The 57,671-nt window shown below is 70.1% G+C and carries 36 protein-coding genes and 2 pseudogenes; 23 read left to right on the top strand and 15 right to left on the bottom strand.

Features of this window, described 5'->3' with window-relative positions; translation table 11 throughout:
• Positions 1 to 102 precede the first annotated feature (102 nt).
• Entirely contained in the window at positions 103 to 1,590 is a 1,488-nt protein-coding gene (locus ABZ396_RS37595) for a hypothetical protein (protein ID WP_358926898.1), read from the top strand.
• Between the two features lie 5 nt (positions 1,591 to 1,595).
• Positions 1,596 to 2,534 carry a lysylphosphatidylglycerol synthase domain-containing protein gene (locus tag ABZ396_RS37590; RefSeq protein ID WP_358926888.1) on the top strand — a complete coding sequence of 313 codons (939 nt, stop codon included), beginning with the start codon at positions 1,596 to 1,598 and terminating at the stop codon, positions 2,532 to 2,534.
• 226 nt (positions 2,535 to 2,760) lie between these two features.
• On the opposite strand, the gene ABZ396_RS37585 is transcribed toward ABZ396_RS37590, so the two are convergent.
• From ABZ396_RS37585 to ABZ396_RS37550, 8 genes are all read right to left on the bottom strand, one after another.
• Positions 2,761 to 3,204 carry an AMP-binding protein gene (locus tag ABZ396_RS37585; protein ID WP_359186857.1) on the bottom strand — a complete coding sequence of 148 codons (444 nt, stop codon included), beginning with the start codon at positions 3,202 to 3,204 and terminating at the stop codon, positions 2,761 to 2,763.
• Positions 3,162 to 4,358, bottom strand: coding sequence for a beta-ketoacyl synthase N-terminal-like domain-containing protein (locus tag ABZ396_RS37580; protein ID WP_359186855.1), 1,197 nt, complete (start codon positions 4,356 to 4,358; stop codon positions 3,162 to 3,164). The genes ABZ396_RS37585 and ABZ396_RS37580 overlap by 43 nt, the downstream gene beginning before the upstream one ends.
• A gap of 254 nt (positions 4,359 to 4,612) precedes the next feature.
• The gene (locus ABZ396_RS37575) at positions 4,613 to 5,419 is read right to left on the bottom strand and encodes an ABC transporter permease (protein WP_358924710.1); all 807 of its coding nucleotides are present in this window, start codon (positions 5,417 to 5,419) and stop codon (positions 4,613 to 4,615) included.
• The gene (locus ABZ396_RS37570) at positions 5,416 to 6,393 is read right to left on the bottom strand and encodes an ATP-binding cassette domain-containing protein (protein WP_358924709.1); all 978 of its coding nucleotides are present in this window, start codon (positions 6,391 to 6,393) and stop codon (positions 5,416 to 5,418) included. Before ABZ396_RS37570 ends, ABZ396_RS37575 begins: the two co-directional genes overlap by 4 nt.
• A gap of 128 nt (positions 6,394 to 6,521) precedes the next feature.
• Entirely contained in the window at positions 6,522 to 7,172 is a 651-nt protein-coding gene (locus tag ABZ396_RS37565) for a PadR family transcriptional regulator (RefSeq protein WP_358924708.1), read from the bottom strand.
• A gap of 175 nt (positions 7,173 to 7,347) precedes the next feature.
• Positions 7,348 to 8,877, bottom strand: a complete 1,530-nt coding sequence (locus ABZ396_RS37560) for a UDP-N-acetylglucosamine 1-carboxyvinyltransferase (RefSeq protein ID WP_358924707.1) — start codon at positions 8,875 to 8,877, stop codon at positions 7,348 to 7,350.
• A gap of 772 nt (positions 8,878 to 9,649) precedes the next feature.
• Complete coding sequence (locus ABZ396_RS37555; protein WP_358924706.1) at positions 9,650 to 10,000, bottom strand: hypothetical protein; 351 nt, start codon at positions 9,998 to 10,000, stop codon at positions 9,650 to 9,652.
• A gap of 531 nt (positions 10,001 to 10,531) precedes the next feature.
• A complete protein-coding gene (locus tag ABZ396_RS37550; RefSeq protein WP_358924705.1) occupies positions 10,532 to 10,729 on the bottom strand; it encodes a DUF4236 domain-containing protein in 198 nt (65 codons plus the stop codon).
• Positions 10,730 to 11,101: 372 nt separating this feature from the next.
• Between ABZ396_RS37550 and acnA the strand changes: the two genes are divergently transcribed.
• From acnA to ABZ396_RS37535, 3 genes and pseudogenes are all read left to right on the top strand, one after another.
• Positions 11,102 to 13,819 carry an aconitate hydratase AcnA gene (gene acnA, locus ABZ396_RS37545; protein ID WP_358924704.1) on the top strand — a complete coding sequence of 906 codons (2,718 nt, stop codon included), beginning with the start codon at positions 11,102 to 11,104 and terminating at the stop codon, positions 13,817 to 13,819.
• A gap of 142 nt (positions 13,820 to 13,961) precedes the next feature.
• Entirely contained in the window at positions 13,962 to 14,105 is a 144-nt protein-coding gene (locus ABZ396_RS37540) for a hypothetical protein (protein WP_358924703.1), read from the top strand.
• Positions 14,066 to 14,685: pseudogene (locus ABZ396_RS37535) on the top strand (HAMP domain-containing sensor histidine kinase); the annotation flags it as partial. The gene ABZ396_RS37540 and the pseudogene ABZ396_RS37535, both read left to right, overlap by 40 nt.
• Before the next feature lie 87 nt (positions 14,686 to 14,772).
• Here the strand turns inward: ABZ396_RS37535 and ABZ396_RS37530 are convergent.
• Complete coding sequence (locus tag ABZ396_RS37530; protein ID WP_358924702.1) at positions 14,773 to 17,040, bottom strand: NEW3 domain-containing protein; 2,268 nt, start codon at positions 17,038 to 17,040, stop codon at positions 14,773 to 14,775.
• Positions 17,041 to 17,337: 297 nt separating this feature from the next.
• On the opposite strand from ABZ396_RS37530, the pseudogene ABZ396_RS37525 reads away from it, so the two are divergent.
• Together ABZ396_RS37525 and ABZ396_RS37520 are read left to right on the top strand one after the other, a co-directional pair.
• Positions 17,338 to 17,626, top strand: a pseudogene (locus ABZ396_RS37525) (cellulose binding domain-containing protein); the annotation flags it as partial.
• Positions 17,627 to 17,985: 359 nt separating this feature from the next.
• Complete coding sequence (locus ABZ396_RS37520) at positions 17,986 to 21,255, top strand: GH92 family glycosyl hydrolase (protein ID WP_358924700.1); 3,270 nt, start codon at positions 17,986 to 17,988, stop codon at positions 21,253 to 21,255.
• Between the two features lie 59 nt (positions 21,256 to 21,314).
• Here ABZ396_RS37520 and ABZ396_RS37515 read toward each other — a convergent pair whose 3' ends face one another.
• Complete coding sequence (locus ABZ396_RS37515; protein ID WP_358924699.1) at positions 21,315 to 25,058, bottom strand: GH92 family glycosyl hydrolase; 3,744 nt, start codon at positions 25,056 to 25,058, stop codon at positions 21,315 to 21,317.
• A gap of 423 nt (positions 25,059 to 25,481) precedes the next feature.
• On the opposite strand from ABZ396_RS37515, the gene ngcE reads away from it, so the two are divergent.
• The 10 genes from ngcE to ABZ396_RS37465 all read left to right on the top strand — a co-directional run bounded on the left by ngcE (position 25,482) and on the right by ABZ396_RS37465 (position 39,639).
• Positions 25,482 to 26,933, top strand: coding sequence for an N-acetylglucosamine/diacetylchitobiose ABC transporter substrate-binding protein (gene ngcE / locus ABZ396_RS37510; RefSeq protein WP_358924698.1), 1,452 nt, complete (start codon positions 25,482 to 25,484; stop codon positions 26,931 to 26,933).
• Between the two features lie 28 nt (positions 26,934 to 26,961).
• Positions 26,962 to 27,888 (top strand): sugar ABC transporter permease, encoded by a 927-nt coding sequence (locus tag ABZ396_RS37505; protein ID WP_358924697.1) that lies wholly within the window; start codon positions 26,962 to 26,964, stop codon positions 27,886 to 27,888.
• 4 nt (positions 27,889 to 27,892) lie between these two features.
• Complete coding sequence (locus tag ABZ396_RS37500; protein WP_358924696.1) at positions 27,893 to 28,795, top strand: carbohydrate ABC transporter permease; 903 nt, start codon at positions 27,893 to 27,895, stop codon at positions 28,793 to 28,795.
• Between the two features lie 315 nt (positions 28,796 to 29,110).
• The gene (locus ABZ396_RS37495) at positions 29,111 to 30,310 is read left to right on the top strand and encodes an ROK family transcriptional regulator (RefSeq protein ID WP_358924695.1); all 1,200 of its coding nucleotides are present in this window, start codon (positions 29,111 to 29,113) and stop codon (positions 30,308 to 30,310) included.
• A 133-nt stretch (positions 30,311 to 30,443) separates the two neighbouring features.
• Complete coding sequence (locus tag ABZ396_RS37490) at positions 30,444 to 31,535, top strand: substrate-binding domain-containing protein (protein WP_359186848.1); 1,092 nt, start codon at positions 30,444 to 30,446, stop codon at positions 31,533 to 31,535.
• 331 nt (positions 31,536 to 31,866) lie between these two features.
• Positions 31,867 to 32,658: an ATP-binding cassette domain-containing protein gene (locus ABZ396_RS37485; protein WP_358924693.1), complete on the top strand. Its 792-nt coding sequence runs from the start codon at positions 31,867 to 31,869 to the stop codon at positions 32,656 to 32,658.
• Positions 32,659 to 32,747: 89 nt separating this feature from the next.
• Positions 32,748 to 34,013, top strand: coding sequence for a sugar ABC transporter permease (locus ABZ396_RS37480; RefSeq protein WP_358924712.1), 1,266 nt, complete (start codon positions 32,748 to 32,750; stop codon positions 34,011 to 34,013).
• Positions 34,014 to 34,297: 284 nt separating this feature from the next.
• Positions 34,298 to 36,214: a 1-deoxy-D-xylulose-5-phosphate synthase gene (dxs, locus tag ABZ396_RS37475; protein WP_358924692.1), complete on the top strand. Its 1,917-nt coding sequence runs from the start codon at positions 34,298 to 34,300 to the stop codon at positions 36,212 to 36,214.
• 407 nt (positions 36,215 to 36,621) lie between these two features.
• A complete protein-coding gene (locus ABZ396_RS37470; protein ID WP_358924691.1) occupies positions 36,622 to 38,118 on the top strand; it encodes an amino acid permease in 1,497 nt (498 codons plus the stop codon).
• Between the two features lie 72 nt (positions 38,119 to 38,190).
• On the top strand, positions 38,191 to 39,639 hold the full coding sequence (locus ABZ396_RS37465) for a glycosyltransferase family 39 protein (RefSeq protein ID WP_358924690.1): 1,449 nt from the start codon (positions 38,191 to 38,193) through the stop codon (positions 39,637 to 39,639).
• 290 nt (positions 39,640 to 39,929) lie between these two features.
• Here ABZ396_RS37465 and ABZ396_RS37460 read toward each other — a convergent pair whose 3' ends face one another.
• Complete coding sequence (locus tag ABZ396_RS37460; RefSeq protein ID WP_358924689.1) at positions 39,930 to 40,301, bottom strand: NTP pyrophosphohydrolase; 372 nt, start codon at positions 40,299 to 40,301, stop codon at positions 39,930 to 39,932.
• Between the two features lie 64 nt (positions 40,302 to 40,365).
• Here ABZ396_RS37460 and ABZ396_RS37455 point away from each other — a divergent pair, with 64 nt between their 5' ends.
• A complete protein-coding gene (locus ABZ396_RS37455) occupies positions 40,366 to 41,382 on the top strand; it encodes a hypothetical protein (protein WP_358924687.1) in 1,017 nt (338 codons plus the stop codon).
• Positions 41,383 to 41,389: 7 nt separating this feature from the next.
• On the opposite strand, the gene ABZ396_RS37450 is transcribed toward ABZ396_RS37455, so the two are convergent.
• Entirely contained in the window at positions 41,390 to 42,493 is a 1,104-nt protein-coding gene (locus ABZ396_RS37450) for an LCP family protein (RefSeq protein WP_358924686.1), read from the bottom strand.
• Positions 42,494 to 42,675: 182 nt separating this feature from the next.
• On the opposite strand from ABZ396_RS37450, the gene galE reads away from it, so the two are divergent.
• The 5 genes from galE to ABZ396_RS37425 all read left to right on the top strand — a co-directional run bounded on the left by galE (position 42,676) and on the right by ABZ396_RS37425 (position 52,362).
• On the top strand, positions 42,676 to 43,662 hold the full coding sequence (gene galE, locus ABZ396_RS37445; protein WP_358924685.1) for a UDP-glucose 4-epimerase GalE: 987 nt from the start codon (positions 42,676 to 42,678) through the stop codon (positions 43,660 to 43,662).
• Entirely contained in the window at positions 43,662 to 44,756 is a 1,095-nt protein-coding gene (locus tag ABZ396_RS37440) for a hypothetical protein (RefSeq protein WP_358924683.1), read from the top strand. Before galE ends, ABZ396_RS37440 begins: the two co-directional genes overlap by 1 nt.
• 37 nt (positions 44,757 to 44,793) lie before the next feature.
• Entirely contained in the window at positions 44,794 to 46,365 is a 1,572-nt protein-coding gene (locus ABZ396_RS37435) for a hypothetical protein (RefSeq protein WP_358924682.1), read from the top strand.
• Positions 46,366 to 46,627: 262 nt separating this feature from the next.
• On the top strand, positions 46,628 to 47,860 hold the full coding sequence (locus ABZ396_RS37430) for a CDP-alcohol phosphatidyltransferase family protein (protein WP_358924681.1): 1,233 nt from the start codon (positions 46,628 to 46,630) through the stop codon (positions 47,858 to 47,860).
• The gene (locus tag ABZ396_RS37425; protein ID WP_358924679.1) at positions 47,860 to 52,362 is read left to right on the top strand and encodes a glycosyltransferase; all 4,503 of its coding nucleotides are present in this window, start codon (positions 47,860 to 47,862) and stop codon (positions 52,360 to 52,362) included. Before ABZ396_RS37430 ends, ABZ396_RS37425 begins: the two co-directional genes overlap by 1 nt.
• 65 nt (positions 52,363 to 52,427) lie before the next feature.
• Here the strand turns inward: ABZ396_RS37425 and ABZ396_RS37420 are convergent, their stop codons facing one another.
• The 3 genes from ABZ396_RS37420 to ABZ396_RS37410 form a co-directional block, all read right to left on the bottom strand.
• Positions 52,428 to 54,557, bottom strand: coding sequence for a 3-hydroxyacyl-CoA dehydrogenase NAD-binding domain-containing protein (locus ABZ396_RS37420; protein ID WP_358924677.1), 2,130 nt, complete (start codon positions 54,555 to 54,557; stop codon positions 52,428 to 52,430).
• Positions 54,554 to 55,771, bottom strand: coding sequence for an acetyl-CoA C-acyltransferase (locus ABZ396_RS37415; protein ID WP_358924675.1), 1,218 nt, complete (start codon positions 55,769 to 55,771; stop codon positions 54,554 to 54,556). The genes ABZ396_RS37420 and ABZ396_RS37415 overlap by 4 nt, the downstream gene beginning before the upstream one ends.
• Before the next feature lie 502 nt (positions 55,772 to 56,273).
• Positions 56,274 to 57,554 carry a ribonuclease D gene (locus ABZ396_RS37410; RefSeq protein WP_358925920.1) on the bottom strand — a complete coding sequence of 427 codons (1,281 nt, stop codon included), beginning with the start codon at positions 57,552 to 57,554 and terminating at the stop codon, positions 56,274 to 56,276.
• Between the last annotated feature and the right edge of the window lie 117 nt (positions 57,555 to 57,671).

Here is a 57,671-nt window from a genome sequence, read left to right as displayed (position 1 = left end):
TCTCCCTCCTTCTTAACCCTACAGGATGTAGGGTTGGGCGGCGGCCCTACGACCTGTAGGGGGGAAGTTGATCTCGTGGCGTACGACGTCGAGAGGTGCATGATGTCCGACGGTTCGAACGTCACCACGGCCGGTGCCCGCCGCCTCGGTCTCCCGCCCCTGGCGGTCCGGGCTCGGTGGGCCCGGGGCGAGCCCTGGCTCGTGGGGGCCGCGGCCCTCTTCACGCTGGCCCAGCTCATCCTAGTACGGCCCGGTCTCGGTCTCGGCTGGGACGAGACGGTCTACGTCAGCCAGGTCAGCGGCCACGTCCCCGCCGCCTTCTTCAGCGCGCCCCGGGCCCGGGGCGTCCCGCTCCTCGTCGCTCCCATCACATCGTGGTCCGACTCCACCGCCCTCCTCAGGATCTACCTGGCCGTCCTCTCGGGTCTGGCTCTCTACTTCGCCCTGCGCGTCTGGCGCGCCCACGTCATGCCGCATGTCCTGGCGCTGGCGGGTGCCCTGTTCGCCTCACTGTGGGTGACGCTGTTCTACGGTCCCCAGGCCATGCCCAACTACTGGGTCGCGATGGGCGCCCTGGCCTGCGTCGGCTGCTTCCTGCGCGCCCGTGCGAACACCCGGGACCGGGCGGCCTGGTGGGGCGTGTTCGCGGGGGCGGCGCTGATGGCGTGGATGCGTCCGATGGACGCGGTCTACGTCGTGCTGCCCCTGCTCGCCCTCTCCCTGCGCCGCCGGCGACTCCTCGCCGTGCTGGTCGCCGGACTGCTGGCGGGCGCCGGCGAGTGGGTGATCGAGGCATACGTCGGCTACGGCGGCCTCGCGCAGCGCCTCTCCGACGCCTCCCGCATCCAGGGCGGCCTCGGCTGGCACTTCGCCGTCCTCGACCAACTGCGCAGCCTCGGCGGGCGCACGCTGTGCCGGCCCTGCACCGGACCGGTCCCCAGCCCCGGGGTGACCCTGTGGTGGTTCGCGCTGCCGCTCCTCGCCGCCCTCGGCACGGTGGCCGCCGTCCGCGCCCGGCGCGCGCTGCCCGTCCTGCTCCCGTCGGCCTGCGCCGTCACGGCCGCCGTGCCGTACCTGTTCCTCATCGGCTACGCGGCCCCCCGCTTCCTGCTGCCCGCCTACGCGTTGTTGGCCCTGCCCGTCGCCCACGGACTCGTGCACCTGGTCTCAGCCCCGGCCGGCAGGACCGCGCGCGCCGTCGCCGTGAGTCTGGTGGGGGTCGGCCTTGCGGGCCACCTGGCCGTGCAGTACGTGGTCCTGGAGCGCACGGTGCACCGCACCGCCGCCGCCCACGCCGACTGGTCCCGCACCGCCGCCGCCCTCCACTCCCTCGGGGTGCGGACTCCGTGCCTGCTCAGTGGCTACGATGCCGTCCCGGTCGCGTTCTACACCGGCTGCGGCTCCGCCCAGACGGCGGGCCACGACACCAGCACCACCGCGGCCGCACTCACTCGGGCCGCCCACCGGATACCCGTCGCCGTCCTCTCCGCGCCGGGCGGACGGGCGCCCGCCTACGCCCGCACCTGGCCCGTGGAACGGGTCGGAGTGCTCCAGGCGTACGTGGCTCCCTCCGCGCGGCGGGGGAGGTGACCGTCGTGACCGCGGCTGACGGCCTTCCGGTGACCGGCGGCAGGCGCCTGTACTGCCAACTGGGGGTCACGCTGGCGCTGCTTGTCGCCGCCGGCGCGCTGCTCGCCGCCCACCGGGCCACGCTGGACAGCGGGGCCGACCAGCTGGCGGCCGCCGACGGGGAGTGGCTGCTGCTGGCCTGCCTCGCCGCCGTGGCCACCTGGGTGTGCGCGGCCGTGGCGCAGCAGGGGGCGGTCGCCGAACGGCTGCCGAGGGGGCGGCTGGTGGCGGCGCAGTTCGCGGCGTGCGCCGCCAACCATCTCCTCCCGGCGGGGGCCGGGGCGACGGCGGTCAACCTGCGGTTCCTGACCCGGTGCGGGCTGTCCACACGACGCTCGGCGACCGCGCTGGCGGTGAAGGCCGCCGCCGGCGGGCTCGTCCGATGCGTGCTGGGCGTGGCCCTGCTGCTCGCCTCCCCGGGCACGGTCCGGATTTCGGCACGCGTGCCGCACCTGCTGGTGTTGCTGCCGGTGGCGGTCGGAGCCGTCGTGCTGGCGGTCTTGACGAGCGGTCGGATCCGGCGGGCGGCGGCCCTCGCCTTCGCCGACGTGCGGGACGTGCACCGGTGCCCGGCACGGGCCTGCGCGCTGTGGGGCGGCTCGGTCGCGTTCGCGCTCATGCACGCCGGGGTGGTCGTCGCCGTGGTCCACGCACTCGGCCTCGGACTGCCCACTGGCCGCGTGGTCATGGCGTACCTCGTCGCCAGCGGCGCCGCGGCGCTGCTTCCCACGCCCGGCGGGCTGGGGTCGCTGGACGCCGCACTCGCCCTGGCGCTCACGGCGGCCGGAGCACCGGGGCAGACGGCGGTCTCGGCGGTCCTGGGCTACCGCCTCCTGACCGGATGGCTGCCGATGGCCCCCGGCCTACTGGTACTGGGCCTGCTGGCCCGCCGCTCGGCCCTGTGACTGACCCGCTTCGAACCGCCCGGCTCCGCGGTCCGGTGTCGGGCGCGCCTTTGCCGGCAGGTCACGCGGGCGCGGTGGCCGCGTCGAGCCGGCCGACGCCCTGGCGCTCACGGCGCCCGGAGCACCGGGGCCGCCGTCGTCGCCCGGAGCCGCGGGCTGGAGACTACCGAGCCGCGGCGGACGAAGGCCTGTCTGTGGCCCGGTGGGTGAGCAGCGTCGAGTGCCCCTAGAAGACCGCGAGGGGGTCCGCGTCGACCAGGACGACCCGTCCGCCGCGGGCGAGGGTCGTCCACACGTCGAGCAGGCACACGTCGAAGTTCAGCGGCGCGTAGTTGAGCACGGTCGTGCCGGGACCGATGCCGAAGGCGTCGCCCGCCCAGGCCGCGAAACGGTCCAGCGCGGCGCCGGACAGCGGCACGATCTTGGGCAGTCCGGTGGATCCCGAGGTGGTGAGCAGGAGCGCGGTCCCGGTGAGGTCCGCGCCGGGGGAGCGGCGGGCCGCGGGCGGCCGCCCCGGAGCGAGTACATGGCCCACCCCGGCCTGCTCGTACAGCCGCTCCACGACGTCCGTGCCCAGGTCCGGTGACGGCAGCAGCAACGGGCGCCGGGCCAGCAGACAGGCCAGGATCACCGCGATGGTCCGGGGTGACTTGACCGCGGGCAGGGCCACCGGTGCCCCGGCCGGCAGCGCGGCGATCCGGTGCCGTTCCCGCTCCGCGCGGGCGAGTAGCGTCCCGTAGCCGACCGAGTGCCCCCGCCAGACCAGGGCAGTCGCCGCCGGCGTCCGCCGGGCCTGGTCCACGAAGCCCTCGACGAGCGGACGCGGCCCCGCGATGGTGCCTTCCACGATGCCTCCTTCAGGTCCGCGTCCGGCCGGGATCCGGCGAACGGCGTTGATACCCATGGTGGGTTCGACACCTGGAGGCTCGTTGGAGCCTGGCTCGGCGGGCGACGGCCGCCGGGTACAGGGAAAACGGCGGCCGGTCCGCCCCCAGGGGCGGGGGCGGGCCGGCCGCCGTCGGCGGGTCGGACGGCGGTCAGCCGTCGAGCAGTTCGGCGAGGGCCAGGGCGGGGTCGTGCGCGGGCGGCCCGGCGGGCCACCAGGTGCCGGACCGCTCCCTGGACGAAGCCGTCGCGGGTCCGGTCGAAGGGCCGGGAGGCGGTCGCCGGGGCGTCGTTGCGCGGGCTGGTCGCCTTGATGGCGTCGAAGCAGGCGACCGTGATGGGGGAGATCGGCGCGTCGGTGGCACCCGCCAGCATGACGTCGGCGCTGCCCTCGCGGATCAGCTCGGCGGCGTATCCGATCGCGTCCAGGCCGGAGGTGCAGCCGTTGGGCACCAGTGACACCGGGCCCTGGGCGCCGGCGGTCCGGGCCACCTCCGCCGCCAGCGAGCTGGGCACGAAATAGTCGAAGAGGTGGGCCACGGCCCGGGTGTGATCGACGGTCCAGTCCCGTCCGCGGTCGCTGACGACCGCGTACTCGGTGTCCAGGCCGGTGGTGCAACCGACCGCGCTGCCGAGGCTCACCCCGGTGCGCAGCGGGTCCAGCGCCTCGTGGACTCCGCTGTCCGCGAGGGCTTCGCGGGTGGCGACGAGAGCGAACTGAGCCGCCCGGTCGAGACGTTCGGCCTCCACGGGTGCGAATCCGTGCTCGGCCGGGTCGAAGTCGGCCTCGGCGGCGATACGGGAGCGGAACGGTGCCGCGTCGAACAGGGTGATGTCTCGGGTGGCCGTACGGCCACCCGAGAGCAGCTCCCAGAACGCCTTGGCGCCCACACCGCCCGGGGCGACCACCCCCATGCCGGTAATCACGACCCGTTTCATCGGATTCCTCACAGTCCTGAGCCTCGGTTGCGTCCTAGGACATCGAGCCTCACCCACGAGGCTGGAGCCTCACTCGATTCCCGTCCGCCGATGGCAGGAGCGCCGCACGCGGCCGCGCATACGACGGTGGCCGCGTCCGCTGACGGGGGGCAGGGACGCGGCCACCGACGTTCACCGCAGGGGCCGGCGCAGGGCCGGTCCCCGGCGGGATCCAGGGGCGGAGCGGCTGTCGGCCGGCGAGGGCCGACGGGGTCTCAGTGGCTGAGCCGGGCGAACCGGCGCACGGCCAGCGGGAAGAACACGGCGAACAGCGCCATCGGCCAGACCACGGCCGCCAGGACGTGTCCGGACGTGCCGCCGACGCTGCCGAACAGGTCCCGGACCGCCGTCGCCGTCTGGGACATGGGGTTCCACTGCACCACCGTGCCCAGCCAGTCCGGCATGGACGCGGGGGTCGCGATGGCGTTGGACAGGAAGCCCACCGGCCAGACCAGGATCTGCACGGCCTGCACCAGCTCCGGCTTCCCGGCGACCAGGGCCAGGTAGATGCCGATCCACAGCATCGCGAACCGGAACAGCAGCAGGAGGCCCACGGCACCGAGGAACCCGCCCGCCGTCGCGTGCGCCCGCCAGCCGATCGCATACCCGACACCGATCATCACAGCGAGGCTCACCGCGGACTGCAGCATGTCCGCCGCCGAACGGCCCACCAGCACCGCGCCGTTGGCCATCGGCATGGACCGGAACCGGTCGATGACGCCCTTGTTGAGGTCCTGGGTGACCGCGATCACCGTGCTCTCCAGGCCGAAGGCCATGGTCAGCACGAGGATGCCGGGCACCAGGTAGTCGATGTAGTCGCCGCCGACGTTCCGGCCACCGCCGATCAGATAGCCGAACATCAGCAGGATCATCACCGGGAAGACCACGCCGACAGCCACCTGCACCGGCTGCCGGCCCCAGTGGGCGAGTTCCCGCCGGGTCATGGTCCAGGAGTCGCTCAGTGCGAAGGCGAGGCCACCGCCGCTCTCGCGCACCGCGCTCGTCGTGCTCACCGCGCTCATACTGCCTCCCTGGCCCGGGTCTCGTCGTGTGCCGGGACCTCCTCGGAACGCCCCGTCAGCCGCAGGAACACCTCGTCCAGGGTGGGTCTGCGCACCGCGACGTCCTCCGCCTCGATTCCCGCCGACTCCAGCGCGCGCACCACCTGGTTGAGCGCGCTCATCCGGTCGGTCACGGGCGCGCTGAACCGTCGGCGGTCGGCGTCCACCGTGACGTCGTCGGCGGCGAACGGCATCAGGGCCACCGCGGCGGCCAACCGTTCCGCGTCGCGCAGGACGACGTCGATGCGGTCGCCGCCGGTGCGGGCCTTCAGCTCGTCGGCGGTGCCGTCCGCGATGACCCGCCCCCGGTCGACCAGCGAGATCCGGTCGGCGAGCTGGTCTGCCTCCTCCAGGTACTGGGTGGTCAGCAGCACCGTGGTGCCGCCGCCGACCAGCGAGCGCACCGAAGCCCAGACCTCGGCCCGGCTGCGTGGGTCGAGCCCGGTGGTCGGCTCGTCCAGGAAGAGCACCTCCGGCTCGGTGATCAGCGAGGCGGCGAGGTCGAGCCGCCGCCGCATGCCGCCGCTGTACCGCTTGACCTGCTTGTCGCCGGTGTCCGTGAGGCCGAACCGCTCCAGTAGCTCGTCGGCGCGGGCGCGGGCCCGCCGGGCGCCGAGGTGGTAGAGCCGGCCGAACATCTCCAGGTTTTGCCGGCCACCGAGTTCCTCGTCGAGCGCGGCGTGCTGGCCGAGCAGTCCGATGCGGGCCCGCACCCGGTCGGCTTGCTTCACCACGTCGTACCCGGCGACCGCCACACGGCCCGAGTCCGGCCGCAGCAGCGTGGTCAGTACGCGGACCGCCGTCGTCTTGCCCGCGCCGTTCGGGCCGAGGAGGGCGTGCACGGTGCCGCGTCCCACCCGCAGGTCCAGTCCGTCCAGAGCGGCCTTGTCCTCGTATCGCTTCCGTACGCCCTCGACGTCGATCGCGTCGGTCATGCGTCTCCTCCGCCTCGTGTAGTCAAGCTTGACTACCGTTCTGCGACAAGCTAGTGCCCGTTCCGCAGATTAGTCAAACTTGCCTACACGAACGGCGTGCCAACGGACCGCCCGGCGGGCGGGGTGCCTCAGCGTTCGTCCCCCGGATGCCGCTCTCCGGTGGCGTACGGGTTCCGTTCGCCCTCCGCGAGCACCGCGTGCACCTCTGAGAAGGGCTCGCCCTCACCCGCGAAGGTGTAGGCGCCGCCCTCCACGCGCCGGATGAGCCCGTCGGTCCACTCGGCGCCCGCGTCCGCCGAGTGGATCCATAGGTTCATGATCTCGCCGATGTGCCCGAGCCGGTCCGGGCCGTCCTCCGGCGTGTAGTACTCGGTGACGGTCTTGCGCCACTCCCGGATGGCCCGCACCCGGTCGCGCAGCAGGTCCAGCGCCTCCTCGCGCTCCAGGTCGACGACAAAGCCGAGCGCCGCGGCGAGCACGTCCGGCTTCTGGTCGTACGCGGTCAACGACTCGCGCAGCAGCCGGAAGTACTCCTCCGTGCCCTTCGTCGTCATTTCGTACTCGGTCCGGGGCGGGCCTCCGGCCGTGGACGGGGCGACCTCGTGCGCGTGCAGCAGTCCCTGTTTCGCCATCTGCTTGAGGGCGTGGTAGATCGACCCCGGCTTGGCGTTGGACCACTCGTGGGCGCCCCAGTACTCCAGGTCGTTGCGCACCTGGTAGCCGTGGGCCCGCCCATGCCGGCGCACCGCGCCCAGCACGAGAAGACGGATGGCTGACATGGGCTCCAGATTACGGCCTCGTGCGGCGGCCGGACCGGGGCGGCCGCACCGGAGACCGCCCCGGGCGCCGACCCGGCCGCCAGGCCTCCCGGCCCGAGGTCCCGGGCGAGAGACGCGCGTCGTCGGCTGCGCCCCGGCCCGGCCGCGGCTGGACTGACCGGTCCGGACTTCCGGGTCAGATGTCCCGGAAGATCTCGATCTGCGCCCCGATCGTGTTGAGGCGTTCGGCGAGGTCCTCGTAACCGCGGTTGATGACGTACACGTTGCGCAGCACGGACGTGCCCTCGGCCGCCATCATGGCCAGCAGGACGACCACGGCGGGGCGCAGCGCCGGCGGGCACATCATCTCGGCCGCGCGCCAGCGGGTCGGGCCCTCCACCAGCACCCGGTGCGGGTCCAGGAGCTGGAGGCGGCCGCCGAGGCGGTTCAGGTCGGTGAGATAGATCGCGCGGTTGTCGTAGACCCAGTCGTGGATCAGGGTCTTGCCCTGCGCGACCGCCGCGATGGCCGCGAAGAACGGGACGTTGTCGATGTTCAGGCCCGGGAACGGCATCGGGTGGATCTTGTCGATCGGCGCCTCCAGCTTGGAGGGGCGGACCGTGAGGTCGACCAGCCGGGTGCGGCCGTTGTCGGCGACGTACTCCGCCGTACGGTCGTGGTCGAGGCCCATCTCCTCCAGGACGGCCAGTTCGATTTCGAGGAACTCGATCGGTACCCGGCGCACCGTCAGCTCCGACTCCGTCACCACCGCCGCGGCCAGCAGGCTCATCGCCTCGACCGGGTCCTCGGAGGGGGAGTAGTCCACGTCCGCGTCGATGTTCGGGACGCCGTGCACGGTCAGGGTCGTGGTGCCGATGCCCTCGACCTTGACGCCGAGCGCCTCCAGGAAGAAGCAGAGGTCCTGGACCATGTAGTTGGAGGACGCGTTGCGGATGACGGTGACGCCGTCGTGCCGGGCGGCGGCCAGCAGCGCGTTCTCGGTGACCGTGTCTCCGCGCTCGGTCAGCACGATCGGGCGGTCCGGCCGGATCGAGGGGTCGACCTGCGCGTGGTACTGCCCCTCGGTCGCCGCGATGTCCAGCCCGAACCGGCGCAGCGCGATCATGTGCGGCTCGATGGTCCGCGTGCCGAGGTCGCAGCCGCCGGCGTACGGCAGCTTGAAGTGGTCCATGCGGTGCAGCAGCGGGCCGAAGAACATGATGATCGAGCGGGTGCGTACGGCGGCCTCGGCGTCGATCGACGCCATGTCGAGGTCGGCCGGCGGTACCAGCTCCAGGTCGACGCCCTCGTTGATCCAGCGGGTGCGCACGCCGATGGAGTTGAGAACCTCCAGGAGGCGGTACACCTCCTCGATCCTGGCCACCCGGCGCAGCACCGTGCGCCCCTTGTTGAGCAGGGAGGCGCACAGCAGCGCCACGCACGCGTTCTTGCTGGTCTTCACGTCGATCGCGCCGGACAGCCGACGCCCGCCCACCACCCGCAGATGCATCGGGCCCGCGTAGCCCAGTGAGACGATCTCGCTGTCCAGGGCTTCACCGATTCGAGCGATCATCTCAAGGCTGATGTTTTGGTTGCCGCGCTCGATGCGGTTGACAGCACTCTGACTGGTGCCGAGCGCCTCCGCGAGCTGTGACTGTGTCCAGCCGCGGTGCTGTCGGGCGTCACGGATGAGCCTGCCGATGCGTACGAGGTAGTCGTCTGCCATGAGGTTGAGGCTATCTCAGATATGAGATGGTGCCCGCTGGGGGGTCCGTTCGGGTGATGCCGCGTCAGCGGGCCTACGCGTTCGGCCCGTCGACCATTGTTCCGAGTCATGCAAGGGCGGGACGAAGGAACGTCACCGCCGCTCCCGACACTTGGACCTGAATTCCGGCGGCCATCGCACGGAGTCCTTTCCTCCCTACGCTGGTGTGGTACCCGGTGCGAACCGTCGGTACTTGCCATCGGGCTCAAGTCGGCGGTATGGAAAATTCCCCAGGGTGCCATCGGAGCCGCCCTGTTCGTGGGAGCTCTGCAAGTCCGGAAGATCACCCCGTTCGGGTCCCGCGACGCCGATCAGCGAACGAGTGCCATGACACCCGAGGGTGAGAATCCCAGGGCGTTCTCGCGGCCGTCCGCAACGGAATCTGATGCGCGGTTCGTTGTGCCGGCTGCCGTCGCCGGTGGACTCCTCGAATACGCTCCGGCGGCGGCCACCTGGAATTCCCGCACTCTCACCGCACACGGCGGAGATCGCAAATGTCTCGAAGAATTCGGGTGGCGGAAGGCATGGCGAGCGACGGTGACATGTACGGCCTCGCCCTGAGGATGCCGGACGGGGGCGGAGCCCGGCGCGGACGCGGTTGGGAGCGTGCCTGTCCGGGGTCCCGGCGTTCACGTTCGACGGGGTGCGGAGCGGACGGGAGCCGACGTCGCCGCGGGCGGTCGCGGTGCCGCTCGACCAAGGCCGAGTGCCGTCCCGCCGGGCCCTGCGGGACTTATTTTCCAGGACCAGTGTGCTCTGGATTCCACTGCGCTTCTTCTCCGCCGATCTTCTTCAGGTCGCCGGATGAGGTCTGAAAAGGTTTTCCGAGATCGACATCCCGGGCTGGCTCGCGGCGAACCATCGGATCACCTCCCAACTTCTCCTGGCCCGCAGAGAAGTACCCGTCACCGACCCCGGTACGGATCTCTCCATCCGCCTCCCGGGACAACTCCAGCACCATCGGAAACCACTTCGAACTCACTTCGAAGTCGACACTCCGCCGACGGACCTGGCCGACCGTGTCGACACCCACCTCACGGTTTCCGGAACATTGCTGACCGATTCCGTACTCGTTGCCGAACACCGTGAAGACCGTGAAGAATGGGTCCGCGCCGCTCAATTCACGGCCGCCGCCCAAATAGCGGAAGAAAGTCCTGTCCGCTCCAGGTGAGGATCCAGGACAACCGGTTCGGCGACGGGTTCGGCGCCTTCGTCGACGGCATCCACGCGACGAGCGGTCCGGAGTGCCGGAGCGGGGCCACCGAGGTCGCCACCGGCACCGGCATGCTGTCCGCCGACCGGGCGGGTCGGAGCCTGAACTGCCTGCTCAACGAGGGTGCCGCGGGCGTCCGCCCAGGGTGGGTGACGGCCCGACCGGTATGCGCTTCGACCTCATCTCGCAGGAAGCCCGGCTTGACCCGCTCTGGCATATTTTCCGACACGCCGACGATCCGCCGTGTGGGTTCCCGGTACCTCCGTCCGGACCCGGACGGAGGTACCCAGGTGATCCATGTCACGGCGTTCACCGCCACCTATGGGGACGAGGCGGCCCGCATCCTCCTGGAGGCGCTGCGCCAACCCGTACCGAACGGGAGTCTCCGGCCCGCCCGCGACGTCACCGCCGGCGCGCCCTGGAGGTGCGCCGCCATCCGAACGGTCCGGGCAGGTCCATCGACGTCGTCCGGCGTCCCGTGCTGCTGTGCGTCTGCCGGGGCCCGTTCTTGCCCCCGGTGGTGATGGACCAGGAGTGGCGATTGATGTTGAGGCGCACTCCGGGCAGGATCCGGAAGCTCTTCCGGAAGGTGAGCGGCATGACGGTGACTCCTTTCGCTTCCCTCGTCGGCTACCCCCGCTCCGCCAACTGATGGGCGCGAAACTCGCATTGACTCGCTGGCGCCCGTCCGGGGCGCGGTGATCCGCGCCCACGCGCCCGCTCGGGATGTGGTGATCCGTCCCCGGGAGCCGAGTCCGGACGCGCCACGGTGACAGGGGAGAGCGGGTCCGGGCATGACCTTCCCGCGCCTGTGTACTAGAGTTATCTCGACATCGAGATATCTGCCTAGGCGCACCGTAGCCGCCCCCTCTAGTAAGGTATGCCTAACTTAGTCTGACCTTACTGGATCGGCCAAGTCGGCGTGGCGGCACGATTGACGGTGGTACGCGCACATCAATGAAGGAGACTGTCGTGTCGGCGAACAGCTTCGACGCCCGCAGCACGCTGCAGGTGGGCGACGAGTCGTACGAGATCTTCCGGCTGGACAAGGTGGAAGGCTCGGCTCGCCTTCCGTACAGCCTGAAGGTGCTGCTGGAGAACCTGCTCCGCACTGAGGACGGCGCGAACATCACCGCCGACCACATCCGTGCCCTCGGCACCTGGGACTCGCAGGCCCAGCCCAGCCAGGAGATCCAGTTCACGCCGGCCCGCGTGATCATGCAGGACTTCACCGGCGTCCCCTGCGTCGTGGACCTCGCCACCATGCGTGAGGCCGTCAAGGAGCTCGGCGGTGACCCGGCGAAGATCAACCCGCTGGCCCCGGCCGAGCTGGTCATCGACCACTCCGTCATCGCCGACAAGTTCGGCACGAACGACGCCTTCAAGCAGAACGTCGAGCTGGAGTACGGCCGCAACAGGGAGCGCTACCAGTTCCTGCGCTGGGGCCAGACCGCGTTCGACGAGTTCAAGGTCGTCCCGCCGGGCACCGGCATCGTCCACCAGGTGAACATCGAGCACCTGGCCCGGACCGTCATGGTCCGGGGCGGCCAGGCCTACCCCGACACCCTGGTCGGCACCGACTCGCACACCACCATGGTCAACGGCCTCGGCGTCCTCGGCTGGGGCGTCGGCGGCATCGAGGCCGAGGCCGCGATGCTCGGCCAGCCGGTCTCGATGCTCATCCCGCGCGTCGTCGGCTTCAAGCTGACCGGCGAGCTGAAGCCCGGCACCACCGCCACCGACCTGGTGCTCACCATCACCGAGATGCTGCGCAAGCACGGCGTGGTCGGCAAGTTCGTCGAGTTCTACGGCGAGGGCGTGGCCGCCACCTCCCTCGCCAACCGCGCCACCATCGGCAACATGTCGCCGGAGTTCGGCTCCACCGCCGCGATCTTCCCGATCGACGACGAGACCCTCAGCTACCTGCGCCTCACCGGCCGCAGCGACCAGCAGGTCGCGCTCGTCGAGGCGTACGCCAAGGAGCAGGGCCTCTGGCTGGACCCGAAGGCCGAGCCCGACTTCTCCGAGAAGCTGGAGCTGGACCTCTCCACGGTCGTCCCCTCCATCGCCGGCCCGAAGCGCCCGCAGGACCGTATCGTCCTCGCCAACGCCGCCGAGCAGTTCAAGCAGGACGTCCGCAACTACGTGGACGTCGTGGACGAGGCGGGCGTCGAGTCCTTCCCGGCCTCGGACGCCCCGGCGCTGCACCCGAACGGCTCGCCGTCCAACCCGGTGCGCGTCACCGCCCCCGACGGCACGTCGTACGAGCTGGACCACGGCGCGGTGACCGTCGCGGCCATCACCTCCTGCACCAACACCTCCAACCCGTACGTCATGGTCGCCGCCGCCCTGGTGGCCAAGAAGGCGGTCGAGAGGGGCCTGACCCGCAAGCCCTGGGTCAAGACCACCCTCGCCCCGGGTTCCAAGGTCGTGACTGACTACTTCGAGAAGGCGGGCCTGACCCCATACCTCGACAAGGTCGGCTTCAACCTGGTCGGTTACGGCTGCACCACCTGCATCGGCAACTCCGGCCCGCTGCCGGAGGAGGTCTCCAAGGCCGTCAACGACCACGACCTCGCCGTCACCGCGGTCCTCTCCGGCAACCGGAACTTCGAGGGCCGTATCAACCCCGACGTCAAGATGAACTACCTGGCCTCCCCGCCGCTGGTCGTCGCCTACGCCCTCGCGGGTTCCATGAACGTGGACATCACCCGCGAGGCGCTCGGGACCGACACCGACGGCAACCCGGTCTTCCTGAAGGACATCTGGCCCACCGAGGCCGAGGTCAACGACGTGGTCGCGAACGCGATCGGCGAGGACATGTTCAACAAGTCCTACGCCGACGTCTTCGCCGGCGACGCCCAGTGGCAGTCGCTGCCGATCCCGACCGGCAACACCTTCGAGTGGGACGCCGAGTCGACCTACGTCCGCAAGCCCCCGTACTTCGAGGGCATGCAGATGGAGCCGTCCCCGGTCTCCGACATCGCCGGCGCCCGCGTCCTCGCCAAGCTGGGCGACTCGGTCACCACCGACCACATCTCCCCGGCCGGCGCCATCAAGGCCGACACCCCGGCCGGCAAGTACCTCATCGAGCACGGTGTGGAGCGTCGTGACTTCAACTCCTACGGCTCCCGCCGAGGCAACCACGAGGTCATGATCCGCGGTACGTTCGCCAACATCCGCCTGCGCAACCAGATCGCGCCGGGCACCGAGGGCGGCTACACCCGCGACTTCACGAAGGACGACGCTCCCGTCTCCTTCATCTACGACGCCTCCCGCAACTACATCGAGCAGGGCATCCCGCTGGTCGTCCTGGCCGGCAAGGAGTACGGCTCCGGCTCGTCCCGCGACTGGGCCGCCAAGGGCACCGCGCTGCTCGGCGTCAAGGCCGTCATCGCCGAGTCGTACGAGCGCATCCACCGCTCGAACCTCATCGGCATGGGCGTGCTCCCGCTGCAGTTCCCGGCGGGTCAGGACGCCGAGTCCCTCGGTCTGACCGGCGAGGAGACCTTCTCCTTCACCGGCGTCGAGGAGCTCAACAACGGCACCACCCCGCGCACCGTCAAGGTCACCACCGACACGGGCGTCGAGTTCGACGCGGTCGTCCGGATCGACACCCCCGGTGAGGCCGACTACTACCGCAACGGCGGCATCATGCAGTACGTGCTGCGCAGCCTGCTCCGCAAGTAGGTCCCACGGGGCTCTTGAGGGCCGCGTCCCCGGTCAGCGGGGGCGCGGCCCTTCGCCGTACCTGTGCGCGATCTCTGCGGGACATCGCCGAGGCTCAGCCGGAACACAGCATTCCCGCAGCGGACCGGCACAGACTCGATACATGTCTGCCACCGCAGGGTCCCGAACCGGCCGAGTCCGCGTCCTGATCGACGAGGAGCCCGGTCTCACCGAGCTGCTCTCCGCCGCCGTCGCGGACGCGAACCGCGCACCCCGCTCGCCTCGATCGCCGGATACGCCGAGCTGATGAACCGAGGCACGGACCGCATCGAGCCGGGTCTGGGCTGGCGCCGGGTCAACGCCGAGTCGGCCCGGATGCGCAGCCTGGTCGAGGACCTGCTGCTGCTCGCCCGCCTCGACGAGGGACGGCCGCTGCAGTCCGGCGAGGTCGACCTGGCCGCGGAGGCGGTGGGGGACGCGCGGGCGGCGGCCGCCGCTCATGTCTGGCGGCTCGAACTCAACCTGAGCGGCCGGGCGTCGGTCCTGGGCGACGAGGCCAGGCCGCACCAGGTGGTGGCCAACCTGCTGGCCAACGCGCGGGTGCACACGCCCGCGGGTACGACGGTGACCGCCACGGTCGAGGGCACCGCCGCCACCTGCGTGATCCGCGCCCATGACGACGGACCGGGCATCCCGCCCGAACTCCTCCCCGCCGTCTTCGAGCGTTCACCCGCGCCGACTCCTCCCGCACCCGCGCCGGTGTCCTGCGAGGCGGCTCGGGGCTGGGCCTGGCCATCGTCGCGGCGGTCACCACGGCCCACGACGGCCACATCAAGGTGGAAAGCATGCCGGGCCACACGGAGTTCACCCTCGGACTCCCGGTCAGCGAATGCCCGCCCGCCGGCACGGTATTGCGCGCCCGCCCGGCGTCGGTCCAGGGAGAGTGGCGCCGGGCGGGGCGGTGTCGCCGAGGGCTACGGAGTGGTCGTGAACGTGTCGAAGTCGGCCTCGCCGGTGGTACCCGATGCGTGCGAGGTCTGGGTGAGGCCGACGTCCTGGGTGGCCGCGGCGGTCGGGACCGTGGCCGTGCCGACCAGGTTCCAGGTGGAGCCGTCGGTGGAGTAGTAGCCGCTGTACGCGGTGCCGTGGCGGACCAGCTTCAGCCACGAGGGATAGGCGGCGGTGCCGGTGGAGGCCTGGGAGTCCAGCCGTCCGTCACCGTCGCTGTCCCAGTCGAGGAGGTAGCCGTTGCCGGGGGTCACGACCAGGGCCAGATAACCCGGGGAGGTGTCCGGCTTGGTGATGTCGTTGCGGACCATGATTCCGGCCTTCGCCCAGACGTCCGTGTCCGACTGGGAGTCGATCTTCACGGTGGTCGTGGAACCGTCGTGCTCGGCCCCCGGCAGATAGACCGTCCCGTACTCGTTGGTCCCGTTGTACAGGTCGGCGCCCTGGGCACGGATACCGAGCCGGGAACCGGACTCGCTGAAGCTCGCCGTGGTGGAGGCGAACGTGCGGTACGGGGCCGTCACCGGATGGTTGACGGTGATCGTGTCACCGGCCTTCAGTCCCGTGGCACCGGCGGACCGGTAGCGGTAGGTCGCCGACCCGCGGAACGCGCTGGAGGCGAAGAGGTCGGCCGAGGGCGGCATCGAAACGCTGAAGGTGGCCTTCAGCGCGCTGCCGCCATGGATCGTCCGGGCGCGGGTCGCGTCACGTGTGGTGATCTTCGTGCCGGAAGGCCCGGTGAGGGCAAGACCGGCGTCGGTGACCGGCCGGGAGCCGTTGTCGGACAGGACCGCGGTCACCGTACGCCTGGTGCTGTCGCTCGGCGCCGGCGCCCAGTGCAGTGCCAGCGAGACATCGGGGGCCGCGCCCCGCACCACGTGGTGGGTGCCGTGGACCCGGTACAGCACCACGCCGTGCGGCGGCACGTCGGCGGCGATCCGGCCCGCGGACTCGGTCGTCCGGTGGCTCCACAGATCCTGCAGGGAGTAGTCACGTGCCGCCGGCAGCCCCAGCGCGGCAGCGGTCGTGGCGACCTCACGGGGAGCCGCGTCGGTGTTGAACAGGCCGACGACCACGTCCCCGTCGGGCTCGGTCTTGGCGAAGACCTGGGAGTCGCCGTCCCCGGAGATCCGCCGGGCGTCGATGCCGTCCTGGTCGACCGCGAGGACGTCGGTGTTCTTCAGCAGGGCCAGGTCGGCCGGGTCGAGGTGGGTCAGATCGGTGCCGAGCATGAGCGGGGAGGCGGCCAGCGACCACAGACTCATCTGGGTCCTGCGCTCGTCCGGGGTCAGGCCGTTGTGGTCACCGTTGCCGATCTCCAGGGAGTCGTAGTCGTTGTAGCCGCCGGGACGACCGTACGGCGCCCACGCGGCGACCTGGTCGAACCGGGAGGCGACGGAGGCCCAGGTGGTCAACGGGTAGCTGCTGCCGTCCGGCCCGCAGTAGCACTCGATGTCGCCGCCGGTGCGCCAGCCGTTGGACAGCTTGGCCCAGGTGGCCGCGTTGTGGATGTCGAGGTTGTTGGACAGTTCCAGGTGGATGGGCCGCCCGGTGCGGTGCAGGGCGTCCGACCAGGCCTGGACGTCCTGTTCGTCGGGGGTGCCGACGCCGTCGATCTTGAGATAGTCGATGCCCCAGCCGGCGAACTGGCCGGCCCAGGAGTCGATGAACGCCTGTGCGCCGGGCTTGGTGTAGTCGATGCCCACCATGCCGCCGCAGTTGTAGTTGTTCTCCGTCGTCGTGGTGGCGATGTCCTGGGCGTGGTACGGGGTTCTCTGGATCGCGGTGTTCTGCGAGACCGCCTGCCGGGAGATGCCCGGAGTGACGTAAAGCCCGAACTTCAGCCCGAGGGAGTGGACATAATCGGCCACGACCTGGATACCGTTCTCAGCACCGCGCGGCGGGAACTTCGCGGGGTCGGTGACCCAGCGGCCGTACTGGTCGACGTCCGGGCCTTGGCTGCCCGGGCACTGGTACCAGAAGTCGTCGACGTTGGCGTACACGTACCCGTTCTTCGCGAGGCCGCTCGTCTTGAGCGCCCTGGCCTGCGCCTCGATGGTCTGTGCGGTCGGATTGCGGCGGACGAAGCTCCAACTGCTCCACCCGAGTGCGGGTTTGAGCCCGACACCGTTGTCATCGGCTTGCGCCGGATGGCCGCCGGTCGCGGTGATCCCCATCGTCAGCAGCAGTGCCCCGGTGAAGGCGGCCAGCATCGCGCGTATCTGTCTTCTCAAGAGTTCTTCCTCCATCGCAGCGCCCTGACAGCACGACGGTCGGCATCGGAGGGTCGAGATTCGGCCGGGACGGCTGCTCACACGACCCACCTGACTGACTCAGAAAGCGTCAAGAATCAACTTTGTGGACGCGACAAGTGAACATGACCGAACGCCAGTCACCACCAGCGTGTTTGGCCAAAAAAGAGTCAAGTCTGTGGGCTCACTGTGGCAACGCCAGGCAACGGGGCCCTCTCCCGCTTCGGCTCACCGAAGCCCGTTGAGGTGGGCGCCGCGAACCCGGCGAAGGCCAGGGCGACCGCGACGGCGACCACGACCAACAGCTGGCCCGGCGGCTACCAGTCCGAGGTCACCGTCACCACCAGCGGTGACGTCCCGACTCGGCTGGATGGTGGACTAGACGCTCCCCGGGGGCCAGTCGGTGGCCGGTCTGTAGAACGGCAACGCCACCTACAGCGGAGGGGACGTGATGGTCCACAACGACTGGAACGGCTCGCTCAGTCCCGGGCGGAGCACGGCCTTCGGCCACGTCGTCCAGGGCGACGGCGGGGACAGCACAACCGCCCTGCCCTGTCAGGTCGGTTGACTCCGCTGACCGGCTCCGGGCGGACCCGGTGTCGGTACACACCGGGTCCGCGAGCCGGGCAGGCGAGGGGGGGCGGGGTGCCTGCCCGGGGGGAAGTGGCTCGAACTGCCTCTTGCACGCCTTGCTGTTCGGCTTGTGTCGACGCTGTGACGAGCGACAACGTTGTCTCATGGTCTGTACATGACTCTACCGCCTCAACCGACAACGATGTCAACCCACTTCGGGTACCCCGACCGGGTGAACCAGGGCGGTGCCCTTCGGGGTGCACGCGGTCTTCCGTGCTACGGGTGGCGCACGTTACTGTCCCTGCGGCTTGTGCGACCTGTGGTGCGCGACCCGTCCGAAGGAGGGGCCGCGTCATGCGTTTCCGTCCCATCTCCCTGCTGCTGGCCGCGGTACTCGCGACCGGCGGCGCCACCCCCGCCCTCGCGGCGACCGCGAGCGGGCCACCCGAACTGGTCAAGGACCCCACGGCGTACGTCGATCCGCTGATCGGCACCAAGAACGGCGGCAACACCTTCCCGGGCGCCGTCATGCCGTTCGGCATGCTCTCCTGGAGCCCGGAGAACACCAGAGGCGACGCGACCAGAACGGCGGCGCCCGGCGGCTACCAGTACGACGCCACCCGCATCCGCGGCTTCAGCCTCACTCATATGTCCGGCACCGGCTGCGCGGGCGGCAGCGGCGACATCCCGTTCTTCCCGTACACCGGTGAGGTCACCTCGTCGCCCGCGAGCGACACCAAGGACGCCGTCTACGCCTCCGACTTCAGCCACGCCGACGAGACCGCCGAGCCCGGCCGCTACAAGGTCGGTCTCGCCTCCGGTGTCACCGCCGACCTCACCGCGACCACCCGCACCGGCTCGGCCCGCTTCACCTACCCGGCGGACAGGCCTGCCTCGTTGCTGGTCCGGACCGCCAACTCCGAGGTCGGCTCGGCCGATTCGACGGTCACCATCGACCCGGCCACCCGTACCGTGTCCGGCTCGGTCACCTCCGGCGACTTCTGCGGTTACCTGGACCCGGAGGGCCAACGCGCCTACTACACCCTGTACTTCACCGCCCACTTCGACCGCTCCTTCACCGCCACCGGCACCTGGCAGGACGACAGGCTCAGCCCGGGGTCCACGACGGCCTCCGGCGGCACCGGCGGCTTCGCGCACGGCGGACGGCCGGTCGCGGGCAAGGGGGCGGGCGGATACGTCCAGTTCGCGCCCGGCACCGGCCCGGTGAACGTCAAGGTCGGTATCTCGTACGTCAGTCAGGCCGCCGCCGAGGCGAATCTGAAGACCGAGAACCCGCCGCGGCGCTCCTTCGACGCCGTCCGTGACGCGGCCCACCGCGCCTGGCGCGACCGCCTCGGCGCCGTGCGCGTCGGGGCCGGCACGGAGGCCGACCGCACCACCTTCTACACCGCCCTCTACCACTCGCTCTTCCACCCGAACGTCATCAGCGACGCCGACGGCCGCTACCGGGGCAGCGACGACCGGGTGCACCGCGTCGGGCGCGGCCACCGGGCGCAGTACGGCACCTTCTCCGGCTGGGACATCTACCGCGGCCAGGTCCAGCTGCTGACCCTGCTGGACCCCGGGACCGGCTCGGACATCGCCCAGTCGCTCTACGAACTCGCCCGGCAGAACGGCGGGATCTGGGACCGCTGGCTGCACGGCGCGAGCGGCACCCATGTCATGAACGGCGACCCCTCGCCCACCGCCCTCGCCGGCATCCGCGCCTTCGGCGGCACGGGCTTCGACCTGAAGGGTGCCCTGGACTCACTGGTGAAGGCGGCCACGGTACCGACCCCACAGGACCTGTCACCGGCGGGCAAGCCGGTGCTGTCGGTCGGCCAACGCCCCTCACTGGACAAGTACTTGGACAAGCACTACATGCCCTCCGTCTCCAACGCCTGGGGCGGCGCGGCCGAGACGCTTGAGATGTCCACGGCCGACTTCTCCCTCTCCCAACTCGCCTCGGCGGCGGGGCAGAAGAGCACCGCGGCCACCTTCGCCGACCGTGCCCAGTGGTGGCAGAACAACTTCAACATCGCCGCCCACCCGAGCGGCGGCTACATCGCCAACCGCAAGGCGGACGGCAGCTGGGTCACCGGCTTCACCCCGGCCACCGGCAACGGGTTCGTGGAGGGCACGGCCGCCCAGTACACCTGGATGGTCCAGCACAACCCGGCCGGGCTCTTTGCGGCGATGGGCGGCACGGACCAGGCCCTCGCCCGTCTCGACGCCTTCTTCCACAACGGTGACGGCAGCTGGGCCTTCAGCGGCAGCGGCGGAGACAAGTCCGAACTGGACAACGAGCCGTCGATCAACGTGCCCTACCTGTACGACTACGCGGGCGCCCCGTACAAGGCGCAGGAGACGGTCCGCGCCGCGATGACGGCACTGTGGTCGACCGCTCCGGGCGGTATCCCCGGCAACGACGACCTCGGTGCGATGTCGTCCTGGTACGTCTTCTCGGCGCTCGGCATGTACCCGCAGGTTCCCTCCCGCGCCGAACTGGTCCTCGCCTCGCCCCTGTTCGAGCGCGTGGAGATCGACCGCCCGCACGGCAACGACATCTCGATCCGTGCCCAGGGCGCGGCCGCGGACGCCCCGTACATCCAGTCCCTGAAGGTGGACGGCCGTACCAGTGACCGCCCTTGGCTCGACAGCTCCTTCGTCCGCGACGGCGGCCGCCTCGACTACACCCTCTCCACCACCCCGAACCGCGCCTGGGGGACCTCCTCCACACCGCCGTCCTTCCGCCAGGGCGAGCAGCCGTACCAGATCGGCGTCGGACCGACCACCGCGACGCTCGCCCCCGGTGACAGCACCCAGGTCGGCATCCGTGCCCTGTCCCTCACGGGCGGCAGTGGCCCGGAGGTCCGCTTCCGGGTGGAGACCCCGGACGGCGTCAAGGCCACCCCGGCCGAGGGCACGGTGACCGACGGCTCTCAGCAGATCACCCTCTCCACCAACCCCGACACCCCCCAGGGCTACTACGACGTACAGGTGACGGTGACCTCCACCGGCACCTCCTACTCCCAGCCGGTCGCCCTGACCGTCGCCGCCCCGGGCACCCTCCTCGCCGCCTACGACAACACCGGTGTCTCGGACGACTCCGGAGACCACGACGAGGCCGACTTCGACGGCGGCGGCTGGAGCTACTCCCGCCAGGCCCTCGCGGCGGCCGGCCTCACCGCGGGCACCCAGGGGACGGTCGACGGCCTGACCTACACCTGGCCGAACGCCCCCGCGGGCCGCCCCGACAACGCCACGGCCGCCGCCCAGTCCATCGAACTCCCCGCCCCGGCGACCCGGTTGTCCCTCGTCGGCAGCGCCACCAACGGCAACCAGTCCGGCCGGGCCACCGTCACCTACACCGACGGCACCACCGACACGATCGAGCTCTCCCTCACCGACTGGACCGTCGGCGGCGGAGGCGGCACCGTCCAGTACGGGAACGTGACCGTGGCGAAGACCGCGTACCGCAATGTCGCGGGTGCCGACAAGGACCCCGTGGCGACCTACGTCTTCGCGACCAAGCCGTTCGAGGCGCCGGCGGGCAAGAGCATCAAGAGCGTCCGGCTCCCCGAGAACACCGACCTGCACGTGTTCACCCTCGCCACCGGCTGAAACAGGGAAACGAAAGGGGGCGGACCCGACCGGGCCCGCCCCCCTTCCATGCCGCTGTCTCAGGCCAGCAACTCCACCTCCGCCAGCGTCGGTGCGCCGTCCAGGACCAGCCGGTAGTGCGTGTACGTCCCGGGCGTGCGGACCGTGAACGCCCGTGTCTGCAGGTCCCAGGCGAAGGATTCGCCCGAACGCCGGTCCACGGTGCGCCAGTCGGTGCCGTCCGTCGAGGCCTGGAGGGTCCAGCCCGTCGGAGCCCTGGTGTGGTCCGCCGGTGAGGTGAGCGTGTACTGCACCCCCTTGGCCGACCGGGTCACCGGCAGGTCCACCGACGTCACCGCCTGCTCCGTCGCCGACGTGTTGTCGAACAGGGAGCCGTCACCCTTAAGGACGTCCGCGCGCGGGGTCGGAACCTCGTCGCCCTTGGCGATCGCGACCGGCCCGGCGTCCTTGCCCGTGCCCCACGCCGACGGCTTCGGGCCCATCGAGAAGTCGATGATCCCGCCCTTGGAGATCAGCGAGTGGGGGAGCGAAGTCGACGTCCAGATACGGCCGTTGACCCGCACGCCCTGCACGAAGACGTTCGTCGCGCTGTTCCGCGGCGCCCGGACCACCAGGTCCCGGCCGTTCTCCAGGTGGACCGTGGCCTTCTTGAACAGGGGGGAGCCGATCGAGTAGTCGCCGCTGCCCATCACCAGCGGGTAGAAGCCGAGGGCCGAGAAGAGGTACCAGGCCGACTGCTCGCCGTTGTCCTCGTCGCCGTGGTAGCCCTGGCCGATCTCGCTGCCGACGTAGAGCCGGGAGAGCGCCTCGCGGACGGAGGCCTGCGTCTTCCAGGGCTCGCCCGCCGCGTCGTACATGTAGAGGACATGGTGGGCGACCTGGTTGGAGTGGCCGTACATGCCCATCCGGACGTCCCGGGCCTCGGTCATCTCGTGGATCACCCCGCCGTACGAGCCGACGAAGTCGGTGGAGGCCGTCTCGGGTGTCGCGAAGTACTCGTCCAGCTTGTCCCCGAGCCCGGCCCGGCCGCCGTACAGGTTGGCGAGGCCCCGGCTGTCCTGCGGTGCCGTGAAGGCGTAGCCCCAGCCGTTGGTCTCGGTGTAGTCGTAACCCCATACCCGCGGGTCGTACGAGGACGAGTTCACCCGCCAGTTGCCCTGGGCGTCCTTGCCCTGGAAGAAGCCGGCCTTGGAGTCGAAGAGGTTCACATAGTCCTGGGCGCGGTTGAGGAAGTAGTCCGACTCCTCCTTGTAGTGCTTCTCGCCGGTCTTCCTGTACAGGGCGAGGCCCATCTCGGCGATGCCGTAGTCATTGACGTACCCCTCCATCGCCCACGACAGGCCCTCGCGGGTGTCGTCGCTGGTGTAGCCGAGGAAGGGGGAGGTCGACATGCCCTTGCGGCCCACGCCGGAGGAGGGCGGGACGACCGTCGCGTTCTTCAGCGCCGCGTCGTACGCCGCCTTCGCGTCGAAGTTCACGCCCTTGACGTACGCGTCGGCGAACGCCACGTCCGAGGAGGTGCCGGTCATCAGGTCGGCGTAGCCGGGGGAGGACCAGCGCGAGGTCCAGCCGCCGTCCTTGTACTGCTGCACGAACCCGTCGACCATCTCGCCCGCCTGACTGGGTGTCAGCAGTGAGTACGCCGGCCAGGTCGTGCGATAGGTGTCCCAGAAGCCGTTGTTGACGTACACCTTTCCGTCCACGATCTTCGCGCCGGTGTGCGTCGGGGTGTCCTGGCTCGTCATCGGCGAGAAGGGCGAGGCGTACTTGTACGTCGAACCGACTTTCTCGAACCCGGAGTTGGGGTACAGGTACAGCCGGTACATGCTGGAGTAGAGGGTGGTCAGCTGGTCCGCCGTGGCGCCCTCCACCTCCACCTTGCCGAGCAGCTTGTCCCAGACCTTCTGGGCATGTGCCTTCACCGTGGCGAAGGAGGTGCCTTCCGGGATCTCCTGGCCCAGGTTGTCCTTCGCCTGGTCGACGCTGATCAGGGAGGTGGCCAGGCGCAGGGTGACGGTGTGGTCGGCGCCCGTGTCGAAGCGCAGATAGCCCTTGACCCCGCTGGAGTCGCCGCCCGTCACCGGCTTGTCGAAGACGCCGTAGACGAAGAGGCGGGTGGCGCCGGTCGACAGGCCGGACTTGACGTCGGAGTAGCCGGTGACGATCCCGTGCTCCTTGTCGAGGGTCAGGCCCGCCTGCTCGGTCACATTGTCGAAGATCACGCTCGCGTCGTCGCCCGGGTAGGTGAAGCGCAGCGCGGCCGCGTGATCGGTCGGTGTTATCTCTGCCTTCAGCCCGTTCTCGAAGCGGACCCCGTAGTAGTACGGCCGCGCGGTCTCGTTCTCGTGCCGGAAGGCCAGCCCGCGCGCCGCGCGGCCGGTGTCCGGGGTGCCGGCGGCGATGGACGGCATCAGCTGGAAGGTCTGCCGGTCGCCCATCCAGGGGCTGGGCTCATGGCTGGCGCTGAACGCCTGGACTGTCGGCAGATTGTCGTCGTTGTTCGCGCGTGCGTATTCGTACAGCCAGCTCAGCGAGGACGCGTTGGTCACCGGCGTCCAGAAGTTGAAGCCGTGCGGCAGGGCCGTCGCGGGGAAGTTGTTGCCGCGCGAGAAGCTGCCGCTGGAGTTGGTTCCCCGGGTGGTCAGCGCATAGTCGGACAGATGCGCCTTGGGCTTCTCGGGGGCTGCCCTCTTGATGTTCAGGTCATCGATCCAGCCCCGGAACTTGGCCGGGCCCGCGGGGGAGTCGTAGCCCACCAGGATCCGGTCGACGGTCCTGCCGGCCGCTACCGAACCGATCACCGACGAGACGTCGTTCCACTGGTTGATGTACAGCGCCTTCGACGCGCCCTGACCGCGCGGTGACAGCGCGAACCCGTGCTGGTCCACCGCTCCGAGGCCGCTGAGATACGTGCCGTCGGTGAAGGCCAGGTCCACGGAGACGTTGGTGGCGTCGTAGTCGAGGTCGCCGTCTGCCATCGAGGGGAAGATCCGGTACGACAACTGCGTGTCGCGGCCGACCTTGACGTTCACGTCGAAGACCTTGTTGTACGAGTACGCCTGCCCGGCCGCCGTGTGCCGGCCCGCGTAACGCAGCGCGTGGGTCCCGGTGAAGCCGGCCCGCGCCTTCGCGGTCGGTGAGCCGCTCGGGCCCTTGTCGACCAGCGAGAGCATGTCCTGGGGCACCGGACCGCCGCTGCCGCCTGTGGAGAACTGGACGTCGGCGATCTGCAGGACGTCCGAGGCGCCGTTGTTCTTCGTGACGTCGAGCCGGAAGTGCTGGTACTCGGCGGCTGCGGACAGGTCGTACGACCTGGTCTGGAACCGTTCGGTGAAGCTCTCGTCCGTGCGGGTGTCGACGGTCTTCCAGTCCTTGCCGTCCGTCGAGCCCTGGAGAGTCCAGTCCTTGGGGTCGCGCTCGGCGTAGTCGTTGGCCGAGGTGAGGGCGTACGTCACCAGCTTGATGGGCTTGTCGAAGTCGAACTCCACCCAGCCGGTGGGCTCGAAGGTGAGCCACTTGGTGCCCGGCTCGCCGTCGACGAGGTTCTCCTTGACCTCGCCCGCCCCGGTGTTCTCGCCGCCGGCCCGCATGTCGGTCACATGATCGGTGACATTGCCGGGGATGCCGGTGCTGTAGCCGCCGTCGACGCCGGAGGCGCGCGGGGCGCCACCGGGGTCCGTGTCGACCGTGTTGGTCCAGTCCGGTGACGGTTCGCCAGACTCGAACGAGGAGGCGAACTGCGTCGGCGCGGCCGGCGCCTTGGCCGGCAGGGCGACCGCGGCTCCCTGGGAGCCAAGGGTCATGACTACGGCGGCCGTGATCACGACCGCCGTACCAGATCTGTGTCCTGTTCTTCGCTGCGTTCTCCGCTGCATCACAACGGGTACCCTCCCTGCCACATGAGACAACGTTGTCAGCTGCGTGGCGCAGGAACCAGTAGGTGGTCAAGTGGCCCGTGATGTCAAGGGTGTTGGATGCGGCATTCAGGGGTCTGGGTCGAGTGTTTTTCCGGCAGGGCGTACCGCGGTCGCTCATATTTCCGACAGGTCTCGACTAGGAAAAGACCCTTGGCCAACTTTGCATTCGATCTTGCCCCGTCGGCGGGAAGTGGACTATACCTGTCGGCGTTTCCTGCGTGACTTCCTGCACCACCCAGCACTACCCGACCGCGGTGCCGGGAGGATCCGGTTCACCGCCTGAGTCCTGGAGAAGGCGAGGACTTGAGCATGGGATCCACTTCCGCAGACAACCATGGTTCCGAGGGCGTCGGCCGCCGTGATCTGATCAAGCGGTCTGCCGCACTCGGCCTGATTTCGGTCCCCACCGTCGGATTTCTCTCCGCCTGCGCCAGCAGCGGCGGCGACAGCCAGAGCAAGGCCAAGACAGGCAAGAAGACGGCCAAGAACCCGCTCGGTGCCAACGAGACCGCCCAGATGGAATTCGTCCTCTTCGACGGCGGTTTCGGCAAGGAGTACGCCGAGGACGCGGTGAAGGTCTACGAGAAGGACTTCCCGAAGGCCAAGGTCAAGTTCTCCGCCACCCAGAAGATCCAGTCCACCCTGCAGCCCCGCTTCAACCAGGGCACCCCGCCGGACCTCATCGACAACTCCGGTGCCGAGCAGATGGACATGGGCGTGCTCGTCGGCAAGAACCAGTTGGCCGATCTCACTCCGCTCCTCGACGCGCCGTCGTACGACGACCCGAACAAGAAGGTCCGCGACACACTGCGCCCCGGCATCGTCGAGATGGGCCAGTTCGACGGCAACCCGGTCTGGATCATGTACTACGCCTACACGGTGTACGGCGTCTGGTACTCGCAGAAGGCCCTGGACTCGCTCGGCGCGGAGTACCCGCAGACCTGGGACCAGATGATCGCCGTCTGCGAGAAGGCCAAGAAGAAGGGCATGGCCGGCTGGACGTACGCGGGCAAGTACCCGTACTACGTCCCCTTCTCGCTGTATCCGATGATCGGCAAGGTCGGCGGCGTCGAAGTCCTGAACGCGATCGACAACCTGGAGCCGAACGCCTGGAAGCACCCGGCCGTCAAGGCGTGTTTCGAGGCCTACTACGAGCTCTACAGGAAGGGCTACATCCTCAAGGGCACCCCCGGCCTGGACCACATCCAGTCGCAGACCGCCTGGGCCCAGGGCAAGGCCCTCTTCATCCCGAACGGCTCCTGGGTGGAGAACGAGTCGGCGAACGTCATCCCCTCCGACTTCAACCTCGCCGTCTCCGCGCCCACCGGCATCGACAAGAGTGACAAGATGCCGTTCGGCACCATCTGGGCCTCCGGCGGCGAGCCGTTCGTCGTCCCCGCCAAGGCCCAGAACGCCGAGGGCGGCATGGAGCAGCTGCGCATCATGCTCAGCGAGGCGTCCTCCAAGAACTTCACGTCGAAGGTGAAGTCGCTGACCGCGTACAACGGCGGCACCGACGGCATCACCCTCACCCCGGGCCTCACCTCCGGTGTCGCCGCCCTGAAGCTGGCCGGGTCGAACGTGGTCAACCCGCGGCTCCAGGACTGGTATGTGCAGCTCCAGAAGGAGAAGATCGGGGTGGCCGGCCTCGGCGAGATGATGGCCGGCCGACTGACCCCGGCGGAGGCCATCAAGAAGATCCAGGGCTTTGCCGACGAGGCCGCCAAGGACAGCTCGATCAAGCACTACAAGCACCAGTAACGACACACCTCACGGCACCGGAGTGGCGATGCAGCACGGCAAGTACCGGTTCATTGTGGGGTTTCTGACGTTGCCCCTGGGACTGTACGCGCTCTTCGTGGTCTGGCCGTTCATCCAGTCCATCTACTACTCGTTCACGGACTGGACCGGCCTGAGCCCCGAATTCAAGATGGTCGGCCTGGACAATTACAAGAGGATGCTCCATGACGACATCTTCTGGAAGTCCTTGCAGCACAGCTTGATGTTCGCGGTCGTGCTGCCGCTGGTGACGATCAGCCTGGCGCTGTTCTTCGCCTTCATGATCAATGTTGGCGGTTCCAGAAGGAAGGGCGGCCCGGTCGTCTCCGGTGTCCGGGGCTCTTCCTTCTACAAGATCGTCTATTTCTTCCCGCAGGTACTGTCGATCGCGATCGTCTCGCTGCTGTTCGCCTTCGCGTACAACCCGGACAGCGGCGCGATCAATTCACTGCTGCGCGGAATTGGTCTGGACAATATCCAGCCGCTGTGGCTGGGCGATCCGAACCTGGGCCTGTGGTGCGTGATGGCCGTACTGGTCTGGTCCACGGTCGGCTTCTTCGTGGTCCTCTTCTCGGCGGGCATGGCGTCCATCCCCACGGATCTCTACGAGGCCGCCCTGCTCGACGGCGCCGGCCGCGCGACGACCTTCTTCCGCCTCACCCTGCCGCTGCTGTGGGACACCGTGCAGTCCGGCTGGGTCTATATGGGCATTCTCGCGCTGGGCGCCGAGTCGTTCGCGGTCGTACAGATCATGACGACCGGACCGGGCGGGCCCGACTACTCGACGACCGTGATGGTCCTGTACGTGTACCAGAAGGCGTTCCGGGACGGTCAGGCCGCCTACGCCACCACCATCGGCGTCGCCCTGCTGATCGTCACGCTCGCCTTCGCGGCGATCGTGATGCGGCTGGGCCGTCGCGAGCGGCTGGAGTACTGAAGCGATGACGACGACCGAGACCGACACCACCGTCACCAAGGCCGAGACCGCCCCCGTGCCGAAGCCGCCCCGGCGCAAGCGCGAGGGCGGGATCCTCAACGTCTTCTCCCACGGCGTGCTGATCCTCTGGGCGGTCATGGTGGTCATGCCGCTGCTGTGGGCGGTGATGACGTCCTTCAAGGACGACAGGTCCATCTTCAGCTCGCCCTGGGCGCTGCCGGACACGCTGCACTTCGACAACTGGTCGCGGGCGTGGACCGACGCCAACATGAGCGGCTACTTCCTGAACACCGTCCTGGTGGTGGGCGGTTCGCTCATCGGCACCTTGGTGCTGGGCTCGATGGCGGCCTACGTCCTGGCCCGCTTCCACTTCCCGGGCAACCGCTTCATCTACTTCCTCTTCATCGGCGGCATGAGCTTCCCGATCATGCTCGCACTGGTCCCGCTGTTCTACGTCGTGAACAACATGGGCCTGCTGAACACGATCCACGGCCTGATCCTGGTCTACATCGCGTACTCGCTGCCGTTCACGGTCTTCTTCCTCACGGCGTTCTTCCGCACCCTGCCCACATCGGTGGCCGAAGCCGCCTTCGTCGACGGCGCCTCCCACACCCGCACGTTCTTCCAGATCATGTTGCCGATGGCCAAGCCCGGCCTGATCAGCGTGGGGATCTTCAACTTCCTGGGCCAGTGGAACCAGTACATGCTCCCGACGGTCCTCAACACGGACCCCGACAAGCACGTCCTCACCCAGGGCCTGGTCCAGCTGGCGGTGAGCCAGGGCTACAAGGGTGACTGGTCGGGTCTGTTCGCCGGCCTGGTGATGGCGATGCTCCCGGTTCTGGCGGCCTACATCATCTTCCAGCGCCAGGTGGTGGCGGGCTTGACGGCCGGCGCCTTGAAGTAGGCGCCGCGTTTGCCAAACCAAAGGGGCGCGGCGAACCGCGCGCTCCACTCCCACCGGCCCGCACCTGCGTCTCGACCCGCTGACCCACCCCTCCCGCACCCTCTCCGACCTGCTCATCAGTGGCCTAGACATGTCCAACGCGTGTCCGTCGGGAAACCACCGAACCGCCAATGATTTCTGTCAAGGACTTGACGGCGGTAACCCGTTCAGCAGAGCTTGGAGTTCATAACTTGTAAGTGACCCGGTCCCAGTGATGTGACTTGGGTCACGTTGGCGGCATCGTGGCCGCCTCCGATGGCGGGAGTGGATGGGTCGATGGAGACTCCGGGGTCGCAGTCGTCGCTGCACCGAGCCAACCTGGAACGTGTCGTACGGGCCGTACGACTGGCCGGATCGCTCACGCAGGCGGAGATCGCGCGCACGACCGGCCTGTCGGCGGCGACGGTCTCCAACATCGTGCGCGAGCTCAAGGACGGCGGAACCGTCGAGGTCACGCCCACCTCGGCGGGCGGCCGCAGGGCCCGCAGCGTGAGTCTCAGCGGTGACGCCGGCATCGTCATAGGGGTCGACTTCGGCCACACCCATCTGCGCGTCGCGATCGGGAACCTCGCCCATCAGGTGCTGGCCGAGGAGTCCGAGCCCCTGGACGTGGACTCGTCCTCCACTCAGGGCTTCGACCGCGCGGAGGAGCTGGTCAACCGCCTGATCGCGGCGACCGGCGTGGACCGCTCGAAGATCGCCGGCGTGGGCGTCGGCGTCCCCGGCCCGATCGACGTCGAGTCGGGCACTCTCGGCTCCAGCGCCATCCTGCCCGGCTGGATCGGGGCGAGACCCGCCGAGGAGCTCAGACTGCGCCTCGGCGTCCCCGTGCACGTGGACAACGACGCCAACCTCGGCGCCCTCGGCGAACTGGTCTGGGGCAGCGGCAAGGGCGTCCGCGATCTCGCCTACATCAAGGTCGCGAGCGGTGTCGGCGCCGGTCTGGTGATCAACGGGAAGATCTACCGAGGCCCCGGCGGCACAGCAGGCGAAATCGGGCACATCACACTTGATGAATCCGGCCCGGTCTGCCGCTGCGGCAACCGCGGCTGCCTGGAGACCTTCGCGGCGGCCCGCTATGTGCTGCCGCTGCTCCAGCCCAGCCACGGCACCGACCTGACCATGGAAGGCGTCGTGCGGTTGGCCCGGGACGGCGACCCGGGCTGCCGGCGGGTGATCTCCGACGTCGGCCGTCACGTCGGCAGCGGGGTGGCCAATCTCTGCAACCTGCTGAACCCGAGCCGGGTGGTCCTCGGCGGCGACCTCGCCGAGGCCGGAGAGCTGGTCCTGGCGCCGATCAGAGAGTCCGTGGGGCGCTATGCGATCCCCAGTGCCGCGCGCCAACTCTCCGTCCTTCCCGGGGCACTTGGCGGCCGTGCGGAGGTGCTCGGCGCGCTCGCTCTCGCGCTCAGCGAGATGGGCGATTCAACCCTTTTGGACGGCACGTTGCCTGCCGTTGCGCCTGTCTTCACTTAGAGAACGAATGGCGCCGTTGCCATCTCGTTAAGTATTTACTTCTTGACGTCGCTGTCACGGCCGAGTTGACTTCCAGCCACCTCGGCCGCAGCGTTGCGGCCCTGTCAGGGAGGCACCCCCAATGAACGCAACGATGCGTAGAGTCGTGATCGGCACCGCCGCGGTTTCCATGGCGCTGTCGCTCGCCGCCTGTGGCAAGGCCGGCGACAGCAAGAAGAGCGACTCCGGCAGCAGCAGCTCCTCGGGCGACAAGTCCATCGGCCTGCTGCTTCCCGACAGCGTCACCGCGCGGTACGAGAAGTTCGACAAGCCGTACTTCGACGCCAAGGTCAAGGCGCTGTGCTCCGAGTGCAAGCTCGAGTACGCGAACGCCGCGGGCGATGCCGCCAAGCAGGCGCAGCAAGTCAGCAGCATGGTGACCAAGGGGGTGAAGGTCATCGTGATCTCCTCCCAGGACTCCGCCGCGATCAAGTCCTCCATCCAGGCCGCGGTGGCCAAGGGCGTCAAGGTCGTCGCGTACGACCGTCTCGCCCAGGGCCCGGTCAGCGCCTTCGTGTCCTTCGACAACGTCAAGATCGGTCAGCTCCAGGGCGAGGCCCTGGTCTCCGCCCTCGGCTCCAAGGCGACCACCAAGTCCAAGGTCGTCATGATCAACGGTGACGACGCGGACCCGAACGCCGGTCAGTTCAAGGAGGGCGCGCACAAGGCCCTCGACGGCAAGGTCGACATCGCCTATGAGCAGTCCGGCCTGTGGAAGGACACCATCGCCGCGCAGAAGATGAAGGCGGCCATCACCCAGCTCGGTGCCAAGAACATCGCGGGTGTCTACGCCGCCAACGACGGCATGGCCGGTGGTATCGCCACCACCCTCAAGGGCGCCGGCATCACCGGCATCCCGCTGACCGGTCAGGACGCGGAGCTCGCGGGCATCCAGCGCATCCTCGCCGGCACCCAGTCCGCCACGATCTTCAAGAACTACAAGGCGGAGGGTGAGACCGCCGCGCAGATGGCCGTCGACCTGCTCGAGGGCAAGGACATCAAGTCCCTGGCCACCGCCACGCAGACCAGCGGCTCCGGCGACAAGGTGCCCTCGCAGCTGCTGACCCCGGTGTCGGTCACCAAGGCCAACATCAAGGACACGGTCATCAAGGAAGGCCTGTACACCGCTGGTGACATCTGCACCGCCGAGTTCGCCAAGGCCTGCAAGGCCGCGGGCCTGCAGTAGTCCAGACCGGTGACCTGGAGCCTTCCGGCTCCGGCCATCAGCGCCCGGGTGATCGCAGTACGACATCCGGGCCCCGGCCGCCCGACGCACCCGGCCCTTCCACAAGGCGCCCCGTCCGCCCGGCGGTCTCGCGAAACCCCTCCGACGCCCGCTCCGGCCTTCATACCCCGCTGCCGGAGCGGGCGTCGGACGGACCCGTTGCCAAGCGCAGCGGATTCGCGCATGTTCATCTTGTAAACCACGTGCGTACACCGACCAACCTGAGGTACCGCACGGCCCTCCGCGCCTGATCACCAAGCGCGGCATCCCCGCCGGTCAGGCGGCGAAGGAGATGGTTCACGTGTCCGCTACGCCCGTGCTGGCGTTGCGCGGAGTCTCCAAGCGATTCGGTGCGGTCCAGGCACTCACCGATGTCGATCTGGAGGTCCACGCCGGAGAAGTGGTCGCCCTGGTGGGCGACAACGGCGCAGGAAAGTCGACCCTGGTCAAGACGATCGCGGGTGTGCACCCCATCGATGAGGGTGTCATCGAGTGGGACGGCAATCCGGTCAGCATCAACAAGCCGCACGACGCCCAGGGCCTCGGCGTGGCGACGGTCTACCAGGACCTCGCCCTCTGCGACAACCTCGACGTGGTCGGCAACCTCTTCCTCGGTCGTGAGCTGCTGCACCGTGGCGTCCTCGACGAGGTGACGATGGAGAAGCAGTCCCGCGAACTGCTGAGCACGCTCTCCATCCGCATCCCGAGCGTGCGCATCCCGATCGCCAGCCTCTCCGGCGGTCAGCGTCAGGTCGTGGCCATCGCCCGCGCCCTGATCGGCGACCCCAAGGTCGTCATCCTCGACGAGCCCACCGCCGCGCTCGGTGTCGAGCAGACCGCGCAGGTCCTCGACCTGGTCGAGCGGCTTCGCGAGCGCAACCTCGCCGTCATCCTGATCAGCCACAACATGGCCGACGTGAAGGCGGTCGCGGACAGCGTCGCCGTGCTGCGCCTGGGCAGGAACAACGGCTTCTTCCCTGTGAAGAGCACCAGCCACGAAGAGATCATCGCCGCGATCACGGGTGCCACGGAGAACGCCGTGACCCGTCGTGCGGAGCGTCGCACCACGGAGGCGGCAAAGTGAGCGAGACGACCGACAAGACCGTCCAGGGCGACGAGTCGCCCAAGACCGAGAAGACCGCGGCCGCCGAGGCCGCCGCGGCCACCACGACGGTGGCCCCCGCCGACGACCCCACGGCCGCGCCGGTCACGGTCGTCGACCCGCGGCTGCTGGTGCGTGAGGAGGGCTTCAAGGGCTACCTCACGGAGTTCAAGCGCCGGGTGAAGGGCGGCGAGCTGGGCTCGCTGCCGGTGGTCATCGGCCTGATCATCATCTGGACCATCTTCCAGGCGAAGAACAGCCTGTTCCTCAGCGCGGACAACCTCTCCAACATCAGCTACTTCCTCTCGGCCACCGGCATGCTCGCCATCGGCCTGGTGTTCGTGCTGCTGCTGGGCGAGATCGACCTGTCCGTCGGCTCGGTGAGCGGCCTCGCCTCCACCGTGTTCGCCGTCTTCGTGGTCAACCACGGAATGAACGGCTGGCTGGCCCTGATCCTCACGATCATCACGGGCATCGGCGTCGGCGCGCTGCACGGCTGGTTCTTCGCGAAGATCGGCGTACCAGCGTTCGTGGTCACCCTGGCCGGCTTCCTCGGCTGGAACGGTCTGATGCTGTGGCTGCTGGGCGACAGCGGCACGATCAACATCCCGGCCGACAGCGGGCCGGTGCACATCCTCGGCCAGAGCTCCTTCTTCATGGACCAGGCCATCATCGGCGCCTACGTGCTGGCCGGCCTCGGTGTGGTGCTCTCGGCCCTGGGCCAGTTCAACGAGCAGCGCCGGCGCCGTGCGGCGGGCGTGCCGTTCCGCCCGACCAGCGAGATCCTGATGCGGGTCGTCCTGCTGGCCATCGCGTCCTTCGTGGCGGCGGCGGTGCTGAACAACGCGGCCGGTGTCTCCAACGCGCTGGTGATCTTCCTCGCGTCGCTGGTGATCGTCGACTTCGTGCTCCGTCGTACGACCTACGGCCGCAAGGTCTTCGCGGTCGGCGGCGGCATCGAGGCGGCCCGCCGTGCGGGTATCAGCGTGCCGATGGTCCGGATCACCGTGTTCGCGATCTCCGGTGGCTTCGCGGCGATCGGCGGTATGTTCTTCGCCGGTCAGACGGCCAGCGCGACGCTGAACGCGGGCGGCGGCAACACCCTGATGCTCGCCATCGCGGCGGCCGTCATCGGTGGTACGTCGCTGTTCGGCGGGCGGGGTTCGGTGTGGTCGGCGCTGCTGGGCATGCTGGTCATCCAGTCCATCCAGACCGGCCTGGACCTGCTGAACATGAACACGTCCATCCAGTACATGATCACGGGTGGTGTGCTGCTGGGTGCCGTCGTCATCGACTCCGTGTCCCGGCGGAGCCAGAAGGCGGCGGGGCGCGGCTAGCGCGCCGCCGGGGGTGCGGTGGGATTGCTGCTGACTTGCCGTCATGGCTGATCGCGCCCACTCGGCGGTAGCCGCAAAATGACACAACTCCGCCCCTTATGGGTCGGAAACGTGCCCGGTGTCTGAAAAGGCACCGGGCACAGCTGTGTCTCAGCAACCGTTTCCCCGGGTACGGCCGTTCGCGTGACGAATGACCCACAACCCGGACGTCGGCCGCCCGGGCGGAACATTAGACTCGACGAGCCCGGCAACAGCTCGATCAGCTCAACTGCAAGGAGGCACGGGTGCCGCTGCTGACCCGTATCAGGGGACCGCGCGATCTGGACCGGCTCAGCCCCGAGGAGCTGCTCCAGCTGGCAGAGGAGATCCGGAGCTTCCTCGTGGAAGCGGTGTCCAAGACCGGCGGACACCTCGGTCCCAACCTGGGCGTGGTCGAGCTCACCATCGCCCTGCACCGCGTCTTCGACTCGCCGAAGGACAAGGTGCTGTGGGACACCGGCCACCAGTCCTATGTGCACAAGCTGCTCACCGGCAGGCAGGACTTCTCCAGGCTGAAGCAGAAGGGCGGCCTGTCCGGCTACCCCTCGCAGGCCGAGTCCGAGCACGACGTCATCGAGAACAGCCACGCCTCCACCGTCCTCGGCTGGGCCGACGGCATCGCCAAGGGCAACCAACTGCTCAAACGCGACAGCCATGTCGTCGCCGTCATCGGTGACGGCGCCCTCACCGGCGGTATGGCCTGGGAGGCGCTCAACAACATCGCCGACGCCAAGGACCGCCCGCTGGTCATCGTCGTCAACGACAACGAGCGGTCGTACTCCCCGACCATCGGCGGCCTCGCCAATCACCTGGCGACCCTGCGCACGACCGACGGGTACGAGCGCTTCCTGGCCCGTGGCAAGGACCTGCTGGAGCGCACGCCCGTCGTCGGGAGGCCGCTGTACGACACCCTGCACGGCGCCAAGAAGGGGCTGAAGGACTTCATCGCCCCGCAGGGCATGTTCGAGGACCTGGGCCTGAAGTACGTCGGCCCGATCGACGGCCACGACATCGAGGCCCTGGAGTCGGCCCTCGCCCGGGCCAAGCGGTTCGGCGGCCCGGTGATCGTGCACTGCCTCACCGAGAAGGGCCGCGGCTACCAGCCCGCCCTCCAGGACGAGGCCGACCGCTTCCACGGCATCGGCCCGATCCACCCCGACACCGGCCTGCCGGTCAAGGCCTCCGGCGCCGACTGGACCTCCGTCTTCGGCGACGAGATGGTCAAGCTCGGCAAGGAGCGCGAGGACATCGTCGCGATCACGGCGGCCATGCTCCAGCCGGTCGGCCTGAAGAAGTTCGCGGACACCTTCCCGGAGCGGATCTACGACGTCGGCATCGCCGAGCAGCACGGCGCCGTCTCCGCGGCGGGCCTCGCCACGGCCGGGCTGCACCCGGTCTTCGCCGTGTACGCCACCTTCCTCAACCGCGCCTTCGACCAGGTGCTGATGGACGTGGCCCTGCACAAGTGCGGGGTGACCTTCGTCCTGGACCGGGCCGGCGTCACCGGCACCGACGGCGCCTCCCACAACGGCATGTGGGACATGTCCATCCTCCAGGTCGTCCCCGGTCTGCGCCTCGCCGCCCCGCGCGACGCCGAACAGGTCCGCGCCCAGCTCCGCGAGGCCGTCGAGGTCGACGACGCGCCGACCGTGGTCCGCTTCTCCAAGGGCGCCGTCGGCCCCGCCGTACCCGCCGTCGGCCAGGTGGGCGGCATGGACGTGCTGCGCGAGCCGGGCACCGACACCCCGGACGTGCTGCTGGTGTCGGTGGGCGCGCTCGCCCCGATGTGCCTGGAGATCGCCGGCCTCCTCGACAAGCAGGGCATCTCCACCACCGTCGTGGACCCGCGCTGGGTGAAGCCCGTGGACGAGGCGATGGCTCCGCTGGCCGAGCGGCACCGGGTGGTCGTCACGGTCGAGGACAACATCCGCGTCGGCGGCGTCGGCGCGACGATCGCCCAGGCCCTGCGCGATGCGGGTGTCGACATCCCCCTCCGCGACTTCGGCATCCCGCCCCGCTTCCTCGACCACGCGTCGAGGGGCGAGGTCATGACGGAGATCGGCCTGACGGCCCCGGACATCGCCCGCCAGGTGACGGGTCTGGTGGCCCGGCTGGACGGATCGACGGCAGAGGTGGACTCGGTGGAGTCGGCGAGGGACTAGGGGGTCTCGTCTGGATCAGGCCGGCGTCGCGGGCCCTGGCACGCACTCGCCCAGAGGGGGTGCCCCCAGCGGCGTTGTCGTCACTCGCCGGCGTCCCTCAGCCTTCGGCCGGGGGTGCCCCCACCGCGTCGCCCGCCGCGGCAGCGGCTGATTGTCCATGCCTCCTCCGCCTTGCAGTTGCACGCACCAGACCCCGCTCGGCTCGGTCAAGAGGAACTGTTCCTCACTGCCGGCCTGATCCAGACGACACCCCCTGGACGCCCTGGCCACAGCGCCCCCAATGGGCTGGTTTCTCCACCCCCACCGGTGGCGGAACCAGCCCGTTTGCGTGAACCTGCCCTTGCCGGGGCATACGCATCCCCGGCCCTCTCGATCATGTCGAGGACGACAACGTGGGAGGTAGGCAGGTGGCCAGTACGCTCTTCAGGACCAAGAACGTCGAACAGTCCATCCAGGACACCGAGGAACCGGAGCACGCGCTCAAGAAGTCGCTGTCGGCCCTGGACCTCACGGTCTTCGGCGTGGGTGTCATCATCGGCACCGGCATCTTCGTCCTGACCGGCACGGCCGCGAAGAACACCGCCGGCCCCGCCGTGGCCCTGTCCTTCGTCGTGGCCGGCGTCGTCTGCGGTCTCGCGGCGCTCTGCTACGCCGAGTTCGCCTCCACCCTCCCGGTGGCCGGCTCCGCGTACACCTTCTCGTACGCCTCGCTCGGCGAGTTCCCCGCCTGGATCATCGGCTGGGACCTGGTGCTGGAACTGGCGCTGGGCACGGCGGTGGTGGCCGTCGGCTGGTCGGGCTACATCCACTCGCTGCTCGACAACGTGGGCTGGCAGCTGCCCGAGTATCTCAGCGGCCGGGACGGCGCCCACGGCTTCGGCTTCGACATCCTCGCCGCCGCCCTCGTCCTCGCCCTCACCGCGATCCTCGTCGTCGGCATGAAGCTCTCCGCCCGGGTCACCTCGGTCGTCGTCGCCATCAAGGTCGCCGTCGTCCTGGTCGTCATCATCGCGGGCGCCTTCTTCGTCCAGGGCAGCAACTACCACCCGTTCATCCCGCCGAAGGAGCCGGTGGCGGCGGGCGGCAACCTCAAGGCCCCCCTGATCCAGCTGATGTTCGGCTGGGCGCCCTCCAACTTCGGCGTGATGGGCATCTTCACGGCTGCGTCCGTCGTCTTCTTCGCCTTCATCGGCTTCGACGTCGTCGCCACCGCCGCCGAGGAGACCCGCCACCCGCAGCGGGACGTGCCGCGCGGCATCATCGGCTCCCTGATCATCTGCACCGTGCTGTACGTCGCCGTGGCGGTCGTGGTGACCGGTATGCAGAAGTACAGCTCGCTGTCCGTGGACGCGCCGCTCGCCGACGCGTTCAAGGCCACCGGGCACCCCTGGTTCGCGGGCCTGATCAGCTTCGGCGCCGCCGTCGGCCTGACCACCGTGTGCATGATCCTGCTGCTCGGCCAGTCCCGGGTGTTCTTCGCCATGAGCCGGGACGGGCTGCTGCCCCGGTTCTTCTCGCACACCCACCCGAAGTTCCGCACCCCGTACCGGCCCACCATCCTGCTGGGCGTCATCATCGCGATCGTCGCCGGCTTCACCAGCCTCAGCCAACTCGCCGAACTGGTGAACATCGGCACGCTCTTCGCCTTCATCGTCGTCGCGATCAGCGTGATCATCCTGCGCCGGACCCGGCCCGACCTGGAGCGGTCCTTCCGCACCCCGTGGGTGCCGGCGCTGCCGATCGTGTCCGTGCTGGCCTCGCTGTGGCTGATGCTCAACCTGCCGGCCGAGACCTGGCTGCGGTTCGCCATCTGGATGGTCATCGGCCTGGTCGTCTACTTCCTCTACGGCCGCTCGCACAGTCGCCTCGCCGAGCGGGAGCGCACCACCGTCAACGCTCCGTAATCATCAGGCTCGCCACTCCGGCCCCGTATGTCCCGTCCGGATGGGACTGCGGGGCCGGATAGCGTGCTCTCCATGCTTGTCGCCCCCCTCGTCCCATCACGGTCCGTAGTCGTACGGAAGGGGTACTGGGCGCGGCTGCTGCCGCTGCTCGCCGTGCTGGCCTGTGTCACCAGGGTGCCGTCCTTCCTCCGGCCGCTGTGGAACCCGGACGAGGGCTTTCTCGCCGTACAGGCGCGCATGCTGGCGCGGGGCGGGCGGTTGTACGAGACGGTCGTGGACCGCAAGCCGCCGCTGCTGCCGTGGCTTTACGAGGGAGTGTTCGCGGTCTTCGGGTCCGGGTCGCTCACCCCGGTCCGGGTCCTCGCCGTGCTCGCGCAGCTGGCCACCGCCGTACTGCTCGCGTCGATCGCCCGACGCCGGTGGGGCGACCGCGCGGGACGTACCGCCGGGGCGCTGTATCTGCTGGTCTCCGTGGGACTCAACCCCGAGGACGCGCAGGCGGCCACCTTCGAGGTGTTCATACTGCCCTGCACGGCCGCCGCGATGTGGTGCGCCGACCGCCGCCGCTGGGGCGCCGCAGGAGCCGCCGTCGCCTGCGCGTTACTCACCAAACAGACCGGCGGCGCGGTCCTGCTGCCGGTGGTCTATCTGCTCAACCGGTACGGCGGCCCGCGCGCCGGCCTGCTCAGACTGGCGGTCGGCGCCGCCCTGCCCGTGCTGGGCGCGGCCCTGCTCACCGACCCGGCCGGCTTCGCCTTCTGGACGGTCACCGGCTCCGGCGCCTACGCCTCCTTCGCCGGCTCCGAACTCCACGTTCTGGCAAGGGCGTTGACCAACACCGCGATCCTCGCCACGGCCTGCGCCGGGCTGCTCCCGCCCGTCGCGCGCGCCCTGCGCATCGCCCGTACCGGCGCCGCCGACCTGTGGCTGTGGCTGGCCGCGTCGGCGGTCGCCGTCACCCTCGGCTTCCACTTCTTCGGCCACTACTTCCTGCAACTCACCCCGCCCCTGGCACTGCTGGCCACGGCCGCGCTGCAAGTCCTGTCGAGGGAGCGGACCCCGACCGCCGTCCGCGCCTCGGCCTGCCTCTGCGCCCTGTTCCTGACCTGGGGACTACTGGCCCCACGCCCCGAACTCGCCCACGCCCAGCGGCTCGCGCTCGCCCTCGCCCATCGCACTGCGCCCGGCGACCGGGTCCTGGTCTGGGGCATACACCCGGAGACGTACTGGCTCGCCGACCGCACCCCCGCCACCCGCTATCTCACCGCAGGCCTCCTCACCAACTTCAGCGGCGGCCGGGACGGCCCGCAGGTCGGCGAGAAGTACGCGGTCGAGGGCACCTGGCCGGTCTTCCGCGCCGAGCTGGCCGACCGGGCACCGGCCCTGGTGATCGACGACTCCCGGGGCAAGCCGTACGGCCCCGACCGAGTCCCCAGCCTGCGCCGACTGCTCGCCGCCGGGTACGAGCAGGTGGGTGAGGTGGACGGGGCGGTGCTCTACGCCCGGGTGCCGGGGGAGTAGGCCGGGGGGCGACGGGCCCGGGCGGGCCCATCCGGGGGAGTGGTGGGGGTGGGTGGGCCTGGCTCCGGCGGAGTGGTGGGCGTGGGTCGGGCCCGGCTTGGCGGAGTGGTGGGCGTGGTGGGTGCCGGTTCGGCGGAGTGGCAGGCGTGGGTGGCCTGGCTCCGGCGGTGTGGTGGCCGCGGGAGCCCGCGGTTCGGCGCAGCGACGGGCGTGGGTGGCCCCGGCTCGGCGCAGCGACGGGCGTGGGTGGCCCCGGCTCCGGCGGAGCCGTAGGCGTCGGCGCAGCCGGTTCAGTGGAGCAGGGCGCTCGGGCCGATCACCTCGGCGCCCGACTCCGTCACCCTCCGCCGGAGTTCACGGTCGGCAGTGACGACGAGCCGGGGCCGGCCGGGGTCCTCGGCGACGAGCTCGACGATCCGGTCGTCGCCGCTGCCGGGCGCCGACTCCACCCGTACGCCGGGCACCGACTCCACCCCGCGGGCTGCGCCCTCGACGACGAGCACCAGTTCCACCGGGGTCGGGTGGCCGGGCAGACCCCGCTCGGCCAGCCGGTCGCGCAGCCGCTCGGCGGCACCCTTGCGGTCCCGCCACCAGCCGTCCGGCCGTGACCCGACGACGTTCGCGCCGTCGACGATCACCAGCAGGGGAGCTTTGTCTTCCATGCCCCAAGCCTCGCACGCCAGGGCCCCGGCCACTGTCCCGAACGGCCCGGCTTAGAGTGAAGCGGTGAACGGCGACTGGCTTCTCCGCGGCCGTGACGGCCGGCTCAGTGTCTATCTGCCCTCGGGCGAGGCCGTGCTGTGCCGGGCGGAACGCGGCCCCGGCGGCCGCTGGGGCACTCCCCGGAAAATGGGCGGCGACCAGCGGCTGCACCCCGGCTTCTCGGTGGGCCGGGGCGTCGACGGATACGCCCACCTGGTCGCCTGGCGGCCCACCGTGAAAGGCGAGTCGGGCCTCGTCCACTCCACCCACTACCGCCCGCGGCTGGCCGCCCTGGACTGGCAGCCGATCGGCCACCCGAGCAGGAAGGGCGATGTCACCGGCGCCCCGGCCGTCGCGGTGGACGCGCAGGGCCGTGCCCATGTCTTCGTCCGCAACCGGGGACGCGGGGTGAGCATGGTCGCCCAGAAGGAGAAGGGCGGCTGGGAGCCATGGCGTGATCTGAAGGGCCGGCTGGTCGAGGACGGGCTCGCGGCGGTGGCCGGTGAGTCGGGGCGGGTCGAGGTGTACGCGGCCGTACCCGGCGGGATCGTGTACTGGCGCCAGGAGGAGGCGGGGAAGCCGCCCGTGCAGCAGGAGGCGCTTGAGGCCCCGGTACGTCCTGGCACCCTCGCCGCCCTCGCCACCTCCCCCGAGAGCACGACCCTCTACTACAGCGACGAGGCAGGCGACCTCTGCGCCTGGCGTCCGGGCGGCAAGCCGTACACCCTGCTGCCCTCCGTCGGGCCCGGCCCGGTCGCGGCGGTCCGCTGCGAACTCGACGGGTACGACTGCACCCTGCTCGCCCAGCGCTCGGCGAGCGGCCGGGTGGCCTTCGCCGCGTATCCGACGGAGGACGAGCGGGCCGGGGCCTGGTGGACCGAGTCAGGACCGCCGCTCCCGGCCGACGCGAGGGTCGCCCTGACCACGGACGAGGACGGCCGCGTCACCGCGGCGACCCTGTCCCCGTCCACCGGGCAGCTCCTCCTCACCCGCCGCGAGGACGAACCGGGGCTGGCGCTGGAGGCCTGGCGCGATATCTGACGCTTGGTCAGCTTCCGCCGGTGGCGGGGGACTTCTTCGCCGAATCGGGGATCGTGGCGTCGGCGCGGATCGCCTTCCACAGGGTGGACGCCTGCGGCTCGGCGGCCACCACGCGGTTCGGGTCGGCCTTGTCGTACGCCACCGGGAGCATGATCGTCTCCATGGTGGAGGGGTTGACGCCGTTCAGGCTGCGGCCGAACTCGGCGAGCTTGCTGAGCGAGGCGAGTGCGGAGTCGGTGGTGAGCGCGGCGGTCAGCTTGTCGGCGATCTTGTAGGCCTTGACCGGGCTGCCCAGCAGGTCCTGCCGCTGGATCTCGGTGAGCAGGGCGAGCATGAACTGCTGCTGCAGGCCGATCCGGCCGAGGTCACTGCCGTCGCCGATGCCGTGCCGGGTGCGGACGAACTGCAGGGACTCGGTGCCGTCCAGCTTGTGGGTGCCCTTGGCCAGGTCGAGGCCGCTGGAGGAGTCGTGGATGTCCTGGCCGACGGTGACGGTGACCCCGCCTATCGCGTCCACCAGGTCCTTGAAGCCGGCGAAGTCGACCTCGACGTAGTGGTCCATGCGGACTCCGGACATCTGCTCCACCGTCTTGACCACGCAGGCCGGACCGACCTGGGAGTAGATGGAGTTGAACATCACACCCTTCGCGGAGGCGACCCGGGAGCCGCTCGCCGTGGTGCACTGCGGGCGGGTCACCAGGGTGTCGCGCGGGACGCTGACCGCGACGGCCTTCTTGCGGCCCTCGGGTATGTGCATCACCAGCGCGGTGTCCGAACGGGCCCCGGAGACCTTGCCGGTGTTCAGCTTCGCGTTGGCGCCGGCCCGTGAGTCGGAGCCCAGGATCAGTATGTTCTGTCCCGAAGTGGGCAGTTTCTCCGGGCGGTCGTCACCGATCGCCCTGTCGATGTCGACGCCCTTGATGTTGCCGTCGATGCCGCTGTAGAGCCAGTAACCGGTGCCAGCTCCGGCGACGACCAGGACCGCCAGGGCGAGCAGGATCCAGCGGCCCCTTCGGCGCCCGCCGGTGCGCTCGCGCTTACGGCCTCGCCCGCCGCCCCGCCGGGAGGGCGCGTCGGAGTCGCTGAGCTGGGGCGTCGGGACATGACTCATCCTGCTTCGAATCCTCAAAGGTCGTGCCCCGGCGGGGCGGTGCTGCGGCGTGAGGACTCGGGTGGGGGGAGGCCGGTCCCGGTGGTGCCCGGTCGAAACCGCACAAGGGGCGGACGATCGCACGATCATGCCCAACCCGTGATGTATTTGTAAACACCAGCCAAAGAAATAGTATGCGCGCCATGACGTGGCTGATAACAGGCGGTGCCGGCTTCATCGGCGCCCATGTCGTCCGCGCGATGCTCGCCGCCGGCGAGCGCGTCGCGGTGTACGACGACCTCTCGACGGGCGACCCCGCCCGCGTCCCCGACGGTGTGACCTTCGTCAAGGGCTCGGTGCTCGACGGCACCCTCCTGCGGCGCACCCTGTCCGACCTCGGGACCGACGGCGTGGTCCACCTCGCGGCCAAGAAACAGGTCGGGGAGTCGGTCGAACGGCCGCTGCACTACTACCGCGAGAACGTCCAGGGCCTGCAGACCCTGCTGGAGGCGGCCGCGGAGACCGGCGTACGGCACTTCCTGTTCTCCTCCTCCGCCGCCGTGTACGGCATGCCCGACGTGGACCTGGTGACGGAGGACACCCCCTGCGCCCCGCTCAACCCGTACGGCGAGACCAAGCTGGCCGGGGAGTGGCTGGTGCGCGCCGCGGGCCGGGCACACGGGATGACCACCGCCTGCCTGCGGTACTTCAACGTCGCCGGAGCGGCCGACGCGCACCTCGCGGACACGGGTGTGTCCAACCTCGTCCCGATGGTCTTCGAGAAGCTCACCGAGGGGAGCGCACCCGTGATCTTCGGCGACGACTACGACACCCCGGACGGCACCTGCGTACGGGACTTCATCCACGTCGAGGACATCGCCGCCGCCCATCTCGCCGCCGCGCGTGCATTGCCCGGCCGGCAGCCCGGCAGTGACCTGACGGTCAACATCGGCCGCGGGCAGGGGGTTTCCGTACGCGAGATGATCACGCTGATCGGCGAGGTCACCGGCTACGGACCGGCGGCCGCCCCGGTCCGCGCCCCGCGCCGCGCCGGGGACCCGGCGCGGGTCGTCGCCTCGGCCGACCGCATCCGCGACGAACTGGGCTGGACGGCCCGCCACGACGCCCGCGCCATGGTCGCCTCGGCCTGGGCGGGCTGGTGCCGGCGCCATCCGGAGGCCCGCCGCTGATGGCCGGTTCCGTGCGCGACCGTCTCGCCGGGGCGGCCGGCGGGGCCCGGGCAGGCCGCACGGTGCGGTCCGGACCCTGGCTGCTCACCGGGCACGACGGCCGGCTCATCGCCTACGCGCAGGTCGACGACGCCGTGCTGCGCTGGACGGAGACCCGCCCGGGCGGCCCCGGCTGGCTCGGCCCGGACGTGCTGCCGGTGAAGAACGTGACCGAACTCACCGTCGCACAGGGCCGCAACCGCTACGCCCACCTCGTCGGCCGCCGGGCCCGCGGCACCGGGGACAAGCCGCCGGCCGTGGACCTGGTCCACGCGATCCAGTACCAGGCGGGCCGCCCGCTCAGCGAGTGGCGGTCCGCTGGCAACCCGCACGCCAAGCGGGAACGCACCGCGCAGATGGGCACCCCCACGGCGGTCGTAGACACCTCGGGCGCCCTGCACATCCTGGTGGCCACGGCGGAGGGGCGCCTGGCCCTGCGGCGCGAGGACGCCCGGGGCCGCTGGGAGCCATGGCTGGACCTCAAGGTCGCGGCCGTCCTCGACACCCCGGCCGCGGTGGCCACCTCCACCGGGCAGGTGCACCTCCTCGCCCCCACCCGCACCGGCGCCCTGACCTGGTGTCAGCCCGGCCCGGGCGCCGTGCCGGAGCGGGGCCCCGACCTGGCCGTCGTACCGCTGCCCGGGTCCGCGTGCGGCCTTGAGACCTCGCCGGGCCGGATCACCTACTACCTCACCGACGCGGTGGGCGGCGGTGCCGTCGCCGTACGCCCCGGCGCCTGGCCGGTGCCGCTCGGCGGGAACCCGGGCGACGGACGGCACGCCGCGCTCGCCACCACCCTCGACGGCTACCCCTGCACGGTGCTGGCACACCGCGACACCGAGGGCCGGATCGTGCTGGGCGCGTGCGGCGCCGAGGAGGAGCACAACGGTATCTGGTGGACCGACACCGGAGCCGTCTGCCATGGCGACCCGGTGCTGGCACGCGACGGCCTCGGCCGGGTCGTGCTGCTGGCGCTGACCGAGGACGGCGGGCTCGCGCTGGCCCGCCAGGACGACGGCCCGGGGCTGACCCTGGGCGACTGGAGCCTGCTGTGAGCGCGCGAGAGGGCAGACACGAGAAGGACGTGAGGGCATGACGCGCAGGTCCGGCCGGACCGGGCCGGGGCCCGCGGGCCGCACACTGGACGGCCGCGGGCACCTGGTCGCCGTCGTCGTACCGGAACCCCGGGACGCGGTGGCCGTGGTCGAGCGGGAGGCGCCCGGCAGCGAGATCGCCGTGGTCTGCCTGCGGGCGGGCGCCAAGGACGGCCGGGCGGCCCTCGACCGGGCGCTCGCCACGGCCGGGAGCCGGGGCTGCCGGGTGCGCGGCGGTCCCCGGGTGCTGGACACCGACCCGCAGAACGCGCTGCCGGCCCTGCGGGAGGAACTGCGGGCGCTCGATCCGGAACGGCTGCACACCCTCGACCCGGACCCCGTGCACACCGGTCTGGACGAGACGAGCGGGGTGCCCTCCTACGGGGTGCCGGACGCGCACGCCGAGACCGCCGCCGTGGCGCTCGCCGCGGCCCGGGCCCATCAGGCCGAGACGGGACGGCCGTTGTACGTCGACTGTCTGCGCGCCGAGCAGGGCGCGGGCGGTGACAGTGCCCCGCGCCACCCGGCGCCGGTGAACTGGCTCTCGGCCGGCTTCGACGGCCGGCTCACCGCGTTCTGGCCCACGGCCGCCGGTGTGGTGCGCTGGTACGAGGAACTGCCCGGCGGCCGCTGGCGCGGCCCGGAGCTGCTGGAGGGACCGGGGCTGCTGCCCGGTCTCCTCGTGGTCCGCGATCCGCACGGGCTGCCCCATCTGCTGGGCCTGCGCAGAACGGCGCGCGGCGACGGCGGGGTGGACATCGAGGTGGTGCACGCCGCCCAGTACCGCACCGGACGACCCCTCACCCCCTGGCACTCGCTCGGCGGTCCGAACGCGGCCGCCTGGCGCAAGGGACGCGAAGTCGGCTTTCCCACGGCCGCGTTCGATGCCGCCGGAGATCTCCTGGTCTTCGTGCGCAACTTCGGGCACAGCGTCAGCTACCGCCGCCGGTCGGCCGACGGCGAGTGGACGCCGTGGCGGCACCTGAGCGGGCTGCGGGTCTCCGACGACCTGGTCGCAGTGACCGCCGAGCACGGCGGGGTCGAGCTGTTCGCCCGGGCCCGGGACACCTCGGCCGTGCTCCGCTGGTGCCCCGGCCCGGACGGCACCTGGAGCGAGGACCGCGGCCTGCAGTTCGCCGCCCGCCCGGGCAGCCTGGCCCCGGCGGCCGAGCCGGGCGCGGTCCTCTTCCGCGACGCCCGTACCGGCCGGACCTGCTTCTGGCGGCCGGGTGCCCCCGGCCCCTACCCGCTCGACGACCAGGAGAGCGGCTCCGGCGCGCCGTCCGCGGCCCGGGGTGCCGAACTCGCGGGCTGGGGCTACTCCGTGCTGGCCGGCCGGGGCGCCGACGGGACCTGCTCGCTCGGCGCGCATCCCGCAGGCCGGCCCGACACGGGCGTGTGGTGGCAGGACGCCGGCGCCCCCTCGTACGGCGCTCCGGCCGCGGCCGTCAGCCGTGCCGGGCGGCTCGCCGTGGCGACCCGGGTGCCCGGTGGACGGCTGCTGGTGGCACGCCGGGACGAGAGCAGGGACGGGCTCGTGCTCGACGGCTGGCGCCCGGTGGGGGACTGAGCCCGGCGTGTCGAACCACCAGGTGGATGGCTGGATTCCCACCCTGTCCGAGGGCGGGCGGATGGCTTGATTCCGCCTCATGGCTCCCCGATGCGAAGAGCGCAAATGGTTGTACGGGTCACTTGTGATCAACGTCGCGGTCAATCGCAGGTCAATGCGCGTCGACACTTAAGTGAAGGATTGTTAAAGTTCGGGTCGCTCATGTGATCGACCTGTGAACGCATCAGGTGACGTGTCCTGCTTAAGGGGTGACTGGGGGGTTATGGCCAGGCTTTCGCTGCGGGCTGTCCAAAAACTGACCTGCAAGAAACGAGACGCCTGGTGGACGGTCTTCCTCGTCGACCCTGTCGCCACCCGACTGCTGCTCGTCGTCGCCCGCTTCCGCTTCATCACCCCGAACCGGGTCACCTGGGCGGCCCTCTTCATCGGACTGGCCGCGGGCGGGTTCTTCCTGGAGGGCGACCGGCAGTCCCTGATCATCGGGGCCCTGCTCTACCACGTGAGCTTCATCCTCGACTGCGTCGACGGCAAGCTGGCCCGCCTCAAGGGCAACGGCACCGTCTTCGGCGGCTGGCTGGACTATGTCTTCGACCGCATCCGCGTGCTGTTCTGCGCCCTCGCCCTGATGGGCGGCCAGTTCCTGCCGCACGACGACGAGCGCTACCTGGTGGCCGCCCTCGTCGTGGTCTTCCTCGACATGCTCCGCTACGTGGACGCGCTCCAGATCTACAAGATGCGCATGTCGATGCGGACCAAGATCGAGAAGGTGACGCGGACCCGCGCGGAGGAGATCACCCGGGCCCTTGCCGAGGCGGAGGTCCAGGTCGAGCAGGAACGTTCCTCCGGGGCGGAACGGGAGGCCTCGGACGGCTCGCAGGTCGTCTTCATGGAGGACCTGCTGCGCGACAACCCCCACACCGCCGCGGAGACCCTCCGCGCCGAGGCCGGCGCAGGCAACGTCGTCGACCTGCACGAGCAGTTCCGTGGCCAGTTCCCCTGGTACACCCGGATCCGGCGGGCCATGCTGCGCACCCGGGTGCGCCCGCACCTCATCAGCGGCATCGAGTTCCAGATGTTCGTCTTCATCGTGGGCCCACTGATCGGCCAGATCCTTGTGACCACCGCCGTCTCGGCCGGCCTGCTGCTGCTCTTCGAACTCGTCATCATGTACAAGTTCTGGCTCTCCACCCGTGACTTCACCAAGGTCATGGAGGAGCTCAGCCCCGACACCGCCGCGGCCGGCACCATCGCCCCGCAACTGCACCGGGGCCGCCACCGCCGCGCGGCGGCCGACGCCCTGCTGGCCGACGAGCGCTACCGGGCCCCGGAGCCGGAGGACGATCCCTTCTTCCGGCCGTATCCGCGGCCCAACGCCGTCGTCGCAGGACTCCCGCACATCCCCCTACCGCACGGTGACACCATGCCCCTCACCCAGGTCGGACAGCTGCGCGAGGACGCGGCCGGCAAGGCTCCGGCGGGCTGGGAGAACAACTGATGAGACCCGGCGCAGCACACCAGCACCACGGGTACGACGGCGACAACTCCTGGGTCACCGTGGTCATCCCCGCCCACAACGCGGCCGCCACGATCGGCAAGGCCCTCCAGTCGGCCCTGAACCAGACCTACGAACTGGTCGAGGTGATCGTCGTCGACGACGCCTCCACCGACGGCACCATCGAGGTCGTCGCCGGCTTCGCGGGGACCAACCCCCGGGTACGGGTGCTGCGCCGCAAGGAGAACAGCGGCGGGGTCGGCGCCCCGCGCAACTGGGGCATCGCCCAGGCCGAGGGCCGCTGGGTGATGTTCCTGGACGCGGACGACGAACTCCCGCCCCGCGCCTGCGAACGGCTGGTCGCCAGCGCCCTGGAGACCGGCAGCGACATCACCGCCGGCAAGGCTGTCCGCGTCAACCGGGCCACCGGCGACACCGAGCCCTGGGCGCCCGAGGTCTACGCGATGGGCCGTACGGTCTCCGGTCTGGAGGAGTTCCCGCCGCTGCTCTCCGACCCGATCGCCGCCGCCAAGCTCTACAGCGTGGAGTTCCTGCGCTCCTGCGGCGTCTGGTTCCCCGAGGGCGTGTTCTACGAGGACACCTACTTCTCCACCGTCGCCGGCTGCCTCGCCCGGGGCATCACCGTCGTCACCGAGCCCGTCTACCGCTGGATGTGGGAGCCGGACGGCACCTCCATCACCGGCCGCACGGGTGAACTGCGCAGCATCACCGACCGGATCGCGGTGCACCGGGCCACCGACCAGTTCCTGCTGGAGCGCGGGCTGTGGCAGCTGAAGGTGCGCAAGGACGCCAAGTTCCTCGCCCACGACCTGCGCCTGTACATGCGCGCCCTATCCGAGGGCGACGCCGAGTTCCAGCAGCGCTTCGCCGACATCGTCAGCTCGTACCTGTTCTCCCTGAGCGAGGAGGCCTTCGAGCTGTGCGGCCCGGTCGACCGGGTGCGCGCCTACTTCCTGATGTACGAGGAGATCGAGGCCGCCCTCACCACGCTGGACTACACCCAGCGCAAGAGCGTCTTCTCCTCCCACCTCGTCGAGGAGGACGGCCGGGTCTACTGGTCGGCCGACCATCTGCACCTGCCGGACGCCCGCCGCATGCTGGACGTCACCGAACTGGGCCTGGCCGCCGCCCCGGTCACCCAGCTCCCGCTGTTCGCCCAGCTCACCAGCTGGCGCGTGGCGCGCACCGAGCTGTCGTACACCGGCGAACTGGTCAACCGCTTCGGCCGGATCGCTTCCGGCGACCCGGTCTCCCTCTCCCTCGCCGTCCGTAACCGGCACACCAAGAAGGACGTGGTCGTCCCGGTCCCTGCGGTCTCGGTCGACGAACGCCTTGTGACCTTCGAGGGCAGCGCCGACCTGGCGAAGCTGCTCGGCGACGACCTCGCCGACAGCACGGTGTGGAACGTCTCGGTCATCGTGGAATGGAAGCGCAGCCGCTCCCGCTCCGCGCTGAACGTCCGCGACACCACCCTCGACGGCCTCCGCTTCGACCGGGACGGCGAGGAGTACGAGGGCTACCGCACCGTCAGCGGCAACCTCGCCTTCCGCTCCGCGACGGTGGGCCGGCGTACCTTCGAGACCGACCAGAACGACCCGAACGCCCCCTGGATGTGGTGGCGCGACCGCATCCACCCGCCGATCCGGCAGCTGACCGCCCCCTACCAACTCGCCGTCGTCGTGCCCTGCTACAACGTGGCCAAGTACCTGGACGACTGCCTCGGTTCCCTCGCCGCCCAGCGCGGCTTCGCCCAGACCCAGGTCATCCTGGTCGACGACGGCGCCACCGACGAGACGCCCCAGATGCTGGAACGGTTCGCCGGCCACTACGCCAACGTCACCGTCGTCCACCAGCGCAACGGCGGTCTCGGCAACGCCCGCAACACCGGCCTGGACCAGGTCGTCGCGCCGTACGTCACCTTCCTCGACTCCGACGACATCCTCGGCGAGGACGCCCTCGCCGCGATGCTCGAAGCCGCCCACCGCGACGGCTCCGAGGTCGTCATGGGCGACCTCGTCAACTTCCCCGACCGGCCCTACGGCCCGTGGAAGGACTACTTCGGCCAGGGCGACCGGCTGATCACGGACTTCGCCGAGATCCCAGACATGATCTTCAGCGGCTCGGCCTGCAACAAGCTCTTCAGCACGGCTCTGCTGCGCCGGCTCGGCCTGCGCTTCGGCGAGGGCGTGCACTTCGAGGACGCCTGGCTGACCCTGCCCGCGATGCTCCGTGCGGGCTCGCTGAGCATCGTGGACCGGCCCGTCTACTGGTACCGGGGCCGTCCCGACGGCTCGTCCATCATGGACTCCCTGTGGAGCAAGCCCGCCAACTACCGGGACCACCTGCGCCTCAACCACTTCCTCCTGCACTACAGCAGCGAGGAACGCCCCGAGATCCGCCGTATGTTCCAGCGCTACGCCACCCGCACCTACAAGGGCTTCCTGTGCAACGCCCGGAACGTGATGGGCCGTACGCAGCTCGCCGAGATGTTCCCGGACATCCACTGGCACTACGCGCAGATCCCCGACGACGTCATCACCGAGTTCGTCACCAGCCCCGCCCAGCAGGTCGACCACTACGCGGCCCGAACCGGGAACTTCCCGCTGTTCGCCGACCCCGAATCGGCCCTCGCCGCCGCCCCGCCGGTCGTGGAGCTCGACGACGACGGCTTCTACCGCACCTTCCCCGGCGGCCACCTGCACAGCGGCGCGGCCCGGGTCAGGGACCCCAACGTGGTGGTGGAGAGCGTCCGCACCCGTGACGGCGTGCTGGTCCTGGAGGGCTGCATGGCCTTCCCCGGCCTGGACCTCGGCGGCCCGATGGGCAACCGCCTCGAACTCGTCTACCAGGTCCGCGACACCAAGGTCACCGTCCCGCTGACCCAGGTCTACCGCCGCGACCTGTACAACGCGCGAAACGGCCGGGACCTGTACGCCGGCTGGTACGCGGAGATCCCCGCCACCAGGCTCGCCGAGACCGGCTTCGGCGTCGGCGACTTCCGGCTGCGCGTGCACCGCACGGACGGCACCCGCCACCGCAACGTCGTCATGAAGGCCCGCCTCGCCCTGCACCGCCTCAAGGGCCCCGGCAAGGTCGGTCGCCTCCCCTACATGCTGACCATCGGCGCCCAGGACGCCCTGCACCTGCGCCTGGTCGCCCCCAGCCGCACGGCCCGCCTCAGGCACGCGATGTGGCGGACCGGCCGCGAGCTGCGCATCCTGCGTACCCGCAACCCCGGCTGGCGTATGCGCCTCGGCTACTGGCTGACCTATCCCTTCCTCAACGGCAAGGAGATCTGGCTGGTCGGCGAGCGCTCCGACACCGCGCAGGACAACTCGTACCACTTCTTCAAGTGGGCCCGGATCTACCGCAAGCGCCGCAAGGTGTACTACGTCATCGACACGGCCTCCGCCGACCACGCCAAGGTCGCGCCCTACGGGAACGTCCTGAAGCTGGGCTCCTTCAAACACCGCGTGTATCTGCTGCACGCGACCAAGCTCATCGGCTCCTACGACTCCGAGTCCTACCTCGTCCCCGAGGGCTACAAGAAGGCGCTCTTCCTGCACCGCTTCGGCGAACTGGTCAAGTACCAGCGGGTCTTCCTCCAGCACGGCGTCACCTACAACGACGTGACCTCCGGCGCGGACCAGCGCATCGCGAGCTACGACCTGCTGGTCACCGCCGGCCGTCAGGAGCGTGACTTCATGGCCCTGGAGGCCGGTTACGGCGACCGCGCCCAGCCGGTCGGCTTCCCGCGCTTCGACGCCCTTCAGCGCGAACGGCGGGACAAGCCGCGCATACTGCTGATGCCGACCTGGCGGCAGTGGATCGTCACCGCCTCCTACCAGAAGTCCTCCGGACCGGCGAAGACCAGCTTCACCCAGTCGGAGTACTACCGCTTCTACCGGACCCTGCTCTCCGACCCCCGCCTCGGCCGCGCCCTCGACCACTTCGGCGTGGACCTCGAGTTCTTCCCGCACTACGAGATCCGCCCCTACCTGCACACCTTCCAGTTCTCCTCGCCGTCCATCCACGTCGCCGACCCGCACACCCGCAATGTGCAGCAGGCGATGAAGGAGTGCTCGCTGATGGTCACCGACTACTCCTCGGTCTTCTTCGACGTGGCCTACATGGGCATCCCGCTGGTCTACGTCCCCTTCGACGAGGAGGACTTCTACGGGCGGCACTACAAGCGCGGCTACTTCAACCTCGCCGAGGACGGGTTCGGCCCGGTCTGCCGGACCGTCGACCAGGCCGTCGACGAGATCATCGCCGCCATCGGCCGAGACTTCACCGTCCAGCCCGAACACCGGGCACGCGTCGAGGAGTTCTTCGTGCACCGCGGCGGCGGCAACTGCGAGCGCGTCTTCGAGGCCATCGACGCCCTCGGTACCGCCTCCGCCGCCGAACTCGCCCCCGACGCCCCGATCGGCGCCCTCCCGGCCCCGCTGCCCACCGTCGCCGAGTGGATCGACGCGGCCTGACCTTCAAACGGCATGCGAAAGGGGGCCTCCGCGTACCGCGGAGGCCCCCCTTCGGCCGTTGGCCGTTACGCCGGGACCGAGGCCACGCCCGGGGCCAGGAACTTCTTGCCGTTCACACGGTCCGAGACACCCTCGCGGTCCAGGTACGGCGTGATGCCGCCCAGGTGGAAGGGCCAGCCGGCGCCCGTGATCAGGCAGAGGTCGATGTCCTGCGCCTCGGCGACGACACCCTCGTCGAGCATGAGCCCGATCTCCTGGGCGACGGCGTCCAGGACGCGCTCGCGGACCTGCTCCTCGGTGAGGACGGAGTCGCCCTGCTTCAGCAGCGCGGCGACCTCCGGGTCCAGCTCGGGCTTCCCGCTGTCGTACACGTAGAAGCCGCGCTTGCCCGCCTTGACGACGGCGGCAAGGTTCGACGAGACCGTGAAGCGGTCAGGGAAGGCCCGGTTGAGGGTCTCCGAGACATGCAGGCCGATGGCAGGACCGACCAGTTCGAGAAGCACCAGCGGAGACATAGGCAGACCGAGCGGCTCCACGGCCTTCTCGGCGACCTCGACCGGGGTGCCCTCGTCGATGACGTTCTGGATCTCGCCCATGAAGCGGGTGAGGATGCGGTTCACGACGAACGCCGGGGCGTCCTTCACCAGAACCGCCGTCTTCTTCAGCTTCTTGGCGACGGCGAACGCGGTGGCCAGCGACGCGTCGTCGGTCTGCTCGCCGCGCACGATCTCCAGGAGCGGAAGGATCGCGACCGGGTTGAAGAAGTGGAAGCCCACGACCCGCTCGGGGTTCTTGAGCTTCGACGCCATCTCCGTCACCGACAGCGAGGAGGTGTTGGTGGCGAGGATCGCGTGCGCCGGAGCGACCGCCTCGACCTCCGCGAACACCTGCTGCTTGACGCCGATCTCCTCGAACACGGCCTCGATGACGAAGTCCGCGTCGGAGAAGCCCTCGGCCTTGTCCAGCACACCGGTGACCAGGGCCTTCAGCCGGTTGGCCTTGTCCTGGTTGATACGGCCCTTGCCGAGCAGCTTCCCGATCTCGGCGTGGACATAGCCCACACCCTTGTCGACGCGTTCCTGGTCGATGTCGGTCAGCACGACCGGCACCTCAAGGCGGCGCAGGAAGAGCAGCGCGAGCTGCGAGGCCATCAGACCGGCGCCGACGACACCGACCTTGGTGACCGAACGCGCCAGGTTCTTGTCCGGAGCACCGGCGGGGCGCTTGCCGCGCTTCTGCACCAGGTTGAACGCGTAGATTCCGGCGCGCAGTTCACCGCCCATGATCAGGTCGGCGAGGGCCTGGTCCTCGGCGTCGTAACCCTGCTGGAGGTCGCCGTTCTTGGCGGCGGCGATGATGTCCAGGGCGCGGTAGGCGGCCGGAGCCGCGCCGTGCACCTTGCCGTCGGCGATGAAGCGGCCCTTGGCGACGGCCTGGTCCCAGGCCTCGCCGCGGTCGATCACCGGACGCTCGACCTCGATGTCGCCCTTGAGGACCTGGGCGGTCCAGATCAGCGACTGCTCGAGGAAGTCGGCGCCCTCGAAGATGGCGTCGGCGATGCCCAGGTCGAAGACCTGCTGTCCCTTGAGCTGCTTGTTCTGGTTGAGGCTGTTCTCGATGACGACCGAGACGGCCTTCTCGGCGCCGATCAGGTTCGGCAGCAGCGTGCAGCCGCCCCAGCCGGGCACCAGACCGAGGAAGACCTCGGGCAGGGAGAAGGCCGGGATGGCCTTGGAGACGGTGCGGTACGTGCAGTGCAGACCGACCTCGACGCCACCGCCCATCGCGGCGCCGTTGTAGTACGTGAAGGTCGGCACCGCGAGGCCGGCGAGGCGCTTGAAGACCTCGTGGCCGCCCTTGCCGATGGCGAGCGCGTGCTCGTGCTCCTTGAGCAGCTCGACGCCCTTGAGGTCCGCGCCGACCGCGAAGATGAACGGCTTGCCGGTGATGCCGACACCGACGATCTCGCCGTCGGCGGCCTCCTTCTCCACCTGGTCGATCGCGGTGTTGAGGTTCGCGAGCGAGGCCGGGCCGAAGGTGGTCGGCTTGGTGTGGTCCAGGCCGTTGTCCAGGGTGATCAGCGCGAAGCGGCCGGCCCCGGACGGCAGGTCGAAGTGGCGTACGTGCGCCGACGTCACGACCTCGTCGGGGAACAGGTCCGAAGCCTGCTTCAGAAGCTCGGCGGTGGTGCTCACTTGTCCCCCTCGAAGTGCGGGTTCTCCCAGATGACCGTCGCGCCCATGCCGAAGCCGACGCACATGGTGGTCAGGCCGTAGCGGACGTTCGGCTGTTCCTCGAACTGACGGGCCAGCTGCGTCATCAGACGCACACCCGAGGAGGCCAGCGGGTGACCGAAGGCGATCGCGCCGCCGTACTGGTTGACGCGCTCGTCGTCGTCGGCGATGCCGTAGTGGTCGAGGAAGGCCAGCACCTGGACGGCGAAGGCCTCGTTGATCTCGAACAGACCGATGTCGGAGATGCTCAGCCCCGCCTGGGCGAGCGCCTTCTCCGTGGCCGGGATCGGGCCGTAGCCCATGACCTCCGGCTCGACGCCCGCGAAGGAGTAGGCGACCAGACGCATCTTGACCGGCAGGTTGTTCTCGCGGGCGAAGTCCTCGCTCGCGATGATCGAGGCGGTGGCGCCGTCGTTCAGACCGGCCGCGTTACCGGCGGTGACCCGCCCGTGGACGCGGAACGGCGTCTTCAGACCCGACAGGTTCTCCAGGGTGGTCCCCGGCCGCATCGGCTCGTCGGCGGTGACCAGACCCCAGCCGGTCTCGCCGCCCTCGGGGTTCGTCCGGCGCACCGAGATCGGCACCAGGTCGGCCTGGATCTTGCCGTTGGCGTACGCCTTGGCGGCCTTCTCCTGCGAGCGCACCGCGTACTCGTCGGCGCGCAGCTTGGTGATCTGCGGGTAGCGGTCGTGCAGGTTCTCGGCGGTCATGCCCATGAACAGCGCCGACTCGTCGACCAGCTTCTCGCTGACGAACCGAGGGTTCGGGTCCACGCCCTCGCCCATCGGGTGGCGGCCCATGTGCTCGACACCGCCGGCGATGGCGACGTCGTACGCGCCGAAGGCGACGGAACCGGCGACCGTGGTGACGGCCGTCAGGGCGCCGGCGCACATCCGGTCGATGGAGTAGCCGGGCACGGAGGTCGGCAGGCCCGCGAGAATGCCCGCGGTACGGCCGATGGTCAGACCCTGGTCACCGATCTGGGTGGTCGCGGCGATGGCGACCTCGTCGATCTTCTTGGTGTCCAGACCCGGGTTGCGGCGCAGCAGCTCCCGGATCGCCTTCACGACGAGATCGTCGGCACGGGTCTCGTGGTAGATGCCCTTCGGGCCCGCCTTGCCGAACGGGGTGCGGACGCCGTCGACAAACACGACGTCCCTGACGGTACGAGGCACGATTGGCTCTCCTCCAGGGTGCGGGATGGCACTGCTGCGATGCGCTGAGCGCGCGCTCAGCCCATGCTACTTATGAGTAACGTGACTGCACACCCCTGACGGCGGGAGCGGCGAAGGTCACATGAAAAGCGCCGGCCGCGGGAGCGCCCTTCATGACCGCGGGGCGCGCCGAACCGCGCGACCAGCCACAGCCCACCCGCAGCCGACCTGGCCCGAGGCGCCCGCGCATCCGGTCGAGGCACCCTCCGCATGGCGCCTCGCTGCTCCCCGGTGACCCGGAGAAGCGGCCTGGGCGGACCGGCTTAGGCCTGTTGGGAAAGTCCCGCCTGCCCCGCGACGCCCGGCACGCACTCTCGCCGCACCGGGCACAAACCCAAGTACGTCCAGTACGAAAGCTTGCACCCGGCACTCCCCCAGCCTCCGGCCGGGGGGACCCCCAGAGCACGCACCGGACGCCGCGGGGCCCGCCCTCCGGGCGGACGACGGGACTTTCGCACAGGCCCTAGGCGGACAGCGCCGTCACCAACGCCCCCGTCACCTGCTCTACCTGCCACGGTCGCGCGCCGTACCCCGCCAGGGCCGCCCCCACCGACTCGGCGTCCACGACCTTCGGCGGCTCCCAGCAGAGCCTGCGCACCGTGTCCGGCGTGATCAAGTTCTCCTGCGGCATATTGAGCTGCTCGGCCAGCGCCGACACCGCGGTCCGTGCCGCGGACAACCGCGCCGCCGCGGCGGGATCCTTGTCGGCCCACGCCCGTGGCGGCGGCGGTCCCGTCACCGGCTGGCCCGGCAGCGGCAGCGCGGCGTCAGGCAGCGCCTTGGCCCGGTCCACCGCCGCCTGCCACTGCTCCAGCTGCCGCCGCCCCATCCGGTGCCCGAAGCCGTTCAGCCCCGCCAGGGCGTGCACGTTCGCCGGCAGTGCGAGCGCGGCCTCCACGATCGCCGCGTCACTGAGCACCTTGCCGGGCGACACATCCCGCTTCTGCGCGATCAGGTCCCGCGTCTGCCACAGCTCCCGCACCACGCCCAACTGCCGGCGCCGCCGCACCTTGTGCATGCCCGACGTCCGGCGCCAGGGATCCTTTCTCGGCTCGGCCGGCGGCGCGGCCGCGATCGCGTCGAACTCCTGTCGCGCCCACTCCAGCTTCCCCTGCCGGTCCAGCTCCTTCTCCAGCGCGTCGCGCAGGTCGACGAGCAGTTCGACATCGAGCGCCGCGTACCGCAGCCACGGTTCGGGCAGCGGCCGGGTCGACCAGTCGACGGCGGAGTGGCCCTTTTCGAGGACGAAGCCGAGGACGCTCTCGACCATCGCGCCGAGCCCGACCCGCGGGAACCCGGCGAGCCGCCCGGCGAGCTCGGTGTCGAACAGGCTGCTGGGCACCATGCCTATCTCGCGCAGGCAGGGCAGATCCTGGGTGGCCGCGTGCAGCACCCACTCGACGCCGGCCAGCGCTTCGCCGAGGCCGGCCAGATCGGGACACGCGACGGGGTCGATCAGCGCGGTCCCGGCGCCCTCGCGGCGCAGCTGGACGAGGTAGGCGCGCTGCCCGTAGCGGTAGCCGGACGCGCGCTCGGCGTCGACGGCGACGGGACCGGAGCCGGCGGCGAACGCGGCGATCACGCGGGCGAGCGCGGCCTCGTCCACGACCACGGGCGGAATGCCCTCACGCGGCTCCAGCAAAGGGATCGGCGCCCCCGTCAGAGAAGATCCGGCGTCGTCCGGAGGAGTACCCCCGGTGGTGCGCAGTGAACTGTCTGCTGCGGTCTCTTGGGCGTCGGTCACATGTCAAGGGTATCTGTGTGTGGACGGCGCCCGTCGACGTCCCAGCCTGGGGTTGAGGACGGACTCCACAGCTCGCCCGCACAGCGTGACCGCCAGTGCGACCGCCGCGATCGCGAT

Source organism: Streptomyces sp. NPDC005866, assembly GCF_040629895.1.
GTDB lineage: Bacteria > Actinomycetota > Actinomycetes > Streptomycetales > Streptomycetaceae > Streptomyces.
This window is presented reverse-complemented; position numbering and strand designations above follow the sequence as displayed.

What these genes read in the sequence shown, in the direction of transcription:
- ABZ396_RS37575 (WP_358924710.1), bottom strand. Translation starts at nt 5,419, where the DNA reads ATGAGCGCGGTGAGCACGACGAGCGCGGTGCGCGAGAGCGGCGGTGGC.
- ABZ396_RS37580 (WP_359186855.1), bottom strand. Translation starts at nt 4,358, where the DNA reads ATGAAACGGGTCGTGATTACCGGCATGGGGGTGGTCGCCCCGGGCGGT.
- ABZ396_RS37565 (WP_358924708.1), bottom strand. Translation starts at nt 7,172, where the DNA reads ATGTCAGCCATCCGTCTTCTCGTGCTGGGCGCGGTGCGCCGGCATGGG.
- ABZ396_RS37560 (WP_358924707.1), bottom strand. Translation starts at nt 8,877, where the DNA reads ATGGCAGACGACTACCTCGTACGCATCGGCAGGCTCATCCGTGACGCC.
- ABZ396_RS37495 (WP_358924695.1), top strand. Translation starts at nt 29,111, where the DNA reads ATGGAGACTCCGGGGTCGCAGTCGTCGCTGCACCGAGCCAACCTGGAA.
- ABZ396_RS37500 (WP_358924696.1), top strand. Translation starts at nt 27,893, where the DNA reads ATGACGACGACCGAGACCGACACCACCGTCACCAAGGCCGAGACCGCC.
- ABZ396_RS37540 (WP_358924703.1), top strand. Translation starts at nt 13,962, where the DNA reads ATGTCTGCCACCGCAGGGTCCCGAACCGGCCGAGTCCGCGTCCTGATC.
- ABZ396_RS37425 (WP_358924679.1), top strand. Translation starts at nt 47,860, where the DNA reads ATGAGACCCGGCGCAGCACACCAGCACCACGGGTACGACGGCGACAAC.
- ABZ396_RS37505 (WP_358924697.1), top strand. Translation starts at nt 26,962, where the DNA reads ATGCAGCACGGCAAGTACCGGTTCATTGTGGGGTTTCTGACGTTGCCC.
- ABZ396_RS37430 (WP_358924681.1), top strand. Translation starts at nt 46,628, where the DNA reads ATGGCCAGGCTTTCGCTGCGGGCTGTCCAAAAACTGACCTGCAAGAAA.
- ABZ396_RS37520 (WP_358924700.1), top strand. Translation starts at nt 17,986, where the DNA reads ATGCGTTTCCGTCCCATCTCCCTGCTGCTGGCCGCGGTACTCGCGACC.
- ABZ396_RS37440 (WP_358924683.1), top strand. Translation starts at nt 43,662, where the DNA reads ATGGCCGGTTCCGTGCGCGACCGTCTCGCCGGGGCGGCCGGCGGGGCC.
- galE (WP_358924685.1), top strand. Translation starts at nt 42,676, where the DNA reads ATGACGTGGCTGATAACAGGCGGTGCCGGCTTCATCGGCGCCCATGTC.
- ABZ396_RS37570 (WP_358924709.1), bottom strand. Translation starts at nt 6,393, where the DNA reads ATGACCGACGCGATCGACGTCGAGGGCGTACGGAAGCGATACGAGGAC.
- ABZ396_RS37490 (WP_359186848.1), top strand. Translation starts at nt 30,444, where the DNA reads ATGCGTAGAGTCGTGATCGGCACCGCCGCGGTTTCCATGGCGCTGTCG.
- ABZ396_RS37595 (WP_358926898.1), top strand. Translation starts at nt 103, where the DNA reads ATGTCCGACGGTTCGAACGTCACCACGGCCGGTGCCCGCCGCCTCGGT.
- ABZ396_RS37465 (WP_358924690.1), top strand. Translation starts at nt 38,191, where the DNA reads ATGCTTGTCGCCCCCCTCGTCCCATCACGGTCCGTAGTCGTACGGAAG.
- ABZ396_RS37450 (WP_358924686.1), bottom strand. Translation starts at nt 42,493, where the DNA reads ATGAGTCATGTCCCGACGCCCCAGCTCAGCGACTCCGACGCGCCCTCC.
- ABZ396_RS37485 (WP_358924693.1), top strand. Translation starts at nt 31,867, where the DNA reads ATGGTTCACGTGTCCGCTACGCCCGTGCTGGCGTTGCGCGGAGTCTCC.
- ngcE (WP_358924698.1), top strand. Translation starts at nt 25,482, where the DNA reads ATGGGATCCACTTCCGCAGACAACCATGGTTCCGAGGGCGTCGGCCGC.
- ABZ396_RS37435 (WP_358924682.1), top strand. Translation starts at nt 44,794, where the DNA reads ATGACGCGCAGGTCCGGCCGGACCGGGCCGGGGCCCGCGGGCCGCACA.
- ABZ396_RS37550 (WP_358924705.1), bottom strand. Translation starts at nt 10,729, where the DNA reads ATGCCGCTCACCTTCCGGAAGAGCTTCCGGATCCTGCCCGGAGTGCGC.
- ABZ396_RS37515 (WP_358924699.1), bottom strand. Translation starts at nt 25,058, where the DNA reads ATGACCCTTGGCTCCCAGGGAGCCGCGGTCGCCCTGCCGGCCAAGGCG.
- ABZ396_RS37460 (WP_358924689.1), bottom strand. Translation starts at nt 40,301, where the DNA reads ATGGAAGACAAAGCTCCCCTGCTGGTGATCGTCGACGGCGCGAACGTC.